Annotated in this window: 43 protein-coding genes; 23 read left to right on the forward strand and 20 right to left on the reverse strand. The window is 44.5% G+C overall.

What is annotated here, in order from left to right:
- The first annotated feature begins 77 nt into the window (after positions 1-77).
- Both QUA20_RS23770 and QUA20_RS23775 read left to right on the forward strand, forming a co-directional pair.
- On the forward strand, positions 78-1,205 hold the full coding sequence (locus tag QUA20_RS23770) for an ATP-binding protein (RefSeq protein WP_333191677.1): 1,128 nt from the start codon (positions 78-80) through the stop codon (positions 1,203-1,205).
- 302 nt (positions 1,206-1,507) lie between these two features.
- Positions 1,508-2,089, forward strand: coding sequence for an HAD family hydrolase (locus tag QUA20_RS23775; protein WP_333191679.1), 582 nt, complete (start codon positions 1,508-1,510; stop codon positions 2,087-2,089).
- A gap of 15 nt (positions 2,090-2,104) precedes the next feature.
- Here QUA20_RS23775 and QUA20_RS23780 read toward each other — a convergent pair whose 3' ends face one another.
- The 5 genes from QUA20_RS23780 to ftsH2 form a co-directional block, all read right to left on the reverse strand.
- Positions 2,105-3,334 (reverse strand): ATP-binding protein, encoded by a 1,230-nt coding sequence (locus tag QUA20_RS23780; RefSeq protein ID WP_333191681.1) that lies wholly within the window; start codon positions 3,332-3,334, stop codon positions 2,105-2,107.
- A gap of 6 nt (positions 3,335-3,340) precedes the next feature.
- Positions 3,341-6,268, reverse strand: coding sequence for a PAS domain S-box protein (locus QUA20_RS23785; RefSeq protein ID WP_333191683.1), 2,928 nt, complete (start codon positions 6,266-6,268; stop codon positions 3,341-3,343).
- Between the two features lie 258 nt (positions 6,269-6,526).
- Positions 6,527-7,816: an aminopeptidase P N-terminal domain-containing protein gene (locus QUA20_RS23790; RefSeq protein WP_333191685.1), complete on the reverse strand. Its 1,290-nt coding sequence runs from the start codon at positions 7,814-7,816 to the stop codon at positions 6,527-6,529.
- A 147-nt stretch (positions 7,817-7,963) separates the two neighbouring features.
- The gene (locus QUA20_RS23795) at positions 7,964-8,365 is read right to left on the reverse strand and encodes a hypothetical protein (RefSeq protein WP_333191687.1); all 402 of its coding nucleotides are present in this window, start codon (positions 8,363-8,365) and stop codon (positions 7,964-7,966) included.
- Between the two features lie 133 nt (positions 8,366-8,498).
- A complete protein-coding gene (ftsH2, locus tag QUA20_RS23800; RefSeq protein ID WP_333191689.1) occupies positions 8,499-10,385 on the reverse strand; it encodes an ATP-dependent zinc metalloprotease FtsH2 in 1,887 nt (628 codons plus the stop codon).
- A gap of 322 nt (positions 10,386-10,707) precedes the next feature.
- Between ftsH2 and QUA20_RS23805 the strand changes: the two genes are divergently transcribed.
- Both QUA20_RS23805 and QUA20_RS23810 read left to right on the forward strand, forming a co-directional pair.
- Positions 10,708-11,790 carry a ParM/StbA family protein gene (locus tag QUA20_RS23805; protein WP_172185049.1) on the forward strand — a complete coding sequence of 361 codons (1,083 nt, stop codon included), beginning with the start codon at positions 10,708-10,710 and terminating at the stop codon, positions 11,788-11,790.
- A gap of 20 nt (positions 11,791-11,810) precedes the next feature.
- On the forward strand, positions 11,811-12,329 hold the full coding sequence (locus QUA20_RS23810) for a hypothetical protein (RefSeq protein ID WP_333191691.1): 519 nt from the start codon (positions 11,811-11,813) through the stop codon (positions 12,327-12,329).
- Positions 12,330-12,509: 180 nt separating this feature from the next.
- Here the strand turns inward: QUA20_RS23810 and QUA20_RS23815 are convergent, their stop codons facing one another.
- The 7 genes from QUA20_RS23815 to QUA20_RS23845 all read right to left on the reverse strand — a co-directional run bounded on the left by QUA20_RS23815 (position 12,510) and on the right by QUA20_RS23845 (position 20,798).
- Positions 12,510-13,433 (reverse strand): hypothetical protein, encoded by a 924-nt coding sequence (locus tag QUA20_RS23815; protein ID WP_333191692.1) that lies wholly within the window; start codon positions 13,431-13,433, stop codon positions 12,510-12,512.
- A 246-nt stretch (positions 13,434-13,679) separates the two neighbouring features.
- Entirely contained in the window at positions 13,680-15,077 is a 1,398-nt protein-coding gene (gene mgtE, locus QUA20_RS23820) for a magnesium transporter (RefSeq protein WP_333191694.1), read from the reverse strand.
- Between the two features lie 153 nt (positions 15,078-15,230).
- On the reverse strand, positions 15,231-16,115 hold the full coding sequence (locus QUA20_RS23825; protein WP_333191697.1) for an amino acid ABC transporter substrate-binding protein: 885 nt from the start codon (positions 16,113-16,115) through the stop codon (positions 15,231-15,233).
- 274 nt (positions 16,116-16,389) lie between these two features.
- Positions 16,390-18,126 (reverse strand): ABC transporter permease subunit, encoded by a 1,737-nt coding sequence (locus QUA20_RS23830; RefSeq protein WP_333191698.1) that lies wholly within the window; start codon positions 18,124-18,126, stop codon positions 16,390-16,392.
- 317 nt (positions 18,127-18,443) lie between these two features.
- Positions 18,444-19,787, reverse strand: a complete 1,344-nt coding sequence (locus tag QUA20_RS23835) for a nitrate/sulfonate/bicarbonate ABC transporter ATP-binding protein (RefSeq protein ID WP_333191699.1) — start codon at positions 19,785-19,787, stop codon at positions 18,444-18,446.
- Between the two features lie 87 nt (positions 19,788-19,874).
- The gene (locus QUA20_RS23840; protein WP_333191701.1) at positions 19,875-20,120 is read right to left on the reverse strand and encodes a hypothetical protein; all 246 of its coding nucleotides are present in this window, start codon (positions 20,118-20,120) and stop codon (positions 19,875-19,877) included.
- Positions 20,121-20,570: 450 nt separating this feature from the next.
- Positions 20,571-20,798 (reverse strand): hypothetical protein, encoded by a 228-nt coding sequence (locus QUA20_RS23845; RefSeq protein WP_333191703.1) that lies wholly within the window; start codon positions 20,796-20,798, stop codon positions 20,571-20,573.
- 199 nt (positions 20,799-20,997) lie between these two features.
- On the opposite strand from QUA20_RS23845, the gene QUA20_RS23850 reads away from it, so the two are divergent.
- The 4 genes from QUA20_RS23850 (at position 20,998) to QUA20_RS23865 (ending at position 31,579) form a co-directional block, all read left to right on the forward strand.
- Complete coding sequence (locus tag QUA20_RS23850) at positions 20,998-21,192, forward strand: PAS domain-containing protein (protein ID WP_333191705.1); 195 nt, start codon at positions 20,998-21,000, stop codon at positions 21,190-21,192.
- A gap of 708 nt (positions 21,193-21,900) precedes the next feature.
- The gene (locus tag QUA20_RS23855; RefSeq protein WP_333191706.1) at positions 21,901-27,354 is read left to right on the forward strand and encodes a PAS domain S-box protein; all 5,454 of its coding nucleotides are present in this window, start codon (positions 21,901-21,903) and stop codon (positions 27,352-27,354) included.
- A gap of 90 nt (positions 27,355-27,444) precedes the next feature.
- On the forward strand, positions 27,445-30,606 hold the full coding sequence (locus QUA20_RS23860; protein ID WP_333191707.1) for a response regulator: 3,162 nt from the start codon (positions 27,445-27,447) through the stop codon (positions 30,604-30,606).
- A gap of 10 nt (positions 30,607-30,616) precedes the next feature.
- Complete coding sequence (locus QUA20_RS23865) at positions 30,617-31,579, forward strand: diguanylate cyclase (RefSeq protein ID WP_333191708.1); 963 nt, start codon at positions 30,617-30,619, stop codon at positions 31,577-31,579.
- Positions 31,580-31,930: 351 nt separating this feature from the next.
- Here the strand turns inward: QUA20_RS23865 and crcB are convergent, their stop codons facing one another.
- A complete protein-coding gene (gene crcB, locus QUA20_RS23870) occupies positions 31,931-32,329 on the reverse strand; it encodes a fluoride efflux transporter CrcB (protein ID WP_333191710.1) in 399 nt (132 codons plus the stop codon).
- 128 nt (positions 32,330-32,457) lie between these two features.
- On the opposite strand from crcB, the gene QUA20_RS23875 reads away from it, so the two are divergent.
- The 4 genes from QUA20_RS23875 (at position 32,458) to QUA20_RS23890 (ending at position 36,397) form a co-directional block, all read left to right on the forward strand.
- Positions 32,458-33,081: a macro domain-containing protein gene (locus QUA20_RS23875; RefSeq protein WP_333191712.1), complete on the forward strand. Its 624-nt coding sequence runs from the start codon at positions 32,458-32,460 to the stop codon at positions 33,079-33,081.
- A 343-nt stretch (positions 33,082-33,424) separates the two neighbouring features.
- Positions 33,425-34,030, forward strand: coding sequence for a hypothetical protein (locus tag QUA20_RS23880; RefSeq protein ID WP_333191714.1), 606 nt, complete (start codon positions 33,425-33,427; stop codon positions 34,028-34,030).
- Positions 34,031-34,193: 163 nt separating this feature from the next.
- Complete coding sequence (gene aspS / locus QUA20_RS23885) at positions 34,194-35,981, forward strand: aspartate--tRNA ligase (protein ID WP_333191716.1); 1,788 nt, start codon at positions 34,194-34,196, stop codon at positions 35,979-35,981.
- A 194-nt stretch (positions 35,982-36,175) separates the two neighbouring features.
- A complete protein-coding gene (locus QUA20_RS23890) occupies positions 36,176-36,397 on the forward strand; it encodes a hypothetical protein (protein WP_333191718.1) in 222 nt (73 codons plus the stop codon).
- Between the two features lie 5 nt (positions 36,398-36,402).
- Here the strand turns inward: QUA20_RS23890 and QUA20_RS23895 are convergent, their stop codons facing one another.
- From QUA20_RS23895 to QUA20_RS32105, 4 genes are all read right to left on the reverse strand, one after another.
- A complete protein-coding gene (locus QUA20_RS23895; protein ID WP_333191720.1) occupies positions 36,403-36,822 on the reverse strand; it encodes a putative toxin-antitoxin system toxin component, PIN family in 420 nt (139 codons plus the stop codon).
- Positions 36,800-37,036 (reverse strand): type II toxin-antitoxin system VapB15 family antitoxin, encoded by a 237-nt coding sequence (vap15, locus tag QUA20_RS23900; protein ID WP_190655710.1) that lies wholly within the window; start codon positions 37,034-37,036, stop codon positions 36,800-36,802. The genes QUA20_RS23895 and vap15 overlap by 23 nt, the downstream gene beginning before the upstream one ends.
- Positions 37,037-37,306: 270 nt before the next feature.
- Positions 37,307-37,510, reverse strand: a complete 204-nt coding sequence (locus QUA20_RS32100; protein ID WP_445304705.1) for an NACHT C-terminal alpha/beta 1 domain-containing protein — start codon at positions 37,508-37,510, stop codon at positions 37,307-37,309.
- Positions 37,461-37,625: a hypothetical protein gene (locus tag QUA20_RS32105; RefSeq protein ID WP_445304706.1), complete on the reverse strand. Its 165-nt coding sequence runs from the start codon at positions 37,623-37,625 to the stop codon at positions 37,461-37,463. Before QUA20_RS32105 ends, QUA20_RS32100 begins: the two co-directional genes overlap by 50 nt.
- Before the next feature lie 207 nt (positions 37,626-37,832).
- Here QUA20_RS32105 and QUA20_RS23905 point away from each other — a divergent pair, with 207 nt between their 5' ends.
- Genes QUA20_RS23905 through QUA20_RS23915 form a run of 4 tightly spaced genes read left to right on the forward strand, consistent with a single transcriptional unit; the run spans position 37,833 to position 41,193 of the window.
- Positions 37,833-38,546, forward strand: a complete 714-nt coding sequence (locus QUA20_RS23905) for a hypothetical protein (protein ID WP_333191721.1) — start codon at positions 37,833-37,835, stop codon at positions 38,544-38,546.
- A gap of 3 nt (positions 38,547-38,549) precedes the next feature.
- Positions 38,550-39,179: an ABC-three component system protein gene (locus tag QUA20_RS23910; RefSeq protein WP_333191722.1), complete on the forward strand. Its 630-nt coding sequence runs from the start codon at positions 38,550-38,552 to the stop codon at positions 39,177-39,179.
- The gene (locus tag QUA20_RS32110; RefSeq protein WP_445251002.1) at positions 39,176-39,445 is read left to right on the forward strand and encodes an ABC-three component system middle component 6; all 270 of its coding nucleotides are present in this window, start codon (positions 39,176-39,178) and stop codon (positions 39,443-39,445) included. The genes QUA20_RS23910 and QUA20_RS32110 overlap by 4 nt, the downstream gene beginning before the upstream one ends.
- On the forward strand, positions 39,442-41,193 hold the full coding sequence (locus QUA20_RS23915; RefSeq protein ID WP_333191723.1) for an ABC-three component system protein: 1,752 nt from the start codon (positions 39,442-39,444) through the stop codon (positions 41,191-41,193). The genes QUA20_RS32110 and QUA20_RS23915 overlap by 4 nt, the downstream gene beginning before the upstream one ends.
- 126 nt (positions 41,194-41,319) lie before the next feature.
- Here the strand turns inward: QUA20_RS23915 and QUA20_RS23920 are convergent, their stop codons facing one another.
- Positions 41,320-41,553: a hypothetical protein gene (locus QUA20_RS23920; RefSeq protein ID WP_242719202.1), complete on the reverse strand. Its 234-nt coding sequence runs from the start codon at positions 41,551-41,553 to the stop codon at positions 41,320-41,322.
- Between the two features lie 75 nt (positions 41,554-41,628).
- On the opposite strand from QUA20_RS23920, the gene QUA20_RS23925 reads away from it, so the two are divergent.
- Complete coding sequence (locus tag QUA20_RS23925; protein ID WP_333191724.1) at positions 41,629-41,946, forward strand: ribbon-helix-helix domain-containing protein; 318 nt, start codon at positions 41,629-41,631, stop codon at positions 41,944-41,946.
- 154 nt (positions 41,947-42,100) lie between these two features.
- On the opposite strand, the gene QUA20_RS23930 is transcribed toward QUA20_RS23925, so the two are convergent.
- Positions 42,101-43,567 carry a glycosyltransferase family 87 protein gene (locus QUA20_RS23930; protein WP_333191725.1) on the reverse strand — a complete coding sequence of 489 codons (1,467 nt, stop codon included), beginning with the start codon at positions 43,565-43,567 and terminating at the stop codon, positions 42,101-42,103.
- A 302-nt stretch (positions 43,568-43,869) separates the two neighbouring features.
- Here QUA20_RS23930 and QUA20_RS23935 point away from each other — a divergent pair, with 302 nt between their 5' ends.
- The 5 genes from QUA20_RS23935 (at position 43,870) to QUA20_RS23955 (ending at position 51,814) form a co-directional block, all read left to right on the forward strand.
- Positions 43,870-45,060, forward strand: a complete 1,191-nt coding sequence (locus tag QUA20_RS23935; protein WP_333191727.1) for a M20 family metallopeptidase — start codon at positions 43,870-43,872, stop codon at positions 45,058-45,060.
- A gap of 131 nt (positions 45,061-45,191) precedes the next feature.
- Entirely contained in the window at positions 45,192-46,571 is a 1,380-nt protein-coding gene (locus QUA20_RS23940) for an ATP-binding protein (protein WP_333191728.1), read from the forward strand.
- 4 nt (positions 46,572-46,575) lie between these two features.
- A complete protein-coding gene (locus tag QUA20_RS23945) occupies positions 46,576-49,386 on the forward strand; it encodes an nSTAND1 domain-containing NTPase (protein ID WP_333191729.1) in 2,811 nt (936 codons plus the stop codon).
- Between the two features lie 106 nt (positions 49,387-49,492).
- Positions 49,493-49,834 (forward strand): hypothetical protein, encoded by a 342-nt coding sequence (locus tag QUA20_RS23950; protein WP_333191731.1) that lies wholly within the window; start codon positions 49,493-49,495, stop codon positions 49,832-49,834.
- Positions 49,835-50,158: 324 nt separating this feature from the next.
- Positions 50,159-51,814: a SpoIID/LytB domain-containing protein gene (locus tag QUA20_RS23955; RefSeq protein WP_333191733.1), complete on the forward strand. Its 1,656-nt coding sequence runs from the start codon at positions 50,159-50,161 to the stop codon at positions 51,812-51,814.
- 344 nt (positions 51,815-52,158) lie between these two features.
- On the opposite strand, the gene QUA20_RS23960 is transcribed toward QUA20_RS23955, so the two are convergent.
- Positions 52,159-52,458: a ferredoxin gene (locus QUA20_RS23960; protein WP_333191734.1), complete on the reverse strand. Its 300-nt coding sequence runs from the start codon at positions 52,456-52,458 to the stop codon at positions 52,159-52,161.
- A gap of 525 nt (positions 52,459-52,983) precedes the next feature.
- Here QUA20_RS23960 and QUA20_RS23965 point away from each other — a divergent pair.
- Positions 52,984-53,997 carry a Gfo/Idh/MocA family oxidoreductase gene (locus QUA20_RS23965; RefSeq protein ID WP_333191736.1) on the forward strand — a complete coding sequence of 338 codons (1,014 nt, stop codon included), beginning with the start codon at positions 52,984-52,986 and terminating at the stop codon, positions 53,995-53,997.
- Positions 53,998-54,223: the final 226 nt, after the last annotated feature.

Consider the following 54,223-nt stretch of genomic DNA (forward strand, 5'->3'; position numbering starts at 1 on the left):
ATATCTACCAAAATGGAATTATCGTGCAGTTCCGACTATTTAGCAGACGCTAATGTTATTAAATTTTCATTCCTAACATGAATTCCTCACCTCTTATAACTCCCATCTATACCGATTCTTACCCAAAGGAATTTCAGCAACTCCTGCGAGAAAAAACCGAGAATTTTGCAGGGCGAAAATTTGTTTTTTCTGCCATTTCCGACTTTCTGAACACCCAAAGCCGCGGTTATTTCACAATAGTCGGCACTCCCGGCTGCGGCAAAAGTTCCATCCTCGCCCAATATGTCAGGGCCCATCCTCGCAGTATCTATTACAACGCTGCAGTTGAAGGCAAAAATCGAGCTGAAGATTTTCTCGCTTCAGTCTGCACTCAACTGATTGACAAATACCTTGCCGCTAATGGGGAAACATCCGAAATTCTCAAGCTCAAATCTCAACTTCAAAATCTCGAATCCGATGATGGGAGCTGGTTTCTGTCTTTGTTGCTTCAGCAAATTAGCGATAAATTAGACTCTCGCCAAAAGTTGATAATAGTCATTGATTCTGTAGACGCGATCGCCCGCACCAGTCAGCCTCCCAGCTCAAATCTGTTTTATCTGCCGAGATATTTGGGCGATCGTACTTATTTTATCCTCGCCCGCCGCCCGTTTTTGAGAGAGAAATCCGGTTTGTTAATTGAAACGCCCTCTCAAACTCTCGATTTAAGAGATTATCCCGCCCAAAATCGCGAAGATGCCCTTGACTACATTCAGCAATACCTATCAACTGCACCGGATTTAACTCAACCCGAATTCTGCCAACAACTCGCCACTGTCAGCGAAAACAATTTCATGTATCTGAGTCAGATGTTACCTGCGATTAACGAGAATTCACACCCCGATGCTAATCTGGGGGAGTCCTCACTTGTCTCTGAACTTCCTCCCGGTTTAGCAGCGTATTATCAAAACCACTGGCTGCGGATGAGAGGTGATGCTTTATCGGCGATCGAGTTGTCTGTGTTGAATGTTTTGATAAAATCCCCAACAGGTTTGTCTGTAAGTGCGATATCCAATATAATTGATGAGGATGAATACGAGGTTGAAAAAACATTAGACAATTGGATCGAGTTCTTAAATAAACAAGAAATTGGAGGAGAAATTTGCTATAGTTTGTATCATAATAGTTTCCGCCAATGGCTGGGAAAACAATCTATTTTAGAATCATGATGAGGACACGGCAGTGTCCATTGGAGTCAACTTAACGTTACACCGATAGTCCGACAGGGGTTGAAACCCCTGTCTCAAAGCTGAAGTCCTCTAAAAGAGGACTAATGAATTATTCAGTCCTCTTTTAGAGGACTTTCGCTATTAGACAGGGAATTCATTCCCTGGCGGACTGCCGGGTAGGCGGGAGGACTAGCGGACGAAAAGCTTAAGTTGACACGCCTTTGGCCTTGCCGTGTCGTGACTGCGGGTAATATCAATTCTGATGCCACCGAGTTTTATATTATATCAAAAACAATACAACAATGAAACGAGCAGTATTTCTTGACCGAGATGGCGTTCTCAATATCGAAGTGGGCTACATCCACAAAGTAGAAGATTTGCATTTAATCCCCGGAATAGCTGAAGCTGTACGCCGTTTAAATGACCAACAAATATTTTGCTGTTTGGTTTCCAATCAATCGGGCCCAGCGAGGGGTTATAATCCCGTCAGCCACGTAGAAGCTTTGCACAAACGCCTGTGTCAGCTATTAGAAAAAGAAGCAGGAGCCAAGTTAGATGCTCTTTATTACTGTCCTTATTTAAGCGCAGCCGAAGGCGGAACAAACCCAGAATTTACGCGGTATACGACTTGGCGAAAACCAAATACGGGGATGTTGGTAGCGGCGGCTTGGGAACACGATTTGGATTTGCGGAATAGTTTTATGGTGGGGGATAAAGCGACTGATGTTGATATGGCTCACAATGCCGGCTGTACTGGCATTTTGGTGCAGACTGGTTACGGGAAAAGCGTGTTGAGCGGTGAGTATCAGCATCATACTAAACCGGATTTTATTGCAGCAAATTTAGCGACGGCGGTTGAGTGGATTTTGCAACACTTTGATTAGTGTTTGTAGTGGTATTTAAGTTGTTTCTCGTTGAGTCTTAGAGGAAAGGGCAAGGTAAGGAAGCGCGACTGTGAAGGTTGTACCAACGCCGATTTTGCTTTCGCAGGCGATCGCACCTCCTTGCAATTCCACAGCTTTTTTAACAATTGTTAATCCCAAACCGTTACCTTTAATCTTTCCCGTATTCTTGCAGCGGTAAAACATTTCAAATATTTTCCCTACTTCCGTTTCGGGGATTCCGATACCTTCGTCTCGGATACGCATAATTAGTAAAGGAGAGTTACTATTTATAAATTGAGAATTGCCAAACAAACAGTGAGGAGATAAGCAGAAAATAGCTTCTTTGTCTCCCTTGCCTGCTTGACGGTATTCCAATTCCAAGGTGACTTGCCCGCCGTTGGGGGAATATTTGATGGCATTGACGATTAAGTTAGAAATAATGCCGTGCAGCAATTGTTGATCTAAAATCGCGCTGGTAACATCTGACGGGATGAATGTTAGTTTGTGCTTGGCTTCATTTCCTAACTGCAATTGAGCGAGCAATTCTTGACAAAATTCGACTAAATTTATCGGTAATGGATTGCATTTGAGTTTGCCTGCTTCTGCTCTACCCATGAACAGCATATCGTCGATTAGCTGGTTCATCTTTTGGGTAGCTGAGTGCACCAGTCGCAGGGTTCTAACTTGGGATTCGTCACTGCTGCGAGTTCGATCGATCTCTAGGAGTTCCGCAGAGATTAAAATCGCGTTGAGCGGGTTGCGCAATTCGTGAGCGGCCATTGAAATATAATGATTTTGGCGGTGCGATTTTTCTTCCAGCGACTCTCTGGCTGCTTCCGAGGCTTTGAGAGATTCTCGCATTTTGGTTTCGATTTCGTGTCTGTGCAGGGCAATCTCGATCGCCACCCGTAAATCATGTTGTTGAAAGGGTTTTATAATGTAACCGAATGGATCTGTAAGTTTCGCTCTTTGCAGCGTTTTATCGTCGGCATAAGCTGTTAAAAATACTGTCGGCACATTCCTATTAGTTCGGATTTTTTCTGCCGCTGTTACTCCGTCCATGTCACCTTTAAGCACGATGTCCATCAACACCAAATTTGGCGGGTTTTCTATAGCTTTTTGAATTGCTTCTTCTCCAGAAGAGACTGTAGCTGTTACTACATATCCGAGTTTTTTTAATCGACCTGCTATGTCTTGCGCTACAATAACTTCGTCTTCTACAACCAAAATTTTTATAGGGTTCATTTTTTTTTAAATGCGCTGGCGATAATTTAATTCTTTGAAAATTAGATTGTAGCAAGTTCCACACTGACTGTCAATGGCAATACTCGCCTCTAATTGGTAAGCCAACATTTTAACTAATTGCAATCCTAATGTCTCAGTATTTTCCACGTCAAAATCCTCCGGAAATCCGCGACCGTTATCTTGAATAGTTAAGTTAAATTGCTGATTACTGTCTTTAAAAAAAATAATATTAATTTTTCCTCCTAAGGTAGGGGGAAAGGCATATTTTAACGAATTAGAAACCAGTTCGTTAATAATTAACCCGCAAGGAATCGCTGTTTCTATGTTTAAACAAATGGGGTCAACGTTGAGAGTGAATTGGATTGCAGTGTTGCCGCACCCAAAAGATTGATACAAATTAGCAACTAAGTTTTCGACGTAGAGGGGGAGGTCGATCCGATCGAGATGTTCGGATTGATACAGTTGCTCGTGAATCAAAGCCATTGAATGGATTCGGGTCTGGCTTTCTTCAAATAAAGTTAGCATCGCTTCGTCTTCAATGTATTGAGCTTGAAGTTGCAGCAAGCTGGAAATTACCTGCATATTATTTTTGACGCGGTGGTGAATTTCTTTGAGCAATACTTCTTTTTCGCGGAGTGCTGCTTGGATGCGGGCCTCGGTCAATTTGCGATCGCTGATATCTTCGCCAATACCCGCGATGCGGTAAATTTTGCCCGCTTCGTCGTAAATGGAAAAAGCTCGATCGCACACCCAGCGCATTGTGCCATCTGGCCGAAAAATCCGATATTCGGTACTGGTGGACTCGCCCTGCAACACTCGCCCCATTGCCTCTTCCAACAAATGTTTATCTTCTGGATGCACCCACTCCATCATTTTTAATGGATCGGCATATAATTCTTCCTGGCTGCGCCCCCAGATGTTTTCGTAAGCTGGACTCAGATACAATAAATCGGTGAATTCAGCAGACATCAGCCAGAAGGAATCTTGGATATTTTCTGCTAGTTGGCGGAAACGTTCTTCACTTTCACGGATGGTTTTTTCTGCCTGTTTGCTTTCACTTATATCTTCTGCAATGCCAACGATGCGGTAAACTTGACCAGCTTGATTTCTAATCGGAAAAGCCCGAGCGTGAATCCAGCGGATTTGGCCGTCCGGCCTGACAATTCGATATTCGATATCCTCTTCAGACTCAATTTGTTTAGTGAAGGTAGCAATAATGCGGTCGCGATCTTCTGGATGGAAGGACTCTGTAAAAAAGCGCTCGCAAGCATACAAATCAGCACAGCTTCTGCCCCAAATTTTTGCATAACCCGGACTGATATAAATAATTTCCAGGGGTTGAACGTTTAACATCCAAAACACGCTTTCAATGTTTTCTGCTAGCTGTCGGAACCTTTCTTCGCTCTCTTTCAGTGCTGCCTCAGCTTGTTTTCTATCGCTAATCTCTTCTGTCACTACTACATTGTAAATTGCCCCGCTCAGCGGTTCTTTGATTAGCGATACTGTAATATTTACCCAAACTACAGTGCCGTCTTTGCGCAGCAAGCGTTTTTCCATTTTATAACTGTCAATTTCCCCGGCAAATAATTGCTTGCTTTGTTCTAAATCTGCATCTATATCTTCTGGGTAAGTAACGTCCATCCAAGTTCGGGACAGCAGTTCGCTCGCAGTATATCCCACGATATCGCAGAATTTTTGATTGACTCGCAAATAGCGGCCTGTTTGGTCAGGGTGGGTAATGCCGACTGCTGCTTGTTCGACGGTCGCCCGAAAGCGTTCTTCGCTATCTCTGAGGGTCGCTTCTACTTTTGTGCGATCGCTAATATCGCGCTGCACGCCAAAATATCCGACGATTCGGCCGTGGGAATCGTAAATGCAAATATAGTCGCCTTCCACCCAAATTATAAGCCCGTCAAACTTGCGATTGTCATTTTTGATGTGAATTCGGCCAGCATCAAAAAATTGCCTGATTATCTCTCTGCCACCAGTCAAGTTGTGGGAGAAAAAAGAGTAAAGCGTCCTACCAATAAACTCTTCTCTAGTACCTCCGTATTGAGCGATCAAAGCATCGTTTGCCTTCGTTACCCGCCCGTTAGCAAACACGTAATCCAAAACTTTTTCTTTTTCAACTGTATCGTCCCAGTTAATCGGTTCGTCCAGCATCATAAAGAAAAAGCCATCTAAAGATTGAGAGAAAAACAATTCTAGCTGTTCCTGGCTTTCCCGCAGAGCTTTTTCGGCGCGCCAGCGATAGATAATTTCTTCCTGCAATTGATTGTTGGCTGTTTTCAAGTCTTCAGTGCGCTTTTGATATTTAATTTCTAGCTGATTTGTGATTTCTTCCCGCGCTATTTCTACCTGTTTTTTTTCGGTAATATCTTGAGTAACGACCATGCCTGCAAAAATTTCTTCCCGGTTGTTTTTGACGGGAGCAATTGTTGTTGAATAAACGCGATTGCCGTATTTATATTCAAAAGTATTCTCTTTTCCTGCCAAAGCCGCGCGATATGTAGTCTCAAAAAGTGGCAAATCTTCTGGTGGGGATACTTCCCACAATGTTTTGCCTTCCAACAGTTCTTTGGACAAACCAACTACTGCTAACCCTTGGCCGTCAACCAGAGTATAGCGCAAATCGCGATCGAACAAAAACACCGAACCATTCGGATAATGTTTGATGAGAGTTCGGTACATTTCCTGGCTTTTTTCCAGAGATGCGATTAACCGAATGCGATCGTCCTCGGTGATATCAAATTCAGTTGCCGAACCCGAAAAGCCAGCATTCTCGACTGCTTTGAGTTGTGCTTCTAATTTCTGGCACAATTCTCTCTGCTGCTGCAAATCCTCTTCAAGTTGCCGAATTTTTGCTTTTTGCTCTGCTACTAATGCTTCGCAGGTTTCGAGAGGTCGATCGATCTTGGCAGGATCAATACACATAATGGCTCTAGGTTTGCCAGTTGCGGGCTTGAGCTTTTTCTAGTTAATACTAACAAAGCTCAAGCCTTTACTGCCAACTTAAGTAGCCAATCTTTCTTGACCGAAAGCATCCAGGATACAAGCCCCGGGATTCATCCGTCCAGAAATAAAAAACCTGTATCCGATGAAACTTGCCCCCCGAATTTATCCGTGGGGTCAATCTAAAATCTAAAATCTAAAATCTAAAATCGATTGACTTGTACCCAAAGCCTTCTACCTTTATTTAGGAACTCCCGCCGTCAAGACTTCCTGGCCCTCAAGTGTCACCAAAACATCATCTTCAATTCTCACGCCAATACCGCGCCATTTTTCAGGAACCTCCGGCTGTCCTTCAACTGGTTTAATATGAGGAGAAATATAAATCCCAGGTTCCACCGTCAGCACTTGTCCTGGCTGCAAAACTTGCGGATTTTCGCCGTACTGATAAACGCCGACATCGTGCACGTCCAATCCCAGCCAATGACCAGTGCGGTGCATATAAAATGGCTTGTATTTCTCTTCTTTAATTATCTCTTCAATGTCCCCCACCAAAAGTTTTAAATCCATTAAACCTTCCACCAAAACGCGCACCGCTGTTTCGTGAATTTTGCTGTAAGGATTTCCCGGATATACTTGACTAATTGCCTGCAATTGTGCTTGCAAAACTAAGTCATAAATTATCTGTTGTTCGGCTGTAAATTTGCCGCTGACAGGAAACGTGCGAGTAATATCAGCGTTGTAGTAGTCGCAAGCACAACCGGCATCTATTAGCAACAAATCGTTTTCCTGCATTTGTCGGTTGTTTTCGATGTAGTGGAGGACGCAGGAATTGTAACCGGATGCAACAATTGAAGGGTAAGCGGGAGTGCAGCCATTTAAGCCAAAAGTATGTTCTATTTCAGCTTGGATTTCGTATTCGTACCTGCCAGGTTTGGCGAATTCTTGGGCGCGGTTGTGCGCTGCAACTGAGATATTAGCTGCTTTTCGCATTAATGCTAATTCAGTTTCGCTTTTCACCAGCCGCATCGGGTGTAAAATGATGTTGGAATCTTCGACTGCTGTGGGGCCCGTGCCGCGTTTCGGGTAGGTTGCCATCAAGCGCTGCCAGTGATTGAGGACTGTTTGGTCGAAACTACGATCGCGCCCGAAGTGATAGTATATGCGATCGGCTTTTTCTAAATATTTCGGCAATTTTTCCGCAAGTTCGGCGATGGGGAAAGCTTCATCCGCGCCGTACAATTCCTTAGCGCCTTCTACTCCGGCACGATAACCGTGCCAAGTTTCTTTTTCCAAGTCTTTTGGCTGCACAAACAAAACAAACTTGTGTTCTTCGTGGTGCGGCGCGAGCACTGCTACCGCCGCAGCTTCGTTGAAACCGGTTAAGTAGAAAAAATCGCTATCTTGTCGGTATGCGTATTCTACATCGTTGTGCATGACGGCTGCGGGCGCGCTGCGAAATATCGCCGTCCCGCTGCCAATTTTTGCCATTAACTGTTCGCGTCTTTGCCGGTATTCGGTGGAGTTTGTCATCCGATTTTAGATTTTAGATTTTAGATTTTAGATTGAGTGTCATATTAACACTCGGCGGTTTCAAGCGCTGCTTGTCAGACTTGCACCCGCAAGCCCAATGTTGAAGATATAGGTGCTCTGTTTTTTTTCTGGGTCTACTTATTGATTCTATTGTTCTGCGATCGCCAATTGACAAGTATAGTCAACCAGCCCCGACAAAGATGAGTTGCGATCGACTAAAGTCCATCTCGGATCGAAATTAGACCAATTTTCGCCATCTTCGCTAACTCTGACAGTTCTAAACTGTCGCTGCTGGCAGTTAACTTCCATTTGCGCCAACAATTTCTGCTTACTAAACTGTTGAGTTCCTAAAATAGTTCTGACTGGATAAGAAGGAGCACCGGGAATATCCGATTTACTTAATTCAACGCTGCTGGGGTCGAGGCAAACATCTACAAAACATCTTAATTTTTCAGCGCGGGCGCTCAAAGTATTGATACAAACAAAAATAAAAGTTGCTATTAAAAAAAATGACGAATTCTTAGTATGTATGGCAAATTTAGTATTCATCTGCGTTAATTGGCGTTTAGGGGCGGTTGAATATTATTGACAGTTTAATAAAAAAGTAGGGACGTGGCAATAGTGCTGCGTCCCTACTTTTTAAAGACACGGCATTGCCGTGTCCCTAATTTTTAAACAAGTCTTAAAGCTGAGGAACATATTGTTCTTTTTCAGGAACAAAAGTGTACTCAGAGACGATTAGGCGCAACTCTTCGCCGTCGATGGTTTCTTTTTCGATCAACAAATCGACTAAGCGATCGACCACGGTGCGATTTTCGCGAATAATTCGGCGCGCGTCGTCGTAGCAGCGATCGACAATTTCCCGGACTTGTCCGTCAATCCGAGAGGCAATTTCTTCGGAATATTCCGATCGCGCTGTGTAGTCGCGGCCGAGGAAAATTTCGCTTTGCTGAGCTTCCAGGGCGATCGGGCCCAAGGTAGACATCCCGTAGCGAGTCACCATTTGGCGCGCCATGCCGCTGACTTGCTGCAAGTCGTTGCCGGCACCGGTGGTTACTTCGGCATCGCCGAAAACTACTTCTTCGGCTGCGCGGCCACCCAAAGCACCGCTAATCCGGGCCAAAATTTGCGATCGAGAAATCAAACCTTGGTCTTCGCTGGGCATGAACCAAGTCAAGCCGCGGGCCTGTCCGCGAGGAACTAAGGTAACTTTTTGAACTGGATCGTGGGCTTGAATGATTGTACCGACGATCGCGTGGCCGATTTCGTGGTAAGCAATCAAGCGCTTGCTCTTGCTGTCCACCAAGGGAGTGCCTTCCATACCTGCTACCACGCGATCGACTGCATCGTCAACTTCGAGCATCGTAATCGCTTCTTTCCGGCGGCGGGCAGTTAAAATAGCAGCTTCGTTGAGCAAGTTAGCCAAATCAGCGCCGGTAAAGCCAGGAGTGCGGCGGGCGATGGCGTCCAAAGAAATCTCTGGAGCCAGTTTTTTGTTGCGCGCGTGAACTTCCAAAATTTCCAAGCGGCCTTTGATATCCGGCGTATCTACGCTAACTTGGCGGTCAAAACGTCCCGGACGCAGCAGCGCTGAGTCGAGCACGTCGGGGCGGTTCGTGGCAGCAATGATGATAATGCCAGTATTGCCCTCAAAACCGTCCATTTCGGTCAGCAACTGGTTCAGGGTTTGTTCCCGTTCGTCGTTACCGCCGCCGATACCGGCGCCGCGCTGGCGGCCCACTGCATCGATTTCATCGATAAAGATGATGCAAGGAGCATTTTCTTTAGCTTTCTTGAACAAGTCGCGAACGCGGGAAGCGCCGACACCGACGAACATTTCAACAAATTCCGAACCGGAGATGCTGAAGAAAGGTACGCCTGCTTCGCCTGCGATCGCTTTTGCCAGCAGGGTTTTACCGGTTCCGGGAGGACCCACTAGCAGCACGCCTTTGGGAATCTTCGCCCCGACTGCGGTGAAGCGTTCGGGTTTTTTGAGGAATGTCACCACTTCTTGAAGTTCTTCTTTGGCTTCCTCAACGCCTGCTACGTCGTCGAACAGTACGCCTGTTTTAGCTTCCATTTGAAAGCGAGCTTTGGATTTGCCAAAATTCATGGCTTGGCCCGGGCCACCGGGAACGTTGCCACCGCGGCGGAAGAGGAAAAACAGCCCTCCTACTAACAAGAGGGGAAATACTAGATTGCCTAAAAGTCCCCAGACAGCGCCGTCGTTGCGCAGTGGGTGAGTGTCGAAGCTGATTTTGGAGTCTCTGAGTCTAGAAACCAGTTCCGGGGCATTTGAGGGCAAGTCCACCCGCCACCGCTGCTCGTGATTGTCCAGTTCGGGATCGACTGCTAGGACAATAGCCGTCCGGCCTCCGTCGTAAAGGTCAACGCTGGTCACTCGGCCGGCGTTTAAGTAATCTAAGAATCGACCGTAGCTGAGGCGGGTACTGGCGGTGTTCTTGGTCATTTCTGTGGGGGATGGGGCAAAGGCCCCCTGCCACAAGAAAAAGCCGATGACTAAGGCGGGTAAAGTCCAAAGTAGTATAGTTCGCCAAGAAATTTTCATAAATGCGGATGCCTTGAATTGGGGACAGATCGGGTAAGATCGCGGTGTCGGAGAAGTGCGACAAAAGTTTACACTCAGAATCTTAACTAAATTTAACTTAACAATGCACTCTCAGGCAACAGAGCTTAAACGACGATCGCTCCAGAAAAAGTTAGGTTAGTTACGGTAAGGGCGATCGTCCCGAATATAATGTTTGGTGCTGATTTCGATACCAATCTAGGTAGAGTTAGAAGAATCGCCGCAAAACCCACTGTCTTTAATCGTGGCAGTGTCAAGGGATAAGGCATGATAATGGTGAGGCTCAGTGAGGTAACACATTTCAATGACAACTAGACAGCTTGTTCCTAATTCGGCTATGCTGACGCAGCAGACTAAGATCGCTTCTCACAAATCGATTATTAGTGCTGATTTGGGTCGGACGGCAACTAAAGCCTGCGTGAGTCGCAACCCCAGCAGCGTTGTTTTCATCCCTGCCAACGTGGCTGCTATGCCCGTTGAAAAGGTTCGCGGCGGCAGCTTTGAGTCGAAAGCAACAGACCCTCTGTTGGATATGTGGCTGGAGTACCAGGGCAAAGGGTACGCTATAGGCCAACTGGCTGCAGATTTTGGCGCTAATCTCGGCGGCGCCGACCAGTCGAAAGTAGTAGATGCTTTGGTTAAGGTTTTTTCCTGTGCTGGATATTTCCAGATGAAGGGCGAAATAGCAGTTGTGCTGGGTTTGCCGTTTTATTCCCAGGATCAGTTTGAGAAAGAAAAGGAAGAGATTATCAGCCAACTGCGCTCTCCCCACGTTGTGGTGTACAGGGGCGAGCGTGTGGATATTAACATCAGTCACGTTTGGGTGATGCCCGAAGGCTTCGGCAGCCTGATTTGGTGCGAGGCTCAAGACAACAAGGAGTTTACGCCGGAGTTGCCCGAACTGTCGGTGGCTGTTGTCGATATCGGACACCAAACTACCGATTTGTTAATGGTCGATCGTTTCCGGTTTGCCCGCGCGGCTTCTAAGAGCGATTCCTTCGCCATGAACAAGTTCTACGAACAAGTTGCCTCAAAGATTCCGGGGGCAGACCCTCAATCTCTGTCTTTACTGGAAGCGGTGAATAAACCAGAAGGCCAGCGTTTCTACCGTCCGAGAGGAGCGACTAAGCCGACTAATTTAGATCCGATTATTAAGGATTTGCGGGAGGCTTTCGCTAACGAACTGTCCGAACGTTTGGTGCAGTGGCTGCCGGAACGGGTGACGGATGTGGTTCTGACTGGCGGCGGAGGCGAGTTTTTCTGGGAGGTGCTGCAACCTTTGCTTAAAGACGCCAATCTTAAGGCTCACTTGGCTCAGCCTTCTCGGAAAGCTAATGCTTTGGGACAGTTTATTTATGCTGAGGCTCAGCTAGCCACGATAAAGTAACGGATTAAGGCTTGAACCCTATGGCACTGTGGGCAAAAAATAAGGCGAATTTCTCGGTGGCGTTTACTGAAGATGCTGCGGATCAAACTTTGCTGGCCGCTATTGAAAAAGAGTTGGCTTTCACGAAGTATCAGACTTTCAGCAATCTCTGCAAGCAAGCTTTGTGGCAGTTTTTGTCTGTATCTGAGTCTGCTAGCTCTACACAGAGCTTTCAACGGTTGGAACAGCGTATTGCTGAACTTGTGGTCAAATTTGCTGAGTTTGAGCACAATGTTTCTGCGGAGGAATTAAGCCGTTTGGAGGGACTGGAACATCACCTGAGTCAACTCAGCGCGCAGTTGGATCAGTTGCAGGGGAGTGTTAACAGTAAGTTTGCTCAAGTTTCTTTTGCCCAAGTTTCAAAAGTAGTAGAGCCTGGCTCGATTGAGTCTGAGTCTGTGGCGGATGATAATTTAGTGTCAGATGCTGAGGTTGCTCCTCCTCGGAATTCCGATCCTTTGTTGGAGCGTTTAAGTTCTTTGTTACCCCAAGATTTCTAGAATGAGGTAGACCCAGGCTAAAAAGCCTTGAGATGTAATGTTAGTGGCCCGCTGTTGGCAGCCGGTACTGAATAAAGAAATAAAACGATCGCTCTTTTAAAAAAAAGGGCGATCGTTTTGTTATTGCCGATTTTAGATTTTAGATTTTAGATTTACTCATTTTTGTCTATACCATTCCCATTATTCGATTAAGCCTAATTTTTGTAATCGCGAACGAATGGCACTAGGCTGTCGCTGAAATCTCTGAACTAATTCGCCAATTTGTTGACCGCTAGCATATTCTTGCTTCAAATTTTCGTCTTCATCCTGACTCCACTTGACATAAGCTCTGGGATATTTCTGGCGAATTTTCTCATTCTGGGTTTTAGGTCGATAGGCTTTCTTTCGATCGGCATTCAAACCCGAACCAAGCTCTGGGTTAATTTCCCCCCCGCTACTAGCTACTGCCTCCTGCACGCGGTTGGGAATCACAGCAATTTCTTCAGATAGCTCAGCCAAAGCATTGTCTACTTTTTGCTGAAGTTCTGTTAGCTGCCGCTGCTGCAAACTGCCCCACTGCGGCAGTTCGTTGATAAACTGCTGCAAGTCCAGAATTATTGTTGTCAAAGTTTCGACTTGTTGCAACTCCGGCCGCTGTTTGAATTGGCGGCTGGTGAGTTCGATCTCGCTTTGAATCATTTTAATAGTTTTTTCTAAAATTATTAATCGCTGGCGCAGGTTCTCAATTGCTGAAATGAGAGAGTGCACATTTTCTCCCTGCCCAACAGTGAGATTTTCGCGAGATGTTTTAGAAAGAGCTTCATCTAAAGCATTTACAGCAAGTTGCAATTGCTCGATCGCGCGATCGGTAGTAGCTCCTTGTTGATTTACGCGATCGAACGTTGCCGCCGTACTTGCTTTAACTTGCCCGTGCAACTTCTGCCGGTTCACAAAATTTAACACCAACGAAATCACTACAGGCACTTGAGCATAAACGCTCTGCCCCCAAACCAAACTAACAGCCAATCCCAAAGCAGAGGCAGCAAGAAAAACCACTTCAGCAGTTTCTAACAAATTGCTCGACTTGGGATTTTGGATTTTGGTTTGTGAATTGGATGATGACATAGGCTAATACCATTTTAGATTTTAGATTTTAGATTTTAGATTTTAGATTTGGAATGACTGATGAAGCTCGGAGTTTGGAGCACGGGCCTATAGTTGCATTCTTTTTTTCAACTGGTGCAAGTATGCGGATAAAAATAAAGTACGCGCCCGTGCAGATATCCGGTATGGAATCGCACGTTGACCCCGAGTTTAGCAGTGGTGAAAAACCGATTAAGTTTTTTATTCACAGCCATCTAATTAAATATATTAAATCTGCAAAATTAGTCGAGCTAAAGTGAAATAAATCAAGACCCCGAGGACATCAACTGCGGTGGTAATAAAGGGAGCAGACATTAAAGCGGGGTCTAAACCCAAAGAACGAAATAGAAACGGCAGAGCTGAACCGGCAATAGAAGCTAAAATTGCGATCGCAAACAAACTCACTCCCACCGCGAGTGCCACTGCTAAACTCCCTTGCAGAGTATAAGCCCAGCCCGTCGCTACAGTCCCCAATATACCTCCTAGCAGCGCTCCCGCCATCCCCTCGCGAACAATTACTTGAAACGGCCCCATTGCTGTAATTTCATCAGTGTTCAAACCGCGAATTACAACAGTTGAGGACTGAGCTCCGACATTGCCTCCAGTGCCAGTCAGCAGTGGAATAAAGGCTGCTAGGGCGACTACTTGGTGCAAAATATCTTCTTGAGCTCGAATAATTGCGCCGGTGACAGTATTAGTTAAAAGCAGAACAAACAGCCACACGACCCTTTTCCGGGCAACGGTAATTAAATCGGTCTGAAAATAATTGTCGCCGCCGGACTGGACGCCGCCCAAGGTATAAATATCTTTGGCGGCTTCTTGTTCTAAAATGTCGATCGCGTCGTCAACTGTAATGATCCCGACCAGGCGCTGTTCGCGGTCTACAACGGGCACAGCTAAAAAATCGTAACGCTGGATCAGCCTAGCTACTTCTTCTTGATCCGTTCCTGTTTGAACAGAAACTACGTCGCGGGTCATAATTTCGCCCACAGTTTTGTCGAGGGGGGAAGTGACTAAATCCCGCAAGGATAAAATGCCGGTCAAGCTGCGTCCGGCGTCGGTGACGTAAAGAGAATAAATTGTTTCTGTAGTTTTAGCCAAAGAGCGAATTCGGTCTAAAGCTTGGGCGACGGTAAAGCTTTCTTTCAGAGAAATGTATTCCGGGGTCATGATCCGGCCGGCGGTACTGGCTTCGTAACCCAAGAGTTGCGCCGTTGCTTCGCGTTCCGTCGGACTCAATTCACCCAACAGGCGACGGACTAATATTGCCGGCAGTTCGTCAAAGAGTTTAGCTCGATCGTCCGGCGACATTTTGTCTACAATATCGAGGACTTCTTGGCGTTTGAATTTTTCGCACAGGGACTGCTGAACGCTGGAGTCGAGATATTCGTAAACTGCGATGGCTTCGTCTTTGGAAAGCAAGCGGAAAGCTATTACTTGCATGGTTTCTGGCAAGCCTTCGATAGCTTCAGCTATGTCGGCTTCCTGCACCGGGTGCAAAATCGCTTTTGCTCCTTTAAAGTCTCCTTCTTCCAACAGGGCCCTTAACTGCGATCGAACTAATTCCCGCAGTTCTTTTCGCGCGTAGGTGGGTAGAGAAGACGATTGATAACTTTTTTCTGTCACTGATGACCCTCCTAAACCTGTGCTGCGCGCCTTCCTGAATCCAGTTTAGAGCTTATTGACGCCACTGGTTGCAGCGATCGGACTTGCCCTGACAATCTCCGCATCTTACACCTATTTTTCTGGTGCGCGCCGAGCACCTTGCGCGATTTGGGTTCAAATACATTTATCTTGATCGGCGACACTCATCGGAAAGAAAGGAGAATTGCGTCCGAGCACTTTTTCCAACAGGTTCGTCGAACTTTGATTGCGAATAAAATTATTGACTGTTTCTTTCCATTCAGTATCGCTTGCTGGCAAGATCATGCCGTAGGAAATGCAGGTTAAAGGCTGCTCCGGTATAACAGAATATTGGCTTGGAGTTAAACCCTGTCTCAGAGCTTCTCCTACTAACAGCATTCCGTCGCTAGCGAAGGCATCGATTGCTCCTGATACCGCATCTTTTACACCCGACTCTCGGCCCCCGATACCTTCATAAATGCGCTGGTTGGCTAGTTGATATCGGCCTGCAATGAATTGTTGAGTAAGAGAACCGCTTAGCACGCCAACGGTCACGTCTTGCAGGAATCCAGAAGGGTTGACTCTCACTCTGTTTTCTGGCTTTACTAACAAATAAGTGCCGCTGTATAAAAAAGGCAGCGAATATGCAATCCCGCTGGGGGGATTTTTTAGGATTGTATTAGGCCCGCATTCTAGGTGAGCGCGCTTGCTGGTAACGCTGCGAAAGCGCCCTTTTTCGGCTGATTCGTTGAGGTCTGTTTCTATTTTTTCTAAGCGGACGGAGCGATTTATTTTCTTTTCTAAGTCAGCTCTGAAAAATTCTAAGCCTTCGATGCAAACTCCTTGCCATTTTTCGCCTTCTAAGTAGCCGAAGGGAGGGGCGTCTTTTCTGATGCCTGCTTTGAGAATTCCGGTTTGCCGAATTTCTTCTAGTGTTGTCTGGGCTGAGGCAACTGTAGGTAAAACAGCAGGGAATAATATCGCAAATATGGCTGTAAATGCTGCGATTTTTAGGTTTTTGTTAGTTAGTGCTGAGTTCATCAGTTTGGCATCTAAATAGATCTTTTACTGGTTTTTAACATGATACACAAAAAAACCATATTGTCAATATATTTTGGTGGTCTAATTTTGGCCGATCGGGCTGTTTTGGGTGCTGCGATCGGCTAACTTCAACCTGCACACTCTAAAATTAAGTTTCGGGCTTTTTGCCACACACAAGTGTCGCCTATTTTAATTAAGTCGCCATATCCAATAATTTCCAGCGGCTCTCGATCAGCTTTGGCTGCTATATTTCACTGCTATTTTACTACCCAAATTAAACCAATAATTGATATTTTTCTTCTGCCAAACGGTAAAGCGGCCGCCAAACCAAACGGTTAGTCAATACAACCAACAACGACATCACAGAAGTAGCAGCCAAAAGCAAGGGAAAATTCCCAGATGCCGTCGCCTGAGAAATAGTTTCTCCCAAACCCTCTGTAGTAACAATTTGACCTTTAAACTGCACGTATTCGCTGACAATACTGGCATTCCAAGCTCCGCCAACGGCAGTAATAATTCCTGTGATTAAGTAGGGAAAAATTCCCGGTAAAATCAAACTTTTCCAGCGCTGAACTAGGGATAGTTTGTAAACTTGGGCAGCTTCAAATAACTCCGAAGGTATGGCTTGAGCGCCAGCAATAACATTAAACAGTAAATACCACATTGTACCCAACATCATCAGCGCCACAGAACCAATTTGCAAGCCGCCCCCAGCCTGAATTAAAGCTAGTAGCAATACGGGAAATAAAGCGGTTGCCGGTACAGAAGCTGCTATTTGTACTAATGGCTGCAAAATTTGAGCTAAACGCGGATTTCGACCGATCGCCACTCCGACCGGCACTGTCCACAGCAGCGATAAAAATAGCGCGCAAATGACTCGCAAAGCCGTGAAAAATGCACCAGTCATGACTTTTTGCCAGTCAGACAAATTCAGCAACCGCAGCAGCAGCACCGCTTCCCAAGTTCCCCAAAGCACAATGACGGCAAACCCGCTGACAAATATCCAATTTATCCAATTTCCGATGCGGCTTTTTTGTCTGGGATTTGTTGGTAAATTAGCAGGTGCAAAAGCTCTTGCCAAACCGCGATCGAAACTGTCTCTAATCGGCGAGATGCGCGACTTCAATACCCGCAGCGTCGCGGATCGCCTCAAAAAATCCAACAAGTTTGACTGCGGTACATTGGTAGCTTCCACGGCTTGATATTTAAACTTTTCCGCCCAAGCAATCAAAGGCTGCCATATCAAAAAGTCTACGGCTATAATAACAGCAATTAATACTGCTAAACCCCAGCCGATCGCCACAAAATTACCTTCATTGGCTGCCTTGCCCAAATAGGAACCGAGTCCGGGCAAATTAAAGTTTTTGTCACCCAAGGTAAAAGATTCGATCGCAATCAAAAAGAACCAGCCGCCCGCTACTGACATGACACTGTTCCACACCAGTCCGATCGCACCAGCGGGCAATTCTAACGTCCAGAACTGCTGCCAAGCATTGAGCCGATAAACTTGAGCAGCTTCCTTAAGTTCTCGCGGAATGCCGGAAAGCGACTGATAGAAACTAAAGGTCATATTCCAAGTCATCCCAGTAAATATTAAGATAATCGATGCGAGTTCTACGCCGATTCTTTGACCTGGAAATAAAGTAACTAGCGCTAAAACAACTCCCGGCAAAAAAGATAAAACAGGAATCGACTGCAAAATGTCTAACAAGGGAATTAAAATTTTCGCGGCGAGGGGAAAGCGGTAAGCAGAATAAGCATAAACTAGGGTAAACAGGAGGGATAACAAATAGGCTGCTGCCATGCGTAAAAGACTCTGGGCTGTATATGCTGGCAAGACATTTAGCGTAGTCTCAATTTGAAAATTTGGGTTGTAGTCACTGCTGAATTGAGAAGCTGTTTGGACAATGACCAAAATTAGAGAGAAGATTGCTAGAATCAGCAAGCCGTCTTGCCAAGTCCAAGCTGACCTTTCTAAAGTTTTATTGGCGGGTGTTAGAGGTCTTGTCATAATAATTAGTTATTGGGAATGGGAATCGGGCATCGGGCATCGGGAATCGGGCATCGGGCATCGGGCATCGGGCATCGGGCATCGGGCATCGGGTATCGGGCATCGGGTATCGGGCATTGGTTATTGGTTAATTGGTTAATTGGTTAATTGGTTATTGGTCATTGGTTAATTGGTTATTGGAGGCAGAGCCTCCGGGTATGTATTCCCAGGCCGAGCCTGGGAACAAGACTAAGATACCAACAACTAACAAATAACAAATCACAAATCACAAATAACAACCAACAACTAACAAATAACAAATAACAAATAGCAAATAACTACTCCGCTTTTTCTTCCGCTTCTAAGAACACTTCCCCCCCAGGCTCATCGTAACTGTATAACTCTGCATAGCGACCCCAGTCAATAGCAGTTTTCAATTGCCGCATTGCTTCTTTGGGGCTAAAGTGGGCTTCTAGAATATCCAAAATTAATTCTTCAGAAATGCGGTGATTGCGCTTAGCCTGAAGCATTAGAGAAATTTGCTGTACGAGGCGAATATTGCTGAGAATTTGGGTGCGAACAATTTGTTTGCGCTGGTCAATTCCGCCGGCAATGAACTGAATGCCAACAGGAGTTAAAATGAGGTCGCCTTCTTGGATTACCAGAAAATCCATTAATTTTGCTCCTTCCACGATCGGCAAAATGTCGTCAACCTCTAACATTAATTCTTGACCGAGGCGGTAGAGGTCTTTTTCCTTGCGGTCTTCCAAGAGTTCCAACAGACCTGCGATCGCACCGGTTCGCACCTGCGGCAGAGATTGGTATTTAGCGCTTTCAGGGGGTTGAGTTTGAGACACAGCAGCGGCACTTTCAGCAGGTTCTGTCACTGTTTCGTCGCTCAAGTCAGGATTGGTGAGAATTTTGTAAACTTGGTCTACGAGAGCTTGGAATTCCGCAGTTTTACGATCGCGGTAGTGCGGCAAAGTCACTGTCAATTCGGCGCGAATTCGCCCCGGATTGCGGCCCAAGACTACAACTCGATCGGCTAAAATTACCGCTTCCTCAATCCCGTGAGTTACGATTAAAACAGCTTTAGTCGGAATCTTCTTTTCTAGCCACAAATCTAATAACTCAAACCGCAAGTTTTCTGCCGTCAGCACGTCTAAAGCTGAAAATGGTTCATCCATGCAAAGCAATTCGGGTTCCACCGCCAAAGCTCTAGCAAATCCCACCCGCTGCCGCATTCCGCCGGAAAGTTCTTTCGGATAAGCATTTTCAAATCCGTCTAAACCAATAATGTCAATCATACGCAAGGCTTTTTGCCTGCGCGTTTCTGCCACTTCTCCTTTAGCTTTTAAGCCTAATTCTACATTTTCTAGTACCGTCAGCCAAGGATAAAGGGCAAAGTTTTGAAATACAATTGCCACCCCAGGATTTAAGCCGACTAAAGGACGATTGTGGTAAAGAACTCGACCGCCGCTGGGCGGGATAAGTCCGGCAATTATCCGCATTAATGTTGATTTACCCGAACCGGAAGGCCCGAGCAAAGCTACTATTTCGCCCGATCGCAGCTCTAAATTAATTGGCTCTAAAATAGAGATTTTTTGACCGTTGGGCTGCTGGTAAGCTTTGCTAACGCCTTCTAAGGTAATGAGGCACTCTGTTGCTGTTTTAACTATCACAACTCAACCTCCTATGTTTTGTTTAATTTTAGTTATTAGTCATTAATCAGCCGTCAAAAACTCTGGTAAACTGACAACGGATAACAGCTAATTGATACCAGTTTCGTCAAATAATACAACGGCAGGCAAGCCCCAAACCATGATGCAGTCAGTCATTGTCAATCGAAAATCAAAAATCGAAAATCGAAAATGGTATGACTGCCGAGTATTCGGCCAATTTTCTGTGACAAACGATCGCTTTTTCACCAGGAACAATACGGGAATAGCAGCGAGTTGGAGCGCAACTGAAAATACAACCAGCCAAGTAATTGAGCGATCGTACAAAATTCCCATCGCCAAACTGCCCAGAAACTATGATAAGCCATAGCCTGTGTTAAATATCCCATAGGCGGAACCTATTTTGTCGGCAGGCACAAGTCCAGCTACGGCAGCTTTCAAAGTCGATTCCTCGGCTCCCATACCTATACCCCATAAAATCATTTCTAGCAATGCCCCTGCCCGTTTGCGAAGAATACCAAGGGGGCAAACAGTGAAGAAAAAATCACTGCAAAGATCAGGGCCGAGATGCCGATGCGATCGAACTTGCCGCCCAAAAATCAGGGCTGCGATCGCATCAATTCCCATCGCCCAAGCGTAAAATAGCGGAATCTGGCTGTCAAATGCGATCGCGCTTCTGTGAAAGTCAGTCGATTTGAGATTTGAGGCTTGGGTGTAAGCGCTGAGTCGAAGGATTTGAGATTTGAGATTTACTCCACAGATGAATCTGGGAGGTGGAACTTTCGTCTAAAATCTTGAGTTCTCCACCACAGGAGTCGGGGGGTTGTATCCGTTTTTGCGCCTGGTCAAAGGTAATGAAGGGAAAATCCCATAGCCAGCCCCAATCAACCCTAAAGTATCTAAAGAAACCCAAAACAGCCCCGGCAGCCCTTTTTTGATTTCTAAAGCTCCTGCTTCAAAATCGCGCGGATTAAGATAAATTCGCTGAAGTAGCAACAGCACTATACCAATCATAAATCATTTGTCAATTTCTTACGGACTCCCAGCGGGTTCGGGGAGGGTTGGGGTGGGGTAAAAAATTTACCACTCCTGCAAGGATTGCTATATCAGCCCCAAAAAAGCTGGCACAGCCAAAATCGCAAAGCCGAGCCGATAACCTAATTGCTTTGCCCGTGCGATCTGCTATCATCAATAACGAAGCTGGGGATCGCTATTGGATAACGTGCAGTCGATCGTTGTCGCACTCGATCGATCCCAAAATGTTAACTACGTAAATCCTTTCTTCTTCCGCGTCACGGGTTATACACACCAAGAAGTTTTGGGGAAGAATTGGTTTGACAACTTATTACCTTGCTATAGTCAACAATTAATTAAAACTATCAATATCACCTGCCACCAGTTATTGTAAATCCCCTCGATCCCCAGCTATGGTTCCTGTTCAAACTGCCAATTTGTTGGGCTGGATTTAGACTCTCATATTAAATCTAGGAACAGGGAACAGGAAAACCATTTTATGTAGGAATGGGTCTCAAAAGCTGCATCTGAATAGTGTAGAATTATAACAAACCAGATGGACATTACAAGGTGCGTATTGTGGGATAAAAATTCTCTGCCCTCTTAATTTTATTACGGAATGTTTACACTTGTATCTTTTCCTTAACCCTTTTATATGCTTTACAAAAGATTTTTTTTTTACAGGGTATTGTTATGGTTGCTTCAACCGAGCTTACAGCACTTTGCAACAAGAGTGAAACACCCCTTAGTTAAAAAATAGGTCTTTATGCCACACTGCCCCTGCTGCTCGAATCAAATGCTGCGTCACGTTCGCGAGCATCAAATCTACTGGTTTTGTCGCCAATGTTGGCAAACAATACCTATTTACAATCTGAGCAGATGTGGCTCATCGCCCTCTCTAAATCTAGTTAGAGGGCTAGGGGTTAAGGAACAACATTCTTTGCCGGTGGAATCTAATAGCTCTATTTAGGGGGGATAAAGTTTATATATTGTCTTATGGCTAACTGGTTTTCACAATCGACACTTTTTTTGTTGCCTCATTAAATTACCCAACTCTAACCCAAGAAAGAGAAGAAAACTCTATTCATCTATCGCTTAATTTATGGTGATACCTCGACGCAAAGTAATTATAAGTTTAGACCAAACACTACTTAAACGATTGCTACCTCTTTTGCTTGGTGTGGTGGCCTCTCTTGCTGTTTTATTTACGTGGCAACAGCTAACCATCAACGGACAAATTCACATCGAGCAGTTAATTCAGCAGGAAGCCAATGCGATTCAGTCACAACTGAGCGAAGGATTATCAATTCGGGTGTTGACACTTCGGCAAATGGCGAATCGCTGGGAAGCCAATGGCGGTACGCCAAAGGCTCTTTGGGAAGCCGATGCAGAGGCTTATGTAAAGGATTTCTACGGTTATCAGGCGATCGAATTAGTCGATCGATCATTTAAAGTGCGATCGGTTGTGCCGCTGGCTGGGAATGAGGCAGCGCAAAACCTAGATCTTAATCGGGAACTGCGTCGCAAAATCACTTTGCAAGTGGCTCGTGATTTGCGTCAACCTATGTTAACTCGCAAAATTTCACTCGTTCAAGGGGGTCAAGGATTTCTAGCAAGTTTTCCTTTATTTGTAGGGGAGCGGTTTGATGGGTTTATTGTCGGAGTTTTTAAGTTTCAAACTCTATTTGACAGTATTTTAAAAGTGCCACCTGGGTACAATGTGGCTATATATGATGGCACAAATTTGATCTACGGTCAAGAGTTATCATCTCATTATTCACTGCATAAAACAGTTGTAATAAGAGCCTATAGTGCAGAGTGGCGACTAGATATCGATCGCAATTTAGATTTAGTAGAAAAGGAAAATTTTAATTTACCAATAGTTGTGTTAATTGGTGGCTTAATTTTAGTGGGGCTGCTGATGTCAGTCGTGTATCTCGCACAAGTTAGTTATCGCGAAGTCCATCAATTCAAAAAAGCAAATCGCCAGTTGGAATGGGAAATTCACCAGCGACAACAGGCAGAAATTGCGATCGCCCGACTAGCTGCGATCGTTGAGTCTTCGGAAGATGCCATTATCAGCAAAGATTTAGAGGGTGTAATTACAAGTTGGAATGTAGGAGCAGAAACAATTTTTGGCTATACAGCGGTCGAAATAGTAGGGCAATCAGGGACAAAACTGATTCCCGCAGACTATCGAAATGAGGAAAACGAAATTCTCACCAAAATCCAGCGAGGAGAACGCATCGAACACTACGATACAAAGAGGCTAAGGAAAGATGGAACATTAATCGATGTCTCGATGAGCGTCTCCCCCATTAAAGACGAAACAGGGAATATAATTGGAGCCTCAAAGATTTCCCGGAATATTGCTGACCGCAAACAAGCAGAAGCAGCACTACGTCAAAGTGAAGAACGCTGGGAACTTTCTGTACGCGGGAATAATGACGGCATTTGGGATTGGAATGTTCAAACCAACGAGATATTCTTGTCTAGTCGCTCGAAGGAAATCTTGGGCTATGAAGACCACGAAATCAAAAACCTTGTAGACGAATGGACTAATCTGGTACATCCCGATGATTTGGGATGGGTGAAGCAAGCCGTTGAAGACCATTTTGCCAAGAAAACTCCTTTCTATATCACAGAACATCGCATTCGCTGCAAAGATGGTTCCTACAAATGGACGCTCGATCGCGGTCAGGCACTTTGGGATGATGCAGGTAATGTAATTCGGATGGCTGGCTCTCACACCGACATTACCGAGCGCAAGCAAGCTGAATTTGCTTTACAGGTAAGCGAAGCCAGATATCGGCAATTGATCGATAACTTAAATGCGGGTTTTGTGATTCATGCGACAGATACCAGCATCCAATTATGTAATGAAAAGGCCGGTGAATTACTAGGGCTTTCAATGGATCAAATGCTGGGAAAAATAGCTATCTCTCCGGCCTGGCATTTTGTCCGGGAAGATGGCAGCGTTATGCCCCTAGAGGAATATCCGGTAAATCAGGTTTTATCCACTGGAAGTTCCCTGAAAAATTATGTTTTAGGAATTAACAAAGAAATTGATAGTTGTGTTTGGGTATTAGTTAATGCCTTCCCGGAGTTCGATCGAAACGGTCAAACCGCACAAGTTGTAGTTACGTTTATTGATATTAGCAAGCGCAAAAAAGTAGAGCTGGAAATACAAAAAACTCGCAACTTCTTACAAGCACTGCTGGATCATCTACCGATTGCAATTTTTGTTAAGGACGCAGATCCTAAACGATTGGGCGTATTTCAGTTTTGGAATAAAACCAGCGAACGGTTATTTGGCATCTCAGCCGAACAAGCGATCGGCAAATGTGGCTATGATTTTTTCCCAATAGAACAGGCTATCTTTTTTGACCAAAAGGATAGAGAAGTTTTTGAAAAAGGTAAGACTGAGGATATTGCTGAAGAACTCATTGACAGTCATAGTCTGGGCAAACGTTGGCTGCATACTGTGAAGATTCCCATTTGCGACGAGCAGCATCTGTTCCAGTACCTACTTTGTTTTTCAGAAGATATCACCGATCGCAAACACGCAGAAGCAGAGCTTAGAGAAATGAGTGAGGTGATGAAAAATGCGGTGGCCGGCATTTCCAAACTGGATGTAGAAGGGCGTTACCTCTATGTCAATAAAGCTTATGCTGACATGACAGGCTATCACCCAGAAGAAATGATGGGGATGTCCTGGGAAAAGACCGTACATCCCGATGAGTTGGAAAAACTGGTTGCAGCTTATTGGCTGATGGTGCAAGAGGGCAGAGTTGAAGTTGAAACGAAAGGGGTTCGTAAAGATGGTTCGGTTTTTTACAAACAAGTCGTTATGATTTCAACTTACGACGAACAGCATCAATTTTTAGGGCATTACTGCTTCATGAAAGATATTACAGATCGCAAAAAAGCCGAACTTGCACTAGAACAGGAACTCCGGCGGACTAAAACGTTTTTTAACACTTCCAGGGACGGTGTTGTTGTCATAAATCGGCGCGGAAACGCGATCGAAGCCAGCCCTAGTTTTGCTAGAATGCTGGGCTACAGCTTAGAAGAAACCCTGAATATGAATGTCTCTGATTGGGATGTTCAATGGACGCAGGAAGAACTACAAATCATGCTCAATATAGAGGAGATTGTTCCTTTGTTTGAGACGCGACATCGCCGCAAGGATGGTTCAGTTTATGATGTAGAAATTAGCTTGGATCGGGTAGAATTAGAAGGTGAAATGATGAACTTCTGTATCTGCCGGGATATTAGCGATCGCAAACGCATTGAAGCGGAACGCCAACAAGCAGAACAGGCACTCCGAGAAAGTGAAGCTCGCTTCCAAGCCTTCATGAATCATAGCCCTGCCCCTGCCTGGATTACCGATGAAAATGGTGTAATTTTCTATGCTAGCCAGACTTATCTCCATACCTTCGAGTTACCCACTGACGATGTGATTGGCAAATCCATTTGTGAACTTTACTCTGGCGCCGTCGCCCAACAATTTCTCGACAACATCCAAGCGGTTATTCAAACCCAGGAGGTAATTGAAACGGTTGAGGTTGCGCCCCGTCGAGATGGAACGCTGGGTGATTTTCTCGTTTACAAATTTCTCATTCCCGACTTATTGGGGCAACTGCTAGTCGGTGGTGTGGCGATCGATCTGACGCAACAACATCAAGCTGAAACAGCTTTACAAATGAGTGAGGAACGCTTAATGCTAGCACTAGAAGCCTCTGGAGATGGACTGTGGGATTGGAACATTAAAACTGGAAAATTTTACCTGAGTTCCCACTACCAGGAAATGCGGGGCTACCAGCCGGGTGAGTTGGTGATGGATTTGAACGTCTGGGAGCAGATGATTCATCCTGATGATAAATTCTGCGTTTTTGAGTATCTGAACAGTCACTTGCAAGATAGCTCAATTAAGTATGCCTGTGATTATCGCGTGCGTTGCAAGTCAGGGGAATGGAAGTGGATCGCTGACTACGGGAAAGTCGTTGCCTATGATGAACAGGGTAAGCCTTTACGGATGATTGGAACACACAAAGACATCAGCGATCGCAAACAAAAAGAAATAGCACTGCGACAAGCAATGGAAGCTGCAGAATCAGCAAACATGGCGAAAAGTATCTTCCTCGCCAATATGAGCCATGAACTCCGCACACCCCTCAACGTAATTCTGGGATTTACCCAGGTAATGACCCATGACCCTTCCCTCACTCCCAACCAGCAAGAAGACCTACAAACCATTCGTCGCAGTGGCGACCATCTCTTGAGTTTGATTAATGATATTTTAGATCTCTCGAAAATTGAATCAGGACACTGCACAATAGAAGAAAGTGGATTTGACTTAATTGCCCTGCTACATAACCTGCGAAATATGTTAGCAGAACGAGCCAGTTCTAAAAGACTTGACCTTTGTTTCGAGATTGCTCCCGAAGTTCCCCAATTTATTCTTGCCGACGCTCAAAAACTGCGCCAAGTTTTGCTCAATCTTTTGAGTAATGCGATTAAATTTACCGAGCGGGGAAGCATTACTTTGCGCGTCAGCATCAAGGCTCCCACTACAGAAGTAGCACTCACAACTCGGACTATTCTCCAGTTTGCAGTGAGAGACACGGGTGTAGGGATTGCACCCGAAGAAATTGATACTATCTTCGATGCGTTCGTGCAAGCCCAAGCTGGAAAGCAATCGGTAAGTGGCACAGGGCTAGGATTGACCATTAGCCGCAAACTCTTAGATCTCGTGGGCGGAGAAATTGCTGTTAGTAGCATTTTAAGACAGGGAACTACATTTACCTTTACTTTCCCCATCACTCCCACCAGTGGAGTTAACCTCACATCCGAACAGCACGATCGCCTCGTGATAGGGCTGGCTCCCGGTCAACCCCACCATCGCATTTTGGTAGTTGACGATCGCGCCGAAAATCGCCTGTTGATAGTCAGATTGCTGACACAATTAGGATTGGAGGTACGAGAAGCTACCAACGGACAGGAGGCAATCCAGCTATGGCTTGAATGGCAACCCGACCTCACCTGGATGGACATCAGAATGCCCTTGCTAGATGGATACGAAGCCACTAAAAAAATTCGGGCAATGGAACACGGACAAACCAGCATCATTATTGCACTCACAGCACAGGCTTCTCAGAGCGATCGCACCCTCGCCCTCGCTGCTGGCTGCAACGACTACATCAGCAAACCCTTCCAAGAAAATACGCTATTTCTCAAGATGGCGGAATACCTGGGCTTAGAGTATGTATACCAGAAAGAAGGAACAGTGAATGAGAAAGAGGAAACATACCTCTGCTGTACGATATGTCCCGTTTCAGATGCCCTCGCTCCAACACTTATGGCAACATTACCAGAAGCATGGCTGGCTCAATTGGAGGAGAATGCTGTATGTGGAGACGATGGGGCGATCGTTGAACTTGTATCTCAACTGTCCCCAGAACTCGCTCAACTTGCTAACCGTCTGACTGAACTTGCCAACCAGTATCAATTTGAGCAAATTCTTCAGCTAATTCACGGCAATTCCCCAACCTGAGTGGGGGATAGGAAAATTCTTCAATCCAAAATTCCAAATCTAAAATCCACAATTGACAAGTTTTTAACTTTTAGAATTACTTACTTTAAAATGCAAATACCAATTGCTACGAAACCACCCTCACTCACTCCTTTAGAATTGACAACTTTAGAGCAGTGCAGCGATGAATCAGTGTATGCTCCCGGTTATATTCAACCTTATGGAATAGTTTTGAAGTTGCAAGAAGCTAACCTCAAGATTTTACAAGTAAGTGAAAATGTAAAACTTTTTTTTGGCATAGCGGCAGAAGCATTGCTGGGTCAGCCCTTACAGCGGTTATTTTCCCGCGCTCAAGTGCAACGGATTGCCGAATATCTGAGCGAAAACAACCTAGAAATTCATAATCCGTTTGAGCTAAAAACACAGCGGAGAATTGCCCAGGTAGATCGGGGTCGGAAAACTCAGACCTTTAGAAGCACGCTGCATCGGACAGGAGATGGGTTAATTTTGGAACTCGAATCCCAACTGACCACCAACAAAACTCATTCAGTCCACTTCTATCATCGCCTCCAAGCTGCCATCCTCAAACTTCGCAGCGCAACCAACCTTTCCGATTTAGCTCAAACCCTTGCCAAAGAAGTGAAAGCGATGACCGGGTTCGATCGCGTCATGATCTACCGCTTTGAAGCCGACAATCATGGGGTGGTGATTGGAGAAGAAAAAGAAAGCCATTTAGAAAGTTATCTGGGATTGCATTATCCGGCGACCGATATTCCCGTACCCGCCCGCAAATTGTTTTACCGCAACTGGGTGCGCCAAATTCCCGATATCAATTACACACCTGCCCCCCTAATTCCTACTAACAATCCCCTCACCAATACACCCCTGGATCTGACTAATTGTGTGTTACGGGGAGTTTCTCCCTACCACATCGAATATTTGCAGAATATGGGAGTCGCCGGGTCGCTGACAATTTCGTTAATTGACGATCGGCGTCTCTGGGGATTAATTGCTTGTCACCATTACAGCCCGCGATTGGTGAATTACGAAACGCGCAAAAGTTGTGAATTTTTAGGACAATTTGCCTCGATTGAACTGGTGCATCAGCAAGAAAGAGAATTGAATGTTTACCGAAAGCAAGTAAAAACTATTCACGAGCAACTTCAGCAGGCATTCCAGCGAGAGTCCAATTTTATCGAACAGGTATTGACTCGAAATGCCTCTCAACTGCTAAATTTGGTTGATGCTCAAGGCGCAGCCATCCTACTTGATGGTCGTCTGACACTGGTGGGTCAAACACCATCTGAATCAGAGATAGAGGAGTTTGTAAAGTGGTTGGCGCAACACAACCAGGAACGAGTGTTTGCAACAGATTCTCTCTATCAGTTGTATCCCCAAGCGAAGCAATTCAAATACCAAGCCAGCGGTGTTTTAGCAATCTCAATCTTGCTGAGCTATGTCAAAGAAAAGTCATACCACATTCTTTGGTTCCGACCCGAACAAATTCAAACCGTAAACTGGGCAGGTAATCCACAGGATGCCGTCACAGTCGATGAAATTGGAGCAATGCACTTGTGTCCCCGAAAGTCGTTTGAACTGTGGAGGCAGACAGTGCGGGAAAAGTCTTATCCTTGGCAGGCGGTGGAGTTAGAAGCAGCCGCCGAAATGAGAAACATCCTCATGCTGGCAGTGCTGGAGTTTTCACAAGCTGCCCTAGAACAAGCCGCAGAGCGGGCTGCGATCGCTAACCGCGCCAAAAGCCAGTTTCTTGCCAAGATGAGCCACGAACTCAGAACGCCGCTGAATGCCATTCTGGGATTTACCCAGCTTATGAACCGCAGTCCTAATATTCCATCCGAATTTCAAGAGCATTTAGGTATCATTAGTCGCAGTGGAGAACACCTGCTGACATTAATTAATGACGTTTTGGAAATGTCCAGAATTGAAGCAGGCCAATTGGTACTGAATCCAAGTTGTTTTGATGTGCATCGGCTGCTTTTTTCTATTAACGATATGTTCGTTCTCAAAGCGGCTGAAAAAGGTTTGAATCTGAGTATTGAGTGGGATGCTACTGTGCCGCGCTATGTCTGCGGTGATGAAGCCAAAGTTCGCCAAGTTTTGATGAATCTGCTAGGGAATGCGATCAAATTTACAACCACAGGAAAGATTGCGCTGCGGGGACGAGCTTTTTCATCAGACGGTATGCCATCTGGAACGCTAAGCGAAGGCGAAGACACCATCAACCAAACCAGTTTGACGCTGCCTATTTCTGTTCCCTATAATCTATGCGATTTTAAACAAACAATTACCCTGCATTTTGAGGTTGAGGATACCGGATCTGGTATTGCGCCCTCAGATTTAGAATCTATTTTTGAAGCTTTCATGCAAACCGATTGCGGTCGTCATGCAAAGGGAACTGGTTTAGGACTGTCTATCAGTCGTCAGTTTGCTCGTCTGACGGGAGGGGATATCACTGTCCGAAGCAACCTGAATCAAGGATCGACTTTTACCTGCGAAGTTATTTTGGCTCTACCAGAGTCCCTTGATTTAGAAGAGGCTGAAGCCGATCTCGTTATCGGGCTGGAATTAGGGCAACCGATGTACCGAATTCTAGTCGCAGAAGACGTTCCAGAAAATCGGCAATTGCTGGTGACACTGCTGGAGTCAGTTGGGTTTGAGGTGTGTGCGGTTGAGAATGGGGCACAGGCGATCGCCCGTTGGCAAGTATGGCATCCAGACCTGATTTTGATGGACATTCAAATGCCTGTCATGGATGGTTATGAAGCGGCCAGACAGATTCGAGCGCAAGAGTCATCAGTCATTAGTCAGTCGTTATCAGCAGACAACTCTGAGCCTAAGATAAATGACAAAGCAAAAATGACCAGCATCATTGCTCTGACTGCATTAGCTTTTGAAGACGATCGCAACGCCTGTCTGCAAGCCGGTTGCGATGACTACATTACCAAGCCGTTTAGTGAAGCCACACTTTTCGACAAAATAGCTTTTCACTTGGGTGTCCGCTACTGCTACGCTGAAAAAGTTCTCCGAGAGTCATCTGTTTTACTACCAAAGACGTTGACTCCAGAAGATTTGAAAACTATGCCTATCGAATGGATTGCACAAGTCCATGAAGCAGCACTCGATCTCAGCGATCGCAAGCTATATCAACTCATAGCTCAAATTCCCAAGGAGAAACAAGATATCATTGAAGCAATGATATCGCTGGTTGATAACTTCCAGTTGGAAGCGATCGCAACTCTCACCCAATTTTAGAAAGAAGATTATGGCGACTTTACTTAAACTTGCTGCCCAAACGAATATTCTGATCGTGGACGATACCCCAGACAATCTGCGGTTGTTAGCCAAAATCCTAGAGTCACAGGGCTATATTGTTCGCAAATCACTCAACGGTAGAATGGCTCTCGAAGGTGTTCGCCGCAACTCTCCGGATCTGATTTTACTTGACATTAATATGCCTGAAATGAATGGGTACGAAGTTTGCCAACAGTTGAAAGCATCTGAAGCTACTGCTCAGATTCCGATCGTTTTTATCAGTGCGCTCGAACGACTCGAAGACAAGGTGCGGGCGTTTGAATTGGGCGGTGTAGATTACATCACTAAACCTTTTCAAGAGCAGGAAGTGCTGCTCAGGGTAAAGAATCAATTACTCATTCAACAGCAACACCAACAACTGATCGAACAAAATCAACGTTTAGAACAGGAAATCCAGGAACGTCTGAGGGCAGAGGCAGAAGTAAGGCAGCTATCCCTGACGGATGAATTAACTGGATTATATAACCGACGGGGCTTCTTTTTACTAGCAGATCAACAACTAAAAATTGCTCGACGCACGCAAACCTGCTATTATATTTTATTTGCTGACTTAGATGGTTTAAAAAAGATTAACGACACTTTCGGACACGAAATGGGAGACAGAGTAATCGTTGACACAGCTCAAATATTGAAGCAAACTTTTCGTGATTCAGATATTGTGGCTCGACTGGGCGGAGATGAATTTGCTTTATTTGTTCCTACTTTTTCTGGAAATTCATATAATTTTTATAATCGGCTGCAAGCTAATATTGATAGCTTTAATCGACAGCACGAGCGAGCCTATCTACTATCAATAAGTCTAGGGGTGCAGGCTGGGGATTTCAATAATGACTTTTCATTAGAACAATTGGTGGCAAAGGCCGATCAACTTATGTACGAGAATAAACGCACCAAACGCTGTTTAAATCGTTAACTGTTCTTTTGAGAACAGCGATATGCGATCGCCAGAAGCATTATTGATTAAACGTGAACTATACCGAGAAAGAGTAAGCTGAAAACAAGATAGGCAAACAGCTTGAAGACTTTAGCCCCTCAGCCGGAAAACACGATGCAGTACACATCATTTCACTTAAACCTGACAGGGTTGCAATCCCGTTAAAAACCATCCCTGTATTAGGTTAAGGGATCTTGTGTTCAAAAGATGTCATCGTTTTTGTCCGCAACCCCGATCTAAAATCGACTGACTGATGCTGTATGGGTGGAGAGTTTGCCTACAGTTGCATTCTTTTTTTTAACTGGTATTATTTGCACAAACCGATTTTATCTATTTGCCAATTCGTGCTAGAATGATGCCTAGCTGAACGGCGATTACTCCGAGTATGGCACTGCCAGCCCAGTAAGAAGCGGCGATGCTGTAAGATCGATCGCGCCACAAGACATTTGTCTCTAAACCGTAAGTTGAAAAAGTAGTATAAGCACCCAAAAAGCCCGTTGCTACCATTAACCGTACTTCCGACGGAATAGTCGGCACTCGTTCAAAAGCGAGGGTAATAAAAAATCCCATAGCCAAGCAACCAGTCATATTAATAAAAAAAGTTCCGTAGGGAAAAGCCGTACCGAAACGGCTGGCAAACCACAAGGTGATATAATAGCGGCTCAAAGCGCCGGCAACGGCACCTAAACTAATTGCTATCGGATGGCGGAGATTCGGGTCTTGCAGCATACAGCTATTAAATATGTGCTACTTGATATTGAGATGAATTTTAGATTCAGCGGACTTATGTAAAGTATTGTATGATTAAATTGGCGATCGCTCTGGCTATTCTTAATTAAAACCTATAGAGAGTATTTATGCAAATTGTGCTAGTCGCCGTAGATGATGATTTAGTTAGAGCGTGGGAAAGCACTTGCGGAAATATGGAAAATGTAAAGATACACCGCGGCTCAATGTTAGATGTTAAATGCGATGCTATTGTTAGTCCGGGAAATAGTTTTGGTTTCATGGACGACGGCTTAGATTTAGAAATTTCGGAATATTTTGGAGGTCAGGTTCAAGAACGCCTGCAAAAACTAATTCAGACTCGACATCACGGCGAACTCTTAGTAGGAAGGGCAGAAATTGTAGACACCGATCATGCTGAAATTCCCTATTTAATAGCTGCCCCTATCATGCGCGTTCCCACAGTTTTAAGAGAGACAGTAAATGTCTATCTAGCAACCCGGGCTATTTTAACTCTCGTCAAATTTGGTACAGTCCCAGACGGAACGCCAGTCAAACATATCATTGAAACTATCGCTATTCCCGGCATGGGTACGGGCACGGGCAAAGTGCCGCCACATATCTGCGCCAATCAAATGAAAGTGGCGCTCGAAGATATCCTCCTATCTCAGTACGAATTTCCTCAATCTTTACTGCACGCTCAAAGATGTCACCACTTGTTATATTTGAGCGAGGTCGAAGATTTGCAGTTATAAAATTGGCAGTATGAAAGTTGCTATTTTTATAGTGTTGAGAAATCAATTTTATTGGTGTGTGTTTCTTGAGGCTGAGCGATTTATTAAAAATTTAAGTTCGCTAAACCGTACCTGCAAGTTGGCGGTATCCTACACACGAACTCAACTTTGGTAGATATAATCTAATATAGAACTGAAACCGCTCGACTGCGAAAGCGCAGATTTAAAATTTGATGAAGCTGGAACAATAATTGCCGAGTTATTCTTAAAGGCCCGAATAAAATCTGGCGCTACACCTACAAAGTCTGCATCCAGGGACTGTGAGATTTTTTGAAAATGTTTGCTACCAAAGGAGAAGATTGATATGACAGATCCAAAAGTAACCGAAGAACCAATTTTAGAGGCAACTGTCGAAACGACGGATCTCGTCAAAAAAGAGATGCCCGACGCGACTGATGAAGCGGTCGCAGAAACTGCGGCGCTGTTTGAAGCAATTAAAAAACGCGCCACCGCCGAAGTGCAAGCAGCGGGCGAACTCACCCGCGAAGCTTATTTAAAAGCTGTGAATAAGGCTTCAGGGGCGATCGAAGAAAATAAGGATCTCGCCCACGAGAGATTCACAGAAGCAGTCAGGCTGATTAAACAAGAAACTGAGAAAAATTGGCTGGTGGTAGATGCGATTAAAACGCGGGCGCAAGCGCAGGTGCAAGATGCCGGCGAAGTCAGTCGCGAAGCTTATTTGAAAGCAGTGCGACAAGCGCGAGAAGCGGTGGAACAAAATAAATTGATCGAACGCGATCGCATCGAACAAGCTGTTGACCACATTCAGACGGAAGCTGAAAAGAATTGGCACCTTATTGTGAAGCAAATTGAGTCGATCGGCACTCGCTTGACGGATGCGGCTAAGTCTGCATGGAACGCGCTGACGGCGTTTTTTGACAAGTCTCACAGCGATCGCGGGGATTCCTAGAAGGGCCGGCCGGGGGTTTGGAACTCCCAGCGGGTTGTTAGGGTAGTTAGCTTTGGAATTAATTCCAAAGCTAATGCCGATCGTGCGTGCATTTGCATTCAGCAGAAGTTTCAGGCATACTGCATAATTAAAAAGCTTTATTTTTAGTCCACAACCCCCAATTATGAGAAGTTACTACTGCGGCGAACTGCGAAGCAAACACATCGGAGAGACTGTCACCCTTTACGGCTGGGTGGATCGCCGCCGCGATCATGGCGGGGTGATTTTTCTGGATGTGCGCGATCGATCGGGTATCGTGCAAATTGTCAGCGATCCTGAACGCACCCCCGATTCCTATCGCGGGGCTGAGGCTTTGCGCAGCGAATACGTGCTTAAAATTACCGGGCGAGTCACCGGCCGCCCCGAAGAGTCCCTCAACCCGAAATTGCCTACGGGTGAGGTGGAAATTTATGCTGACGAAATTGAGTTGTTGAATGCGGTTCGCAAACAGTTACCGTTTCAGGTGGCGACGGCGGAAAATGAAAGCGTGCGGGAAGATTTGCGGCTGAAATATCGCTATTTGGACTTGCGGCGCGATCGTATGAGTCGCAATTTGCAGCTTCGCCACCAAGTAGTCAAAGCCATGCGCCGCCACCTGGAAGATGTCGAAGGTTTCATGGAAATTGAAACGCCGATTTTAACTCGGGCGACTCCCGAAGGTGCGAGAGATTATTTAGTTCCCAGCCGCGTCAATCCCGGTGCATGGTATGCTTTGCCGCAGTCGCCGCAGTTGTTCAAACAATTGTTGATGGTGTCTGGTTTTGACAGATATTATCAAATTGCCCGATGTTTCCGCGATGAAGATTTGCGCGCCGACAGACAGCCAGAATTTACGCAATTGGACATGGAAATGAGTTTCATGTCTGTGGAAGAAGTAATTGCCTTAAATGAAGGTTTAGTCTGCCATATTTTCCAAACTGTCAAAGGCGTTGAATTGCCTTGTCCTTTCCCGCGCTTGACTTACGCAGAAGCGATGGATCGCTACGGTAGCGATAAACCGGATACTCGTTTCGGTATGGAATTAGTCGATGTTTCCGATTTGATGAAAGATTCGGGATTTAAGGTATTTTCCGGGGCGGTTGCTGCGGGCGGAATTGTGAAAGTTTTGCCGATTCCCGGCGGGAATGATGCGATTTCTAATGTGCGGATTAAACCGGGCGGCGATTTGTTTAAGGAAGCCAGCGAAGCCGGTGCGAAGGGATTGGCTTACATTCGGGTGCGGGATAATGGCGAAATTGATACGATCGGCGCAATTAAGGATAATTTGACGGAAGCACAAAAACAGGAATTGCTCGATCGCACCGGCGCGCAACCAGGTCATTTGTTGTTATTTGCAGCCGCCGACGCGACAACTGTCAATAAGACTTTAGATAGATTGCGTTTGTTCGTCGGTAACGAATTGGGATTGATTGACAAAGACAAGATGAATCTGCTGTGGGTGACAGATTTCCCGATGTTTGAATGGAACGCTGACGAGAAGCGTTTGGAAGCATTGCACCACCCGTTTACTGCGCCGCATCCCGACGATATTAACGATTTGAAAACTGCGAGAGCTCAAGCTTACGACTTGGTGTTAAACGGTACAGAAGTCGGCGGCGGTTCTCTGCGGATTTACCAGCGGGAAGTTCAGGAAAAGGTGTTTGAGGCGATCGGCTTATCGACTGAAGAAGCTTACAATAAGTTTGGCTTTTTGTTGGATGCGTTTGAGTATGGAACTCCGCCCCACGGAGGAATTGCCTACGGTTTGGATCGGTTGGTAATGCTGTTAGCTGGTGAGGAATCTATTCGGGACGTAATGGCTTTTCCGAAGACGCAGCAAGCGGGGTGTTTGCTGACGAATGCGCCGTCTGGTGTGGATGAGAAGCAGTTGAAGGATTTGCAAGTGCGATCGACTTATACGCCCAAGTCATAAGTATGTAAAATACCTTGACCATTCTCCATAATCCTTTCAGGGCGGGCTAGAAGCCCACCCCACAATAACATTCATCTGTTGTGGAACAGGCATCTTGCCTGTTCTTGAGAATGGTGCAAGATGTGTGATAAAATAGAGTTAGAACAAAAAAAGTTTTCATATTAACACTTTTTTTAACGGCTATGGCAATAATTATGATTCAAGTTGATGAAAATATTAAGACAGCTTTTGAAGAAGCTAGTCCTAAGACTCAGCAAGAGTTAAGTTCGATTATTCAATTGTTTTTTAGACAAAATTTACACAATAAAACATTAACGCAGGTGATGGCAGAAATTTCCGATCGGGCTATGCAGCGAGGCTTAACGCCTGAAATTTTACAAGACATTTTAGCTGATAATGAATATAGTTTAGGATAATAGTTTTAATTGAGTTTGCCTAAAAAATCTTTGTAAGTTGAAATTTCCGTCCCCTCAAAATTCACCAAACTCAATAAGTCTCCATCTCCTGTAATCAAAAAATTAGCTTGACTATCTTTCGCTAAAGCCAACAAATAATTATCTTTAGCATCTCTACAAATAGAGACTTCGGAGGTTATTTCTATCCATAAACCAATAATTCTTAACAATTCAAGCAATTCTTGGACTTTCGTTACAGGAAAATATTTTTTAAGTTTGGGTCTTTGAGTTACCAGATTGATTTCTTCGATTATTTGTTCGCACAAGACAACTTGGATAGCTCGATCAACTATTAAGTTTTTGAGATTAGCTAATTCTTTGCCAATCAAGAAGCTAATCCAAAGATTAGTGTCTATAATTACTTTAAGGGCTGGTTTTTCTGGCATGAATTTCGCTTCGGACTGCTTCTACTTCTTGGGTGATAGTTTCTAAAGAAAGCTCATCGGTTCTAAATGACTCCAAAAGAGCTGTTAATTTACTGTTTAATACTTCTTTTTCCAGTTCTTGACTTAACTGCAATTTTTCGGGATAGGGCAGTTGTTTGACTAGGGCTAAAATTTGCTCAAAGTTTAGGGAAAGTTGATAGTTGGCTAGAGTCATTGTTCGTTATGTTTAGGGCTTGTCGATATTTTATCTCAATTTTTTGGATTGAGGATAGCTTTAATAGTGCTGGACGCACGGGTGCCTAGAAACCGGGTTTTTTCCGAGAATACTGCGTTACAGCGACAGAACTGGCCAAAAACCCGGTTTCTTTGGTTTGCGGGTAGTCAGAAACCTGGTTTTTTTCAGATAATACTGCATCCCGACCTTTAACTAAAGTGAAAAACACGGTTTCTTTGGTTTTGATGCGTAACTCCCGACAGTCAAAACTTAGGACTCTAGATAAAGTCGTTTGAGCCAGTTTACGACAGTTTGAAGTAAATCGGGGTCATGGGGGGAGAAGGTTTGCAGGGGTGGATGAGGTGAGTCGGTGATGAGACAGATTGTACCCTCGAAGCGGGTAAGGGCATCGAGGAATGTTGAGCTAAAACCTTGGGCGGCGGCGGATGTGGGGTCTTCGTAGAAAATGAGGATGGGGTGGAAAGTCCCAGTCTAGGAGTTGCCAGTAGATTTTGAGTTCCGTGAGGGTGCGGGGTGTGCCTTCTGTGGATTTGGGGCAGTGGTGTTTTTTGATTAGTTGCAGGTAGATGTCGGCCGATTGGGGTCACGAAGTTTGCCTGTGAATTGCACAGGAATCACTTGAAATCGGTTTTTTAGGAAACTACTTGGTTCTAGTCCTTTATTCTAGTTGAAAAACACGGTTTCTGAGCTTATGGGTGCGCTCGCAGATCCGAACACGTGCGTTAAGTGCTACATTATTTACAAATCTTTTTTGTAAAAGCAAAAGGCTGCTCCAATGGAACCATCCCACCTTACCCGGCGACTGAAAGACTTGGAAGACAATATTAAACAAATTTTAGCTTTACTCAAAAAGTACGAAGATGCCTTACACTATGAAGATGATCCACGTCGCCAGGTTAAATACAATCGAGAAATTGAGAAATTAAGGGAATCAGCGAATCGCTATCAGCAGGAATACGATCGACTGTATCAGCAGATAACTGGTGAATCAACTGTACAAATGCAGAGCGTAGCTATCCAGTTAGAAGAGGTGAACAACAGATTAGACCGATTATCTGCTGGGCAGAAAGCTATTTATGCAAACATTAACCACCTGCGACAAGGATTACTAGCCCATTATGAGGCTGGTGAAAAAAATATTATTTCTGCAATCACATATCAATTGAATGAATCTCAACTGACTACCATTTCTGCTTTGTTAGATGCAATAGAAGCTAACAAAGTGTCAGATGCAGAAATGCAGAAAATTTTACCGAGTATTCAGGAGAGTTTAATTATATTACAACAACGCGGCGTTACTCTACCTGTTAGTCAGGAAGAGCTCGCCGAAGTGATTAATGCACCTCAAATGGATTTTAAGCATAGATTAAAGGTTGCGGTGCCTCTTATTCCTTTTATCTTGGACTATGAAGGTGAATTAGAACTAGGTACAGGAATAAATCTCAAACAAGGTTTAAAACAATTTATGGCGCGGCTTATAGGAGAGTAAATTGTGGAGTCGCACCATCAACGTGAACAAGACTTGAACCAACACATTGAGAAAAATTTAGAATTACAAAAAAAACTAGAAGACGATTTGCTCCATGCCAACGACTCCAAGGAGGAAGCCAAGCTAGAAAGAAAAATTGAAGCACTCATCAGAAAGCGATCTACTCATCAAAAAGAATTGAATACAATTAGCTTGCAAAAACGAGAAGCAATTGCCCGCGAGATGCCATATGTCTCCTTTGATGAGCTAGATATCGTAACTAAATTTATCCTGGGTATGCAACCTGCTTCTTCGGAAATCAACTTCAATATTACAGACGTAACACAGAAAATCTCGAAAAATAATCTGACTCAGGAGGTTCATTTTTTACTAATAATGGGTATGGTTAAAGTCAAAGAAGTTCATCGTTTTATTGAAGTTAATGCCGCTTTACGTCCTGACTTTCCCGAAAAACTGAAGGCAGGGTTTGTAACCGAATACCAAAGATTGTTGAAAGCAGACATTAGGGGAGATGCTTTATTTGAATCTTTGCACAAGTTCTCATGTGGTAATAGCTCAGATTTGAAGAAGACAGCAGCAGGGTTGGCAGTATTATCCTATCTTTTTGAGAGGTGCGAGGTTTTTGAAAGATGACTTTTTCTACAGATACCACTTCAAATTATAACTTTTCAATTATTTTGCCCACGAAGCACATCTCAACCCGTTATTCTCTATTAGGTGTAGGTGCTACAATATTAGAACACTTGCCATATCCACGTACAGTCTCGTCACTTTGGAGTGCTGTTTCGACAATACCGGAAGTCGCAACCTTTGAACGGTTTGTTTTGACTCTGGATATCCTATACGCTATTGGAGCAATTGAAATGGATGCAGGAATACTTCGTAGGAGTCGTCCATGATTCGTGCTATTCGTTGTAATCATCCTTCATTTAAAACTGTCGAGTTTAGGCCCGGCTTTAATGTAGTATTGGCCGATCGTACAGAAGAATCTGGGAGCAAAGACTCTCGTAATGGTTTAGGTAAATCAACTCTAATTGAAATAATTCACTTTTGCTTAGGCTCTACATTACCAAAAGCTAAAGGACTGGATTCTATAAATTTACGAGGTTGGGCATTTAGCCTAGAGTTGACACTTTCTAATCAAGTTATTACAGTAACTAGAAATACTGCGGACAAGTCAAAAGTAGTAATTCAAGGAGATACTACTTCCTGGCCAATTCAGCCAAAAGAAAAAGAAGGGCAAAGAGTTCTGAGCGTGATACATTGGAAGGCAATACTAGGAAACCTTTTGTTTGGTTTGCCAAGTGATAATGAAGATAAAAAATTCCAACCTACGTTTAGAGGTCTAATTTCTTATTTTATCCGGCGTGGACGAGACGCCTTTTCTACTCCCTTTGAACATCACAGAAAGCAGTTTGATTGGGAGAAGCAAGTTAATAATGCTTTTTTACTAGGTTTGGCTTGGGAAGATGCGAGAGATTTACAACTTTTAAAAGATAAAAAAAAATTGCTAGATGATATAAAAAAACTCAAAAAAGACACAGATACAGGAGTTGCAATTGGCATATTTGGTTCTCTAGGCGAACTCGAAGCTTTAAAAGTCCAAGTCGAGTCACAGTTACGCGAGAGAAAACAAACCTTAAGTAATTTTCGCGTAGCTCCTCAATACCACGAACTAGAGGCTAATGCTAATCGGTTGACTGCGGAAATTCATGAAGCCACTAATAACAATATTGCCGATAAAAAAATATTAGAATTTTATCAATCTAGCCTGGAAGCAGAAAATGAACCATCCCCAGATGATGTAACTCATATATACGAAAGTGTCGGTATTGAACTCCCGGGTTTGGTAGTTAGAAGATTGGAAGAAGTAGAAACTTTTCATCGTAGACTTATAGAAAATCGTCGAGATTTTCTATCGACTGAAATTGAGCGTATCAGGAGAGATGTATCATCTAGAGAACGTCTCATACGTGAAAAAACCGAACAACGTGCTTCTTTATTGGAAGTGCTACAAACACATGGTGCTTTAGAAGAGTACACAAGACTCCAAGAACTTTATCTAGAAATTGTATCTAATCTAAATGAAATTAATAAACGCATAGAAGAATTAAATAAGTTTGAAGAAGGAAAAAGTGCTTTAAATATTGAAAAAGAACGCTTACTACAACGCGCACGTCGTGACTATCAAGAACGACGTGTTCAAGCAGAAAAAGCTAGAAAGCTATTCAATACAAACTCTCAGTTTCTTTACGATGCCCCAGGAAGGTTAATTATTAATGTAGGCGACAATGGTTTTCAGTTCAATGTAGATATTAGCCGTGATGGCAGCGAAGGTATCGATAACATGAAAATATTTTGTTATGACTTAATGCTGGCACAGCTTTGGTCTGAACGCGATCCTTCACCACGTATATTAATTCATGACAGTACCATTTTTGATGGTGTTGATGAGAGACAAGTGAGATTTGCTCTTGAATTGGCCGATAGAGAATCTAGAAAATGTGGCTTTCAATATATCTGTACTTTAAATTCAGATAGGGTTCCATACTATGAGTTTGCAGCAGATTTTGATTTTGATTCCTTTGTAAGACTTAGACTTACAGACGAAAGTGATGAGAGTGGACTACTAGGCATTCCCTTTTAGAGATATTCTTTGACTCTTCTACAAATATTTTGATCCGGTTTTGTTTTTCCTCTAACCCGAAACCTGATCCAAAGGGTCAAATAAGGGCGATCGCACTTTTTCAATTCGTGCGATCGCCCTCAAAGATTACTCTTTCCAGTAACGGGTTAAAATCCGAATTACCTCACCCGCTATCGGCGATGGTAGAGGCGGGCTCCATTCCCCAACTTCTGCAAAACCTAAAACGTGCAACAGATTAACGATGCTGTCTACCGCTTTGGGAACGCCACACAACAGCAAACGAATCGGTTGCTTACCTTGAGGTACATCAGGAATTTCTTCCCGGAGCAGTTCGGGAACTGACTTTGGCGGTGATATCATAGAGTTTCCTCCTAAATATGGGAGTTCAAGCCCCCACCGAACGATTGCGAGTCTGAGCGGTGGGGGTTTTGTTTTGTGTCTACTCTAAAGTATCACGGTATGCACTCCGAGTCAACCCGTGAGGGTGAAATTGATACTGTAGAGGTCAAAAAAAGGTACAATAGGGCAGTAAAAGCACAAATAACAGCCTTGCCAGCAAAACTCCCCAGAATAGTTGTATATCTTCCAGAAGAACTTAAAGCAGACCTAGAGCGATTAGCCAAATCGCATTATCGGCCGGTCTCGAATATGGTGTTGACATTAATTCAAGAAGCAGTAGATGAGGCTAAATCTGAGGGGAGAATTCAAAGCGAAGATCGATCGCAGCAACAGAAAAGCGACAGCGACGAGTAATATCATTTAAAGTTTTTTCTGAATGATTTAACCGCAGAGGACGCAGAGAGCACAGAGGAAGAGAAGAGAGAGATGAATAAATTTGTTATAAAAGGATATGGTGAACACGCTACCTATTACTTACTCTTCGCCAGATGAATGTCTATTTCCTGCTTCAGCTCGGTCGGTCAAATTCAGGAACCTGTTTTTGACGAAGAGAGGTAATTGCTAAGACTAAAACACTTAACGTAAGGCCTAAAATCGCATAACTCGGTAGTGAAAAAATAGTTACTTTAAACAAATAAGGCAATTCCCCCCCCTTCCAGTTCCACCGCCTTCCTAGAAACACCAACAGCCCGCCATGAATCACAGCGGTTTGCACCATGACACAGCCAACGCCCAATAACCAAACCGACATTCTTTGCCTAGAGAAGGCACAATTTTTAATTTGAAAACATAAATCATTCAGCAAAAAAACCACCGCCGGTGCTAACATCACAGAACTGGTGGGCTGAGAATAATTGATAGCAATACTCAAAGTAGAAATTAGCACCATTTCAGATAAGTCAACTTTTTTTGCCCAAGCATTGCGAGATTGTTTTTTGTAAAAATACCAACTCACTAAACCAACTAGCAGCAGAACAATCAAGTCAGAAAATAGCTTCGCCACGAAGGGACTATCGGGGAAAAATCTCGGTCCCATAACCCTTAAATCAAGGCGACTCATAGAAATATAAGCATTATTCGATGGATCGTTGAGCCAGAGTGGAAATCCACGAGTCGCATCCTGTATAAATCCTATTAAAGAATTGCCCGTTACAGCTAGACCTATAACTGCCAAAAAAGTTACCGTTACTATAGATATAAAAACTAGCTGAAACCGTCTCTTGATTAAAAAATAAGGAATAAACAATATAACTAAAGTTGGTTTAAAAAGGGCAATTCCCAAGAAAACTCCTGCAATTACATCCTGATTTTTCCTAGCATAAATAAACATCCATAACAGCAGAACGGCAATAAAAGTTGCCACATTGCCAACTTGAAGATCGAAGACAAAACCGTAGAGGAATGCAACTGATATACTACAAATAGTCCTAAAAGCTCGTGAGTGCGACACCAACAAGATATTCGCTCCCCATAAAACAAAACCTGTGGCAATAAGATGCAGCCAAGTCCAGATTGTGAAAGCAGTCTTCATCGGGAAATAGCCCACAAACCACAGCGGAGGAATGATATTAGGTGGATAAACAAAAGATGGAATAAACCCACACACTTTAGTGATGCTACAGAAACCGATGTTAAACACCTCGACATTAAAGGGACTCAAATGCTGATGGGCTAATCTACTCGCTACATAAAACCACTTAAAATCCCAGTAAGGCGGATCGGGCCGAGTAGTCAGATTGTAAACCAACCAACCGGAATAACAGAGAAATCGGGTGATAACTAATACAATAGCTGCTTGCAAAATAAAGTTAACAATAGGTTGACGAAAAAACAGAGTCAACCTTTCGATCGAAGGATGTTTTAAAAACAAAGAATCTTGCCAGGCTGCTTTTTCGCTATCTAACCGCCAATTAAATTTGAGAAGCAAAGCGACTGTAATTAGAATAATTACATTCCAGAATCCAAAGCTAATCATAGGAAATAATTTTAATAAATTTACTCTTCGATGCTATCACAACCAGAAATTGTCAACTAAAAATCAGCATTTGAACTTAGAATCTAGACTTTTGTTCCAGGTTTCAACCTAACTCTCTTTCCTCTCTTTTCTCTGCGTCCTCTGCGCCCTCTGCGGTGAGAAAAAAAATCTTATTCACAAACGAAATAGCATTGTTATCTAAAAGCCCGATCGCACTTTTGCGCCTTGTAACCCTGTTCACCCCCAAACATATGCGTTAACCTAGTTGACTACAACTTGTACCGCACTCCCCAACTAAATTCATGCTTCCCCGCATCAAAGAATTAGCCGCCACCCTAGCACCCCGCTTAATCGAAATTCGCCGCCACATCCACTCCCACCCCGAACTCAGCGGCCAAGAATATCAAACCGCCGCCTACGTAGCCGGAGTTCTCGCATCCAGCGGAGTCCGGGCGATCGAAGGAATCGGCAAAACAGGAGTGCTCGGCGAACTCAAAGGCCACAGCAGCGAGTCCCGGTGGCTGGCAATTCGCACCGATATGGACGCTTTGCCGATTCAAGAACGCACTAACTTAGAATTTGCCTCCCGCAACGAGGGAGTCATGCACGCCTGCGGCCACGACATCCACACCACCGTCGGTTTGGGCGCAGCCATGATATTGTCTCAGCTAGAAGAAAAATTGCCCGGTCACGTCCGCTTCTTGTTTCAGCCGGCAGAAGAGATTGCCCAAGGTGCTCAATGGATGATTAAAGATGGGGCGATGCAAGATGTTGACGGCATCCTCGGAGTGCACGTTTTCCCGACCATTCCCGGCGGTTGCGTCGGTATCCGCCACGGGGCACTGACGGCGGCGGCAGATGACATAGAATTGATTGTGATGGGCGAATCCGGCCACGGTGCGCGTCCCCACGAGGCGATCGACGCAATTTGGATTGCTTCTCAGATAATTACCACTTTGCAGCAGGCAATTAGCCGCACGCAAAATCCTTTGAGGCCACTGGTTTTGACGATCGGGCAAATTAACGGCGGACGAGCGCCGAACGTGATTGCCGATCGAGTAAAATTGCTGGGAACCGTGCGATCGCTGCATCCGGAAACCCACGAAAACCTGCCGGCTTGGATCGAACAAATTGTCTCCAGCGTTTGCGGGACTTACGGCGCTAAGTACGAACTCACCTACAAGCGCGGCGTCCCCGGAGTCCAAAACGACCCCAAACTCACGCAATTAGTCGAAAGTTCGGCTTTAGAAGCTTTAGGTCGATCGCGCGTCCAAATTTTACCAGAACCCTCCCTCGGCGCGGAAGATTTTTCGATGTACTTAGAACACGCACCGGGAACCATGTTTCGCTTAGGAGTGGGACTGACTGACAAACCGAACTATCCCCTCCATCACCCGCAATTTGAGGTTGATGAAGCGTCCATTGTGACCGGCGCTGTCACCTTGGCCTATGCCGCCTACCAATATTGGAAACAGCATCCAGGTTCACACTAATAGTCTTCGACGTATGGGTGGTCAGCTAACTAACCGTAGGGTGCTTAGCCGGAAAATTGTTTTGTCTCTAGTAAAAACATTCAGCCCTGACCCACCCTACAATAACTACAATAACTAATTTATAAAATTTTATGAACCTAGATTTCGATCGATTCTGCGACGCCTGCAACCCCAGCCACTCCCTGATATTGGGCAATGCCGAAGATCGGCGATACTACATTGATTTTGCTGAGGTGCGCGGCGAAAAAGTTATTAACGCACTCAAACGGACAATTACCGTTATGGGACGAGATAAACCGACTTGCCAATTGTTTACCGGACATATTGGTTGTGGCAAGTCTACTGAATTGTCGCAACTGGAAAAAGAGTTGACAGATGAGGGATTTCATGTAGTTTACTTCGAGTCAACACAAGACCTCGATGAAATGGATCTCGATTTGACGGATATCATGTTAGCGATCGCACGGCGAGTCACCCAAAGCTTGGAAGAGGGCAAAATTTCCTTGCAGCCCCAGCGCTTTAAAGAATTCTTAAAAAATAGTTGGGATTTTTTACAAATCCCTGTGACTGTAGAAGCTGAAGGAGAACTTTTTGGTGGCAAATATAAGGGCAATACAGACGGAAATCTGGAAGTTTCTCTGCCTTTAAATATTGGCAAAATTACTGCCAAAACCAAAAGTAATCCCGACTTGCGATCTAAACTGAGACAGTACATGGAACCGCAAGCTAATAAAATGTTAGAACTGATTAATCAAGAAATTATTGATGTAGCAAATAATCAGCTAAAGCAGCGGGGTAAAAAAGGATTGGTGGTGATTGTTGACAACTTAGACCGGATAGTTTCTCGACCCAATGCAGCGGGGCGACTGTTGCCAGAATATATCTTTATTGACCGGGGCGATCAGTTGCGGCAACTGAATTGCCATTTAGTTTATACCCTGCCGCTGGGATTGATTTTTGGCAATGAAAGTGAAATTTTGAAAAATCGATTGGGAGGGGGAGTTGACCCGAAAGTTTTGCCGATGGTACCAGTAAAGAATAGAGACGGCAGCGAATGTTTTGAGGGGATGAATTTGCTGCGGCGCATGGTGATGTCGCGGGCTTTCCCTGATGTGTCGCCAGAGAAATATATTACATTAATTACCGAAGTTTTTGACAGTCCTGAAACTTTAGATGAATTGTGTCGCGTCAGCGGAGGTCATCTGCGAAATTTAATGGGGATGCTGTTTGGTTGCTTGCAGCAAGAAGACCCTCCTCTTTCGCAAAATGTGTTGAAATCAGTGATTCGCAGTTCCCGCGACAGTCTGATTCGCGGCATCGATAATGATGAGTGGGAATTACTGTTTAAGGTGGTGAAAGAACAAAACATTAATGGAGATAAAGAATACCAAGATTTGCTGCGAAACCTGTGGGCTTTTGAATATGTAGACACTCAAGGAAATTGGTTTGCGTTGAATCCGCTGTTGATGGAAACTGACAAATTTAAGCTGTGGCAGCAGAAAAATTCGTGAGATTATGGTAAACTTAAATCCCGCCGAAGATATAGCAGCAGAAAATGAGCGATCGCTATCTACTTTGGTAAGGACGATCGCCCGCTTTCAAGAAAAGTTTTCTTTAACTTTAGTGCGCTGCAATTATGCTAGCTTGCGTTTTGCAATGCTGCAAAACCTGCGCGATCGCTCTACTGTGGAATATCAAGAATTAGTCCTAGAAGCTGCGAGCAAAACACTTTATCAAACTATTCTCAATGCCGTCCAAGAGCAACCGCCGAAAGCTTTAATAGTTTTCGGTATCGAATCGGTGGTTGCTCTTGATGACCTGCTAGCTGGGGCTAATAGAGCGCGAGATCAATTCAAGCAAGATTTTGCTTTTCCTTTGATATTATGGGTTACGGATTCTGTACTGTCTAAATTCAGTCGATCGGCTAACGATCTGAAGTCTTGGGCTCCTCCTCCCATTCAGTTTACAATACCCCCCAATGATTTGATGAATTTGTTGCAACAACAAGCAAGTCAAGCTTTTGCTGATGTTGAGAATTTCAAATTAGATGACTGGGAAATTGAGGCGCTGGAGAATGACCTGCTAAATGCAGCATTAGGCCAGGAATTGCAAGCTAGTTGGCAATTTATTCGCGGTTTAGTTGAATTTCAGAAAAATCAAATAGATTTAACACTCGAACATTATCAGCAAAGTTTGACATTTTGGCAGCAAAATCACCAGTTAGAAAGACAAGGAATTGTCTGCCATAAAATTGGTCAAGCTTACAACCGCAAAGCTGAATTGCACCGGGCAGGAAATCAAGATTATTGGCAAGAAGCTAGAAACTATTTACAGCAATCTCTGAAGAGTTTTGAGCAAGTGCAGCGACATGATTTAGCTGCGAAATGTATTAGCGAACTTGGGGAAGTGCTGCGGCGTTTAGCAGCTTGGGAAGAGTTGCAAAGTTTAGCTAAAAAAGCCTTAAAAATCCACAAAATTTACGGCACTCCGAGTCAAGTAGCTGAAGATTACGGCTTTTTTGCTGAGGTGGCGCTGCAACAATCTCAGTGGGAAAAAGCTTGCGAATCGGCTAAATTAGCATTGTCTGTTTTGGAACAAGCAGGAATCGATAAAAAAGAGACTGGTTTGTATTTGCTACTTTTGGCAAAAGGGCAGCGAAATCTTATCCCGTGTTCGACAGTTAACCCCCCCCAGCCCGCCCTTGCTAAGGGGGGGAGTCAGTCAGTATTTTCTCCTCTTGAGATTATAAAATCTTTAACACAAGCGAAAGTAATTACCCAGCCTCAAGATGATGTGCAGCTTTATATGAGGATTTTAGAAGAGTTGAGAACTCTGTATTTTGAGCAAGGCGAATATTTAAAAGCCTTCGATATCAAACTCGAACAACAAGTAGTTAAAAGCAAATATGGATTGCAAGCTTTTATCGGTGCCGGTCGCTTGCAGCCGCCGCAACAAATAATTAAGATCGGTTTAGAACCCGGTCTGTCAAAAGCTGAAATTGTTGAGGAAATTGAAGCCGCTTCCGGGCGGTCGCAGGATATTAAACGGATAATTGAACGGATAGGTACACCTGCTTGCAAGCTGACAATCATTCACGGGCAGTCTGGGGTAGGAAAAAGTTCGATTATTCAAGCGGGGTTAGTTCCGGCCCTGCAACTTACAACTTTTGAAGCGCGGGATGTATTGCCTGTTTTATTGCAGTCTTATCATGATTGGGCGAAAGATTGCGGGCAGTGTTTGAGCTTGGGAATCAAAAAAATAAAAGGTGAGAGTTTATCTAGTCCTATTGACACAGCGGCAGCTATTCTGGAACAGTTGCGACTGAATCAAAATCGCAATTTATTGACGGTACTAATCTTTGACCAGTTTGAGGAATTTTTCTTTGCTTATCAAGACCAAACTAGCAGGAGAGAGTTCTATGATTTTTTGGCTGAATGTCTAAATGAGATTGGTGAACTCAAAATTATCCTGTCGCTGCGGGAAGATTATCTTTTCTACTTGTTAGAATGGAATCGCGCGAGCAATTTCTCAATAATTGATAACGACATTCTCAATAAAAATATCTGCTATTACTTGGGTAAATTTTCGATTCCCGATGCGAAAGTTGTTCTCCAAACCTTAACAAAACGCTCTCAACTTGACTTATCCGAAGATTTGGTAAACGCACTGGTAGAAGATTTAGCAGGTGAAGTGCGGGAAGTGCGGCCGATTGAGTTGCAAATTGTGGGGACGCAATTGGAAAAACGGCAGATTACTCGACTGACTGAATATCAGCAGCTTGGCAATCAGGCTAAGGTCAAACTGGTTGAGGACTTTTTAGCAGAAGTTATCGCCGACTGCGGGCAGGAAAATAAAGATATTGCCGAACTTGTGTTGTACTTGCTGACGGATGAAAACGAAACTCGTCCTCAGAAAACTTTGGCTGAACTAGCAGCAGATTTACGACGAATAGAGTTAGTAGAATTAGAGTTAGTTTTAGAGATGATAGTTAAATCGGGATTGGTATTAGAAGTGCCGGGAACTCCGAAACGCTACCAACTTGTTCACGATTATTTAGTGCCTTTTGTCCGCAAATTGGAAAGAAGTGCGATGTTACTAGAAATAAGGGAAAATTTTGAGGATGTTATAGCTCTCAATCTGGCAGCAAAAGAACTAATAGAGCAATTACAAGAGTCGTCAGCACAAGCAGAAGCAGAGCGACAAGAGCTATTTGCCAAAGCAGAAGCAAAGCTAAAAGAGCTATTTGCTTGGCTGACTATTATTTTTTTAGCAACGATACTTAGCATTACCTTATTTAGGGTTCTCCTTATAATGGGAGTAGCGTAGCAGCAAGTGGATCAGGCACAGAAACTGACCCAATTAGAGCGATCGGCAAGTGATGTTTTGAAACTATCTGAGTTGGGTAATAATCATAGATGCTTTAATCTCAGCCGTGAAGATTGGAAAAAAACTTAAAGCCACAGTCAAGGAAGTTCGTTCTTTTGCTGATTACCCGATATCTACTCCCCAAATTGCCCTCAACCAGATTCTCGAAAACATCCGAGAACAAAATCGGTTAAAAGGACATCAAGATAGGGTATGGAGTGTCAGTTTTAGTCTCGACGGCAAATACATCGCTACGGCATCATGGGACAAAACAGCCCGGTTGTGGCAAATCAGAAGTTTAGATGAAATGCTGGTGCAAGGCTGCGATTGGCTGCACGACTATTTGCAGAATAATGCTGATGAAAGCGAGAAACACCTCTGCGATGAGATTAGTGCTCAGAAAAAATGATTAGCCAATCAGTCGGTAGGTGCAAATAAACCTGACCGTGTAACAGAATGTAAAGCGATCGCAAAAATTGCGATTCCTGCATTTCACCCGCAATGACAGATTTACCGCATGGAGCCCAGAAACCTGGTTTTTTACGAAAATAGTTCGTTGCAGCCCGCAGATTCGGTAAAAAACCCGGTTTCTTTGGTCTGGCGTAAGTCCTGACTTAACAGAATTCTGGCAATTAAACCAGCTTATCTTCCGCAATTCCCCTATAGCAGCGGCCAAATGTGCTAACGTACAATCAAAAATCCCCCAATTTCAACTATCGCGAGACAGATAACCGTGTTCGCTCAAGCACCTCCAACTCCCAATTACAAATGGTTTAGCTGCATTTCTAGGACTGTTTTCACCGCATTGTGCCTGTTGCCTCTTTTCAGCGCTGCGGGATACGCCCAAACTCCCCAAAATAGACCCATCAAAATTGGCGTGGTGCAGCGGTTTGGCACCAAAGCAACCGACAAACTAACGCTGAAAGCATTACCGGGCGACAGCTTAACTTTGCGTTACAAAACTCCTCAAGGCATAGAAACCAAAACTGCTGCTAGCGTCAAGTTAGAAATAGCCCCGAAACCGCTGGAAACGCCCTTAGTAGAAGAACGAGTGGTACTAAGTTCTCACCGCAGTTTTGAGAGTGCGGAAGATAGCGCCAATCAGTGGCGCGCCCAGGGAATAGAAGTAGAAATTGCTCAACCTTTGCGCTGGCAAGTTTGGGCAAAAAGAGATGTTTATAACTCTCCTTTGGTGCGGCGCTGGCTGTTGCAAAGTTTGCAAGATCGAGGCAACAAAACAGCTTTTTTGGATTCCAAAGTTTTAAAACAAATACCCCAGGCATTTTGGGTTTTAAACGGCTTTCGTTTCAACCGCAATGAGTTGGATGTGGCGGCCGGGAAAAATGTTATTGAGGTATTGGAACAAACCACCCAAGAAGCGACAGCTACTGAACCCGAAAAACCTATTCAACAAACTCGCCGTTACGGTGGCAATTTGCGCCTGCAAAAAAATGCTTACGGCACTTATACTTTGGTGAATGAAGTGCTGACGGAAACTTATTTGCGGGGTGTTGTTCCTCACGAAATTGGGGCTTTTTCGCCTTACGCTGCGATTGTCGCTCAAACTATTTTGGCCAGAACCTACGCCCTGAGAAATTTGCGCCGGTTTGCTGTGGATAATTATGAGTTGTGCGCTGATGTTAACTGCCAAGTTTATCAAGGTTTGACCGAGGTTTACCCGCAAAGCGATAAGGCGATCGCCCAAACGAGCGGTTTGGTGCTAACTTATCAAAATCAGCTAGTAGACGCGCTCTATTCCGCGTCTAGCGGCGGCGTGACAGCCTCTTTTAACGATGTGTGGCAGGGCGCGGAACGTCCGTATTTGCGATCGATCGTCGATTCCCCTAATAATGTTTGGGATTTGTCCAAGCAGAGTTTGTCTGACGAAAACAACTTCCGCCGCTTTATCAGTTTGGAAAAAGGGTTTAATGAGGAAAAAGAAGACACTTTTCGGTGGCGCGAACCAGCTTCTTTGACGGCGATTGGTGGATTTCTCAAACAGTATCTTCAGAAGAAACAGCACCCGCTGGCTAATTTTAAAACTGTCACTCAGGTGGAAGTGGTGGAAAGGTCGCCCGCTGGTCGAGTTTTGAAGATGAAGGTTCAAACTGACTTGGGCCCCATCGATATCGACAAAGACGAGATTCGCAATGCTTTTTACCCGCCGATCAGCACGCTTTTTTACCTAGAACCAATTTACAATCCAGACAAAACCCTCAACGGTTATGCTTTTGTCGGAGGCGGTTTCGGACACGGGGTGGGAATGAGTCAGACTGGTTCTTACAATTTGGCTAATTTGGGCTGGAACGGATCTCAAATTCTGGGCTTTTATTTTCCCGGGGCTCAAGTTGTGCCTCTGGGGGATAACATTACATTTTGGCGCGAATAGTCGATCGGACTCAGCCTAAAGTCGGCGATTTAAATCATCGCCACTACACAAACAAAGTCCGCCTTCGCGGACTAAATATCAGTCGTAAAAGTTTTAGATTTTAGAGTTTGGATTCTAGATCGGTTTCACCGTTAATCTAAAATCGGCCATCTAAAATCTAAAATTATTTGGTCAGCTATCTGCTCAAACAGCTAGGAATTCATAGCTGAGAGCGACAGACTGCTGGCGGCTTTGTTTCAGTCTTAGACGCAGAAACCCGGTTTCTTAACATAATTGCCGTATTTCAGCTTAATTCTGGAAACGAGAAACCGGGTTTCTTAGGGTATCGCGCGGAGCGTCCTTTCTTAGTAGAGCGATTCTTCTTGGTGAGTTTCGATCGTACAGTCAGACTTCGGATAAGCGACGCAGGTGAGGACAAATCCAGCCTCGATTTGGTCGTCATCTAAGAAAGATTGGTCGGATTGGTCAACTTCGCCTGCTGTGATTTTGCCGGCGCAGGTGGAGCAAGCACCAGCGCGACAAGAGTAGGGGAGGTCTAGTCCTGCTTCTTCTGCAGCATCAAGAATGTAAGTATCGTCATCAACGTCAATGGTCTGGTTAATTCCTTCGGCTTCGCTGACGAGGGTAACTTTGTAAGTTGCCATGCACTAAATCCTCTCAAAAATTCAACAAGATTGATAATTTTTCCTAATGCAACCTTCAAGGCTCTATTAGCTTTGAGGTTAGGTCTTAGGTTCGTTCCCTCTATGATAGTAGGGGAAAGAAGCAAGGTTGCAACACTCCTTTACCAAAAATTTGAATGGGATTAGTTATAACTTTTTCTAATTTCATCTTGATTACTTATACCTATGTTGGGTTCAGCCTTGTGATACTGTTGCCGCAAGACTTGCGCTAAATAATCCGGTTTCTAGGAAAAATCCTGTTTTGAGCCCTACAGCACAAAAACCGGGTTGTTGGTATGGGTGTGTCGATCGAGTTTCAGCAAGACTGGCTCCCAGGCAAGTCCCTGCTGCCGGTGAAATGTATAGTTAGATCGCATCTAGACTTGGGTGTTGAAGGCTCGATCGCATAAATCGCACCACAACCACAGCTTAAAATCTGGGCGGTGGAACCCTAAACCCCTGCACCGCAAGTCTGTAACTATCTAAAAATGTCAAATCTAAAATTCTATGACTAATATTGATACTCGCTCTAGTTTTTCGGTTAATTCTCCAATTCGCGTGGGGATTGTGGGTACTGGTTTTGCGGCTAAGTTGAGGGCGGAGACTGTTCAAGCTGACGGGCGATCGAACTTAGTAGCAGTTGCGGGCCGCACCCCGGATAAAACCGCAGCATTTTGTCAGGGATTCGGGGCAGAAGCTGCGGTTTCTTGGCGCAAGCTGGTAGAAAGAGATGATTTAGATTTGGTAATTGTCTGTACGGTGAATCGGGATCACGGGGCGATCGTCCTGGCGGCCTTAGAAAATGACAAGCACGTTGTGGTGGAATATCCTCTATCTTTAGACGTATCTGAAGCAGAAAGGGCGATCGAACTTGCCGCCCAAAAGCAAAAACTCCTCCACATCGAACACATCGAACTGTTAGGCGGTTTGCACCAAGCAATCAAAGAATCTTTGCCCTTAATCGGTAAAGTTTTTTACGCCCGCTACATTACTATTGCTCCTCAACGTTCCGTACCTGAGCGCTGGACTTTTCAACACTCCCTATTTGGGTTTCCCTTAGTCGGTGCAATTTCGCGACTGCACCGATTTACTGATTTGTTCGGGGAAGTGGCAAGCGTTAACTGTCAAGCTCAATTTTGGGACACTCAGGCGGATTTCTACAAAGCTTGTTTGTGCAACGCACAGTTGCGCTTTGCCAACGGCCTTGTAGCTGAAGCTGTTTACGGAAAAGGAGAGACTTTTTGGCAGTCTGAAAACGTTTTTACCATCTACGGAGAAGCAGGAACGCTGGTTTTTACTCCTGAATCCGGTCAATTAATTCAGGGAGAAAATCGGCACAGCATCAAAGTAGGAACGCGGCGCGGCTTGTTTGCCAAAGACACCGAGATGGTGTTGGAATATTTGTCAAACGGTACGCCTTTGTACGTGAATAATGCCAGTAGTTTGTACGCTTTGAAGGTGGCAGATGCTGCGAGGCGATCGAGTGAGATCGGGCAAAATGTAGCTCTTAGCAATTCATAAATAGGACTGACGCAATAAATCGTTTTTTATGTTAACTATAGGTTAAGGTGGGCTGTGGCGCATTACAGTAAAATTGCCAGAGTCTATCTATAGTAGTTCGTACTGTAACTTAGATTAGAGAGTTATGCCTGTGAGCAAAAATATTTAGAACTAAGGAATGAAAATTTAATAACATCAGCGATGTATAATAAATAAATGAGTGAATATGAATAGGTTTATGTTTCGG

This window comes from Microcoleus sp. Pol7_A1 (genome assembly GCF_036701085.1).
In the GTDB taxonomy this organism is placed as follows: Bacteria; Cyanobacteriota; Cyanobacteriia; order Cyanobacteriales; family Microcoleaceae; genus Microcoleus; species Microcoleus asticus.

Bases quoted from the DNA above. Each gene is read 5' to 3' on its own strand.
- QUA20_RS23770 (WP_333191677.1), top strand. From the start codon at position 78: ATGAATTCCTCACCTCTTATAACTCCCATCTATACCGATTCTTACCCA.
- QUA20_RS23775 (WP_333191679.1), top strand. From the start codon at position 1,508: ATGAAACGAGCAGTATTTCTTGACCGAGATGGCGTTCTCAATATCGAA.
- QUA20_RS23780 (WP_333191681.1), bottom strand. From the start codon at position 3,334: ATGAACCCTATAAAAATTTTGGTTGTAGAAGACGAAGTTATTGTAGCG.
- QUA20_RS23785 (WP_333191683.1), bottom strand. From the start codon at position 6,268: ATGTGTATTGATCCTGCCAAGATCGATCGACCTCTCGAAACCTGCGAA.
- QUA20_RS23790 (WP_333191685.1), bottom strand. From the start codon at position 7,816: ATGACAAACTCCACCGAATACCGGCAAAGACGCGAACAGTTAATGGCA.
- QUA20_RS23795 (WP_333191687.1), bottom strand. From the start codon at position 8,365: ATGAATACTAAATTTGCCATACATACTAAGAATTCGTCATTTTTTTTA.
- ftsH2 (WP_333191689.1), bottom strand. From the start codon at position 10,385: ATGAAAATTTCTTGGCGAACTATACTACTTTGGACTTTACCCGCCTTA.
- QUA20_RS23805 (WP_172185049.1), top strand. From the start codon at position 10,708: ATGACAACTAGACAGCTTGTTCCTAATTCGGCTATGCTGACGCAGCAG.
- QUA20_RS23810 (WP_333191691.1), top strand. From the start codon at position 11,811: ATGGCACTGTGGGCAAAAAATAAGGCGAATTTCTCGGTGGCGTTTACT.
- QUA20_RS23815 (WP_333191692.1), bottom strand. From the start codon at position 13,433: ATGTCATCATCCAATTCACAAACCAAAATCCAAAATCCCAAGTCGAGC.
- QUA20_RS23825 (WP_333191697.1), bottom strand. From the start codon at position 16,115: ATGAACTCAGCACTAACTAACAAAAACCTAAAAATCGCAGCATTTACA.
- QUA20_RS23830 (WP_333191698.1), bottom strand. From the start codon at position 18,126: ATGACAAGACCTCTAACACCCGCCAATAAAACTTTAGAAAGGTCAGCT.
- QUA20_RS23840 (WP_333191701.1), bottom strand. From the start codon at position 20,120: ATGGGAATTTTGTACGATCGCTCAATTACTTGGCTGGTTGTATTTTCA.
- QUA20_RS23845 (WP_333191703.1), bottom strand. From the start codon at position 20,798: ATGATTGGTATAGTGCTGTTGCTACTTCAGCGAATTTATCTTAATCCG.
- QUA20_RS23855 (WP_333191706.1), top strand. From the start codon at position 21,901: ATGGTGATACCTCGACGCAAAGTAATTATAAGTTTAGACCAAACACTA.
- QUA20_RS23860 (WP_333191707.1), top strand. From the start codon at position 27,445: ATGCAAATACCAATTGCTACGAAACCACCCTCACTCACTCCTTTAGAA.
- QUA20_RS23865 (WP_333191708.1), top strand. From the start codon at position 30,617: ATGGCGACTTTACTTAAACTTGCTGCCCAAACGAATATTCTGATCGTG.
- crcB (WP_333191710.1), bottom strand. From the start codon at position 32,329: ATGCTGCAAGACCCGAATCTCCGCCATCCGATAGCAATTAGTTTAGGT.
- QUA20_RS23875 (WP_333191712.1), top strand. From the start codon at position 32,458: ATGCAAATTGTGCTAGTCGCCGTAGATGATGATTTAGTTAGAGCGTGG.
- QUA20_RS23880 (WP_333191714.1), top strand. From the start codon at position 33,425: ATGACAGATCCAAAAGTAACCGAAGAACCAATTTTAGAGGCAACTGTC.
- aspS (WP_333191716.1), top strand. From the start codon at position 34,194: ATGAGAAGTTACTACTGCGGCGAACTGCGAAGCAAACACATCGGAGAG.
- QUA20_RS23890 (WP_333191718.1), top strand. From the start codon at position 36,176: ATGATTCAAGTTGATGAAAATATTAAGACAGCTTTTGAAGAAGCTAGT.
- QUA20_RS23895 (WP_333191720.1), bottom strand. From the start codon at position 36,822: ATGCCAGAAAAACCAGCCCTTAAAGTAATTATAGACACTAATCTTTGG.
- vap15 (WP_190655710.1), bottom strand. From the start codon at position 37,036: ATGACTCTAGCCAACTATCAACTTTCCCTAAACTTTGAGCAAATTTTA.
- QUA20_RS23905 (WP_333191721.1), top strand. From the start codon at position 37,833: ATGGAACCATCCCACCTTACCCGGCGACTGAAAGACTTGGAAGACAAT.
- QUA20_RS32110 (WP_445251002.1), top strand. From the start codon at position 39,176: ATGACTTTTTCTACAGATACCACTTCAAATTATAACTTTTCAATTATT.
- QUA20_RS23915 (WP_333191723.1), top strand. From the start codon at position 39,442: ATGATTCGTGCTATTCGTTGTAATCATCCTTCATTTAAAACTGTCGAG.
- QUA20_RS23920 (WP_242719202.1), bottom strand. From the start codon at position 41,553: ATGATATCACCGCCAAAGTCAGTTCCCGAACTGCTCCGGGAAGAAATT.
- QUA20_RS23930 (WP_333191725.1), bottom strand. From the start codon at position 43,567: ATGATTAGCTTTGGATTCTGGAATGTAATTATTCTAATTACAGTCGCT.
- QUA20_RS23935 (WP_333191727.1), top strand. From the start codon at position 43,870: ATGCTTCCCCGCATCAAAGAATTAGCCGCCACCCTAGCACCCCGCTTA.
- QUA20_RS23940 (WP_333191728.1), top strand. From the start codon at position 45,192: ATGAACCTAGATTTCGATCGATTCTGCGACGCCTGCAACCCCAGCCAC.
- QUA20_RS23945 (WP_333191729.1), top strand. From the start codon at position 46,576: ATGGTAAACTTAAATCCCGCCGAAGATATAGCAGCAGAAAATGAGCGA.
- QUA20_RS23960 (WP_333191734.1), bottom strand. From the start codon at position 52,458: ATGGCAACTTACAAAGTTACCCTCGTCAGCGAAGCCGAAGGAATTAAC.
- QUA20_RS23965 (WP_333191736.1), top strand. From the start codon at position 52,984: ATGACTAATATTGATACTCGCTCTAGTTTTTCGGTTAATTCTCCAATT.